The organism is Acidocella sp. (assembly GCF_027352905.1).
GTDB lineage: Bacteria > Pseudomonadota > Alphaproteobacteria > Acetobacterales > Acetobacteraceae > Acidocella.
In genome coordinates this window covers 1-56173 of the sequence record NZ_DAIEIF010000019.1, presented here as the reverse complement: position 1 = coordinate 56173, position 56173 = coordinate 1, and the positions used below count along the sequence as shown (strand labels likewise).

At 66.5% G+C, this 56173-nt stretch carries 57 protein-coding genes, 1 tRNA gene and 1 pseudogene (1 of these 59 cut by a window edge); 40 read left to right on the top strand and 19 right to left on the bottom strand.

The annotated features are described in order from the left end of the window. Positions 1 to 531: the 3' portion of a hopanoid biosynthesis-associated protein HpnK gene (gene hpnK, locus M7H45_RS03050; RefSeq protein ID WP_298214589.1), read on the top strand. 243 nt of this gene lie to the left of the window's left edge; only the last 531 of its 774 coding nucleotides appear in the window; its start codon lies off the left edge, out of view; its stop codon occupies positions 529 to 531. On the opposite strand, the gene M7H45_RS03045 is transcribed toward hpnK, so the two are convergent. The 6 genes from M7H45_RS03045 to M7H45_RS03020 all read right to left on the bottom strand — a co-directional run bounded on the left by M7H45_RS03045 (position 532) and on the right by M7H45_RS03020 (position 6714). Beyond that, on the bottom strand, positions 532 to 1326 hold the full coding sequence (locus tag M7H45_RS03045; RefSeq protein ID WP_298214587.1) for a S49 family peptidase: 795 nt from the start codon (positions 1324 to 1326) through the stop codon (positions 532 to 534). It lies immediately after the preceding gene. Next, a complete protein-coding gene (locus tag M7H45_RS03040; RefSeq protein WP_298214585.1) occupies positions 1323 to 2564 on the bottom strand; it encodes a cyclopropane-fatty-acyl-phospholipid synthase family protein in 1242 nt (413 codons plus the stop codon). The genes M7H45_RS03045 and M7H45_RS03040 overlap by 4 nt, the downstream gene beginning before the upstream one ends. A gap of 121 nt (positions 2565 to 2685) precedes the next feature. Next, positions 2686 to 3246 (bottom strand): 50S ribosomal protein L9, encoded by a 561-nt coding sequence (gene rplI, locus M7H45_RS03035; protein ID WP_298214583.1) that lies wholly within the window; start codon positions 3244 to 3246, stop codon positions 2686 to 2688. 12 nt (positions 3247 to 3258) lie between these two features. After that, positions 3259 to 3534 carry a 30S ribosomal protein S18 gene (rpsR, locus tag M7H45_RS03030; protein WP_298214581.1) on the bottom strand — a complete coding sequence of 92 codons (276 nt, stop codon included), beginning with the start codon at positions 3532 to 3534 and terminating at the stop codon, positions 3259 to 3261. After that, positions 3534 to 4007: a 30S ribosomal protein S6 gene (rpsF, locus tag M7H45_RS03025; protein WP_298214579.1), complete on the bottom strand. Its 474-nt coding sequence runs from the start codon at positions 4005 to 4007 to the stop codon at positions 3534 to 3536. Before rpsF ends, rpsR begins: the two co-directional genes overlap by 1 nt. Before the next feature lie 130 nt (positions 4008 to 4137). Then, complete coding sequence (locus M7H45_RS03020; protein ID WP_298214577.1) at positions 4138 to 6714, bottom strand: GNAT family N-acetyltransferase; 2577 nt, start codon at positions 6712 to 6714, stop codon at positions 4138 to 4140. Between the two features lie 101 nt (positions 6715 to 6815). On the opposite strand from M7H45_RS03020, the gene M7H45_RS03015 reads away from it, so the two are divergent. The 8 genes from M7H45_RS03015 to M7H45_RS02980 all read left to right on the top strand — a co-directional run bounded on the left by M7H45_RS03015 (position 6816) and on the right by M7H45_RS02980 (position 16605). After that, complete coding sequence (locus tag M7H45_RS03015; RefSeq protein ID WP_298214575.1) at positions 6816 to 8303, top strand: replicative DNA helicase; 1488 nt, start codon at positions 6816 to 6818, stop codon at positions 8301 to 8303. A 9-nt stretch (positions 8304 to 8312) separates the two neighbouring features. Further along, a complete protein-coding gene (gene alr / locus M7H45_RS03010; protein ID WP_298214572.1) occupies positions 8313 to 9386 on the top strand; it encodes an alanine racemase in 1074 nt (357 codons plus the stop codon). After that, positions 9383 to 10168 (top strand): ABC transporter permease, encoded by a 786-nt coding sequence (locus M7H45_RS03005; protein WP_298214570.1) that lies wholly within the window; start codon positions 9383 to 9385, stop codon positions 10166 to 10168. The genes alr and M7H45_RS03005 overlap by 4 nt, the downstream gene beginning before the upstream one ends. After that, complete coding sequence (locus M7H45_RS03000; RefSeq protein ID WP_298214568.1) at positions 10165 to 10935, top strand: ABC transporter ATP-binding protein; 771 nt, start codon at positions 10165 to 10167, stop codon at positions 10933 to 10935. The genes M7H45_RS03005 and M7H45_RS03000 overlap by 4 nt, the downstream gene beginning before the upstream one ends. Positions 10936 to 11004: 69 nt before the next feature. Beyond that, on the top strand, positions 11005 to 13407 hold the full coding sequence (locus M7H45_RS02995) for an FAD-dependent oxidoreductase (protein ID WP_298214566.1): 2403 nt from the start codon (positions 11005 to 11007) through the stop codon (positions 13405 to 13407). Positions 13408 to 13514: 107 nt separating this feature from the next. Beyond that, positions 13515 to 14375 (top strand): acetyl-CoA carboxylase, carboxyltransferase subunit beta, encoded by an 861-nt coding sequence (accD, locus tag M7H45_RS02990; protein ID WP_298214565.1) that lies wholly within the window; start codon positions 13515 to 13517, stop codon positions 14373 to 14375. Continuing rightward, positions 14372 to 15673 (top strand): folylpolyglutamate synthase/dihydrofolate synthase family protein, encoded by a 1302-nt coding sequence (locus M7H45_RS02985; protein WP_298214562.1) that lies wholly within the window; start codon positions 14372 to 14374, stop codon positions 15671 to 15673. The genes accD and M7H45_RS02985 overlap by 4 nt, the downstream gene beginning before the upstream one ends. Beyond that, positions 15670 to 16605 (top strand): tartrate-resistant acid phosphatase type 5 family protein, encoded by a 936-nt coding sequence (locus M7H45_RS02980; RefSeq protein WP_298214560.1) that lies wholly within the window; start codon positions 15670 to 15672, stop codon positions 16603 to 16605. The genes M7H45_RS02985 and M7H45_RS02980 overlap by 4 nt, the downstream gene beginning before the upstream one ends. Here M7H45_RS02980 and M7H45_RS02975 read toward each other — a convergent pair. Both M7H45_RS02975 and M7H45_RS02970 read right to left on the bottom strand, forming a co-directional pair. Continuing rightward, a complete protein-coding gene (locus M7H45_RS02975; RefSeq protein ID WP_298214557.1) occupies positions 16578 to 18359 on the bottom strand; it encodes a glycosyltransferase family 2 protein in 1782 nt (593 codons plus the stop codon). The genes M7H45_RS02980 and M7H45_RS02975 overlap by 28 nt on opposite strands. Before the next feature lie 51 nt (positions 18360 to 18410). Further along, positions 18411 to 19703 (bottom strand): O-acetylhomoserine aminocarboxypropyltransferase/cysteine synthase family protein, encoded by a 1293-nt coding sequence (locus M7H45_RS02970; RefSeq protein ID WP_298214555.1) that lies wholly within the window; start codon positions 19701 to 19703, stop codon positions 18411 to 18413. A gap of 472 nt (positions 19704 to 20175) precedes the next feature. Between M7H45_RS02970 and M7H45_RS02965 the strand changes: the two genes are divergently transcribed. From M7H45_RS02965 to M7H45_RS02945, 5 genes are all read left to right on the top strand, one after another. After that, positions 20176 to 21159 carry a transporter gene (locus M7H45_RS02965; protein WP_298214553.1) on the top strand — a complete coding sequence of 328 codons (984 nt, stop codon included), beginning with the start codon at positions 20176 to 20178 and terminating at the stop codon, positions 21157 to 21159. 100 nt (positions 21160 to 21259) lie between these two features. Continuing rightward, a complete protein-coding gene (locus tag M7H45_RS02960; protein ID WP_298214551.1) occupies positions 21260 to 21865 on the top strand; it encodes an Mpv17/PMP22 family protein in 606 nt (201 codons plus the stop codon). 67 nt (positions 21866 to 21932) lie between these two features. Then, complete coding sequence (locus tag M7H45_RS02955) at positions 21933 to 22904, top strand: cyclase family protein (RefSeq protein ID WP_298214549.1); 972 nt, start codon at positions 21933 to 21935, stop codon at positions 22902 to 22904. Positions 22905 to 22914: 10 nt separating this feature from the next. Continuing rightward, positions 22915 to 24411: a class I adenylate-forming enzyme family protein gene (locus tag M7H45_RS02950; RefSeq protein ID WP_298214547.1), complete on the top strand. Its 1497-nt coding sequence runs from the start codon at positions 22915 to 22917 to the stop codon at positions 24409 to 24411. After that, positions 24375 to 24578: an AMP-binding enzyme gene (locus M7H45_RS02945; RefSeq protein WP_298214544.1), complete on the top strand. Its 204-nt coding sequence runs from the start codon at positions 24375 to 24377 to the stop codon at positions 24576 to 24578. Before M7H45_RS02950 ends, M7H45_RS02945 begins: the two co-directional genes overlap by 37 nt. A gap of 9 nt (positions 24579 to 24587) precedes the next feature. Here the strand turns inward: M7H45_RS02945 and M7H45_RS02940 are convergent, their stop codons facing one another. From M7H45_RS02940 to M7H45_RS02925, 4 genes are all read right to left on the bottom strand, one after another. Beyond that, entirely contained in the window at positions 24588 to 25112 is a 525-nt protein-coding gene (locus M7H45_RS02940; protein ID WP_298214542.1) for a gluconokinase, read from the bottom strand. A 5-nt stretch (positions 25113 to 25117) separates the two neighbouring features. Further along, positions 25118 to 25429 (bottom strand): EthD family reductase, encoded by a 312-nt coding sequence (locus tag M7H45_RS02935; protein ID WP_298214540.1) that lies wholly within the window; start codon positions 25427 to 25429, stop codon positions 25118 to 25120. A 79-nt stretch (positions 25430 to 25508) separates the two neighbouring features. Then, the gene (locus tag M7H45_RS02930; protein WP_298214538.1) at positions 25509 to 26705 is read right to left on the bottom strand and encodes an NAD(P)/FAD-dependent oxidoreductase; all 1197 of its coding nucleotides are present in this window, start codon (positions 26703 to 26705) and stop codon (positions 25509 to 25511) included. 2 nt (positions 26706 to 26707) lie between these two features. Further along, complete coding sequence (locus M7H45_RS02925) at positions 26708 to 27472, bottom strand: GntR family transcriptional regulator (RefSeq protein WP_298214536.1); 765 nt, start codon at positions 27470 to 27472, stop codon at positions 26708 to 26710. 200 nt (positions 27473 to 27672) lie between these two features. Between M7H45_RS02925 and M7H45_RS02920 the strand changes: the two genes are divergently transcribed. The 20 genes and pseudogenes from M7H45_RS02920 to M7H45_RS02830 all read left to right on the top strand — a co-directional run bounded on the left by M7H45_RS02920 (position 27673) and on the right by M7H45_RS02830 (position 44045). After that, positions 27673 to 28509, top strand: coding sequence for an alpha/beta fold hydrolase (locus M7H45_RS02920; RefSeq protein WP_298214534.1), 837 nt, complete (start codon positions 27673 to 27675; stop codon positions 28507 to 28509). A 37-nt stretch (positions 28510 to 28546) separates the two neighbouring features. Further along, the gene (locus M7H45_RS02915; protein ID WP_298214532.1) at positions 28547 to 28906 is read left to right on the top strand and encodes a non-heme iron oxygenase ferredoxin subunit; all 360 of its coding nucleotides are present in this window, start codon (positions 28547 to 28549) and stop codon (positions 28904 to 28906) included. A 4-nt stretch (positions 28907 to 28910) separates the two neighbouring features. Continuing rightward, on the top strand, positions 28911 to 30257 hold the full coding sequence (locus tag M7H45_RS02910) for a Rieske 2Fe-2S domain-containing protein (RefSeq protein WP_298214530.1): 1347 nt from the start codon (positions 28911 to 28913) through the stop codon (positions 30255 to 30257). After that, positions 30257 to 30751 carry an aromatic-ring-hydroxylating dioxygenase subunit beta gene (locus M7H45_RS02905; RefSeq protein ID WP_298214528.1) on the top strand — a complete coding sequence of 165 codons (495 nt, stop codon included), beginning with the start codon at positions 30257 to 30259 and terminating at the stop codon, positions 30749 to 30751. Before M7H45_RS02910 ends, M7H45_RS02905 begins: the two co-directional genes overlap by 1 nt. Further along, positions 30666 to 31001, top strand: a pseudogene (locus M7H45_RS11320) (alcohol dehydrogenase catalytic domain-containing protein); the annotation flags it as partial. The gene M7H45_RS02905 and the pseudogene M7H45_RS11320, both read left to right, overlap by 86 nt. Positions 31002 to 31051: 50 nt before the next feature. Then, entirely contained in the window at positions 31052 to 31771 is a 720-nt protein-coding gene (locus M7H45_RS02900) for a zinc-binding dehydrogenase (protein WP_298214526.1), read from the top strand. Between the two features lie 45 nt (positions 31772 to 31816). Further along, a complete protein-coding gene (locus tag M7H45_RS02895; RefSeq protein ID WP_298214525.1) occupies positions 31817 to 32170 on the top strand; it encodes a 2Fe-2S iron-sulfur cluster-binding protein in 354 nt (117 codons plus the stop codon). 1 nt (position 32171) lies between these two features. Continuing rightward, entirely contained in the window at positions 32172 to 33092 is a 921-nt protein-coding gene (locus tag M7H45_RS02890; protein ID WP_298214523.1) for a catechol 2,3-dioxygenase, read from the top strand. Positions 33093 to 33120: 28 nt separating this feature from the next. Continuing rightward, positions 33121 to 33549: a heme-binding protein gene (locus tag M7H45_RS02885; RefSeq protein ID WP_298214521.1), complete on the top strand. Its 429-nt coding sequence runs from the start codon at positions 33121 to 33123 to the stop codon at positions 33547 to 33549. Positions 33550 to 33559: 10 nt separating this feature from the next. Continuing rightward, positions 33560 to 35068, top strand: a complete 1509-nt coding sequence (locus tag M7H45_RS02880) for a 2-hydroxymuconic semialdehyde dehydrogenase (protein WP_298214519.1) — start codon at positions 33560 to 33562, stop codon at positions 35066 to 35068. Between the two features lie 12 nt (positions 35069 to 35080). Next, complete coding sequence (locus M7H45_RS02875) at positions 35081 to 35869, top strand: 2-keto-4-pentenoate hydratase (protein ID WP_298214518.1); 789 nt, start codon at positions 35081 to 35083, stop codon at positions 35867 to 35869. 4 nt (positions 35870 to 35873) lie between these two features. Next, a complete protein-coding gene (locus M7H45_RS02870) occupies positions 35874 to 36815 on the top strand; it encodes an acetaldehyde dehydrogenase (acetylating) (protein WP_298214517.1) in 942 nt (313 codons plus the stop codon). After that, positions 36815 to 37849 (top strand): 4-hydroxy-2-oxovalerate aldolase, encoded by a 1035-nt coding sequence (gene dmpG, locus M7H45_RS02865; RefSeq protein WP_298214611.1) that lies wholly within the window; start codon positions 36815 to 36817, stop codon positions 37847 to 37849. Before M7H45_RS02870 ends, dmpG begins: the two co-directional genes overlap by 1 nt. Beyond that, complete coding sequence (locus M7H45_RS02860) at positions 37846 to 38619, top strand: 2-keto-4-pentenoate hydratase (protein WP_298214516.1); 774 nt, start codon at positions 37846 to 37848, stop codon at positions 38617 to 38619. Before dmpG ends, M7H45_RS02860 begins: the two co-directional genes overlap by 4 nt. Positions 38620 to 38621: 2 nt before the next feature. Continuing rightward, positions 38622 to 38819, top strand: coding sequence for a 2-hydroxymuconate tautomerase (locus M7H45_RS02855; RefSeq protein WP_298214515.1), 198 nt, complete (start codon positions 38622 to 38624; stop codon positions 38817 to 38819). 156 nt (positions 38820 to 38975) lie between these two features. Then, the gene (locus M7H45_RS02850) at positions 38976 to 40277 is read left to right on the top strand and encodes a Rieske 2Fe-2S domain-containing protein (RefSeq protein WP_298214514.1); all 1302 of its coding nucleotides are present in this window, start codon (positions 38976 to 38978) and stop codon (positions 40275 to 40277) included. Positions 40278 to 40341: 64 nt separating this feature from the next. Then, the gene (locus tag M7H45_RS02845) at positions 40342 to 40857 is read left to right on the top strand and encodes an aromatic-ring-hydroxylating dioxygenase subunit beta (protein WP_298214512.1); all 516 of its coding nucleotides are present in this window, start codon (positions 40342 to 40344) and stop codon (positions 40855 to 40857) included. A gap of 25 nt (positions 40858 to 40882) precedes the next feature. Then, positions 40883 to 42058 carry a thiolase family protein gene (locus M7H45_RS02840; RefSeq protein ID WP_298214510.1) on the top strand — a complete coding sequence of 392 codons (1176 nt, stop codon included), beginning with the start codon at positions 40883 to 40885 and terminating at the stop codon, positions 42056 to 42058. A gap of 11 nt (positions 42059 to 42069) precedes the next feature. After that, entirely contained in the window at positions 42070 to 42447 is a 378-nt protein-coding gene (locus M7H45_RS02835; protein WP_298214508.1) for a Zn-ribbon domain-containing OB-fold protein, read from the top strand. Between the two features lie 20 nt (positions 42448 to 42467). Then, a complete protein-coding gene (locus tag M7H45_RS02830; protein WP_298214506.1) occupies positions 42468 to 44045 on the top strand; it encodes a class I adenylate-forming enzyme family protein in 1578 nt (525 codons plus the stop codon). A 70-nt stretch (positions 44046 to 44115) separates the two neighbouring features. Here M7H45_RS02830 and fabG read toward each other — a convergent pair whose 3' ends face one another. From fabG to M7H45_RS02795, 7 genes are all read right to left on the bottom strand, one after another. Next, positions 44116 to 44874, bottom strand: coding sequence for a 3-oxoacyl-ACP reductase FabG (gene fabG, locus M7H45_RS02825; protein ID WP_298214504.1), 759 nt, complete (start codon positions 44872 to 44874; stop codon positions 44116 to 44118). Between the two features lie 17 nt (positions 44875 to 44891). Continuing rightward, positions 44892 to 45296, bottom strand: a complete 405-nt coding sequence (locus M7H45_RS02820) for a Zn-ribbon domain-containing OB-fold protein (protein WP_298214502.1) — start codon at positions 45294 to 45296, stop codon at positions 44892 to 44894. 4 nt (positions 45297 to 45300) lie between these two features. Next, on the bottom strand, positions 45301 to 46467 hold the full coding sequence (locus tag M7H45_RS02815; protein WP_298214500.1) for a thiolase domain-containing protein: 1167 nt from the start codon (positions 46465 to 46467) through the stop codon (positions 45301 to 45303). Positions 46468 to 46504: 37 nt separating this feature from the next. Then, positions 46505 to 48649 carry an acetate--CoA ligase family protein gene (locus tag M7H45_RS02810; RefSeq protein WP_298214498.1) on the bottom strand — a complete coding sequence of 715 codons (2145 nt, stop codon included), beginning with the start codon at positions 48647 to 48649 and terminating at the stop codon, positions 46505 to 46507. 114 nt (positions 48650 to 48763) lie between these two features. After that, a tRNA-Gln gene (locus tag M7H45_RS02805) sits at positions 48764 to 48838 on the bottom strand. 14 nt (positions 48839 to 48852) lie between these two features. After that, the gene (locus M7H45_RS02800) at positions 48853 to 49704 is read right to left on the bottom strand and encodes a 4-(cytidine 5'-diphospho)-2-C-methyl-D-erythritol kinase (RefSeq protein ID WP_298214496.1); all 852 of its coding nucleotides are present in this window, start codon (positions 49702 to 49704) and stop codon (positions 48853 to 48855) included. Continuing rightward, positions 49701 to 51431 carry a tetratricopeptide repeat protein gene (locus tag M7H45_RS02795; protein WP_298214494.1) on the bottom strand — a complete coding sequence of 577 codons (1731 nt, stop codon included), beginning with the start codon at positions 51429 to 51431 and terminating at the stop codon, positions 49701 to 49703. The genes M7H45_RS02800 and M7H45_RS02795 overlap by 4 nt, the downstream gene beginning before the upstream one ends. 91 nt (positions 51432 to 51522) lie before the next feature. Between M7H45_RS02795 and apaG the strand changes: the two genes are divergently transcribed. From apaG to M7H45_RS02765, 6 genes are all read left to right on the top strand, one after another. Then, positions 51523 to 51927, top strand: a complete 405-nt coding sequence (apaG, locus tag M7H45_RS02790; RefSeq protein ID WP_298214492.1) for a Co2+/Mg2+ efflux protein ApaG — start codon at positions 51523 to 51525, stop codon at positions 51925 to 51927. 42 nt (positions 51928 to 51969) lie between these two features. Beyond that, complete coding sequence (gene folE, locus M7H45_RS02785) at positions 51970 to 52605, top strand: GTP cyclohydrolase I FolE (RefSeq protein WP_298214490.1); 636 nt, start codon at positions 51970 to 51972, stop codon at positions 52603 to 52605. 10 nt (positions 52606 to 52615) lie between these two features. Next, positions 52616 to 53095, top strand: a complete 480-nt coding sequence (locus M7H45_RS02780) for a nucleoside deaminase (protein WP_298214488.1) — start codon at positions 52616 to 52618, stop codon at positions 53093 to 53095. Positions 53096 to 53175: 80 nt separating this feature from the next. Beyond that, a complete protein-coding gene (locus M7H45_RS02775) occupies positions 53176 to 54246 on the top strand; it encodes a COX15/CtaA family protein (RefSeq protein ID WP_298214485.1) in 1071 nt (356 codons plus the stop codon). After that, a complete protein-coding gene (locus tag M7H45_RS02770; RefSeq protein WP_298214483.1) occupies positions 54243 to 55307 on the top strand; it encodes a COX15/CtaA family protein in 1065 nt (354 codons plus the stop codon). The genes M7H45_RS02775 and M7H45_RS02770 overlap by 4 nt, the downstream gene beginning before the upstream one ends. A gap of 1 nt (position 55308) precedes the next feature. After that, positions 55309 to 56173 (top strand): metallopeptidase TldD-related protein (locus M7H45_RS02765; protein WP_298214481.1); only part of this gene is annotated, 865 nt, incomplete at its 3' end.

Genomic DNA, 56173 nt, shown 5'->3' with positions numbered 1-56173 from the left:
GATGGCCGGTTTTCCGGCAGCCAGGCCCGGCTGGGCGCGCGGTATTTTTTCTCCCCCGCCGCGCGGCGGGAATTGCGGGCCGAGATCGAGGCGCAATTCGCCGCCTTCGCCGCCACCGGCCTCGCATTGCACCATGCCGACGCGCATAAGCATTTTCTCCTGCACCCGACCATCGCCCGGATGATGATCGAGACCGGCCGCCGTTACGGGCTGAGGCGGCTGCGCGTGCCCGCCGAGCCGCCGGGGGTGATGGCGGCGCTGGGGGCGCGGGTGGGCTGGGGCGACCGCGCGCTTTATGCCTGGACGCGGCTGTTGCGCTGGCAGGCGCGGGGGCTGGAGGTGCCGGACCAGGTGTTCGGCCTCAAATGGTCCGGCCGGATGACCCGCGCGCGCATCGAGCGGATACTCGCCAATCTGCCCGAGGGCCGCACCGAGATCTACACCCACCCCGCCACCAGGCGGGACGCCACGCTCACCCGGCTGATGCCGGATTACGACCACGTGGGGGAATTCGAGGCGCTGCTGGACTGATCATGCGAGAAGGGTGGGCGTGGCGGCGCGCTCCTCCGCCGCGTCCAAAGCGGCCTCGGCGGCGTTGCGCATGAGCAGGCGCAGCAGGCCGCTCGGCGGGCGCGGGCGCAGCCAGAGGGGCCTTGCCTTCTCACCGCCCAGCTCCTTCACCAGCTGGTCGACATCGGCGAAGCCATCGATGAGGCCGAGCGCGCGGGCGCGCTCGCCCAGCATGTAGCCGCCATCGAAAATCTGGGCTTCATCCGCGCTCAGCCGGGCGCCGCGGCGGGCGCGGACCCAGCCCTTGAACATCTCATGCACCTCGTCGAGCAGGGCTTGGGTGAAGGCCTCGTCCTCCGGGCGGCGCGGGGCGAAGATGTCGTTGCGGCGCTTGTGCTCGCCCGCCGTCAGCACCCGGCGCTCGACGCCGTGGCGGCGGATGAAATCGGCGAAGCCGAACCCCTCCGAGACGACGCCGATGGAGCCGACGATGGACAGGCGCGAGGCGAAGACGCGGTCCGCCGCGCAGGCAAGCCAGTATCCGCCGGAGGCGCCGAGATCGCCGATCACCGCCGATACCTCGACTTTGTTTGTCTCGGCTTGGCGGCGGATCATCTGGCCGATGAGGTCGGACTGGGTGGCCGAGCCGCCCGGGCTGTCTATGGCGAGGATGAGATGGCCGCGCTTGCGCGCCAAGGCGAAGCCGCGCTCCAGCGCCGGGGCGCATCCATCCAGATTGAGCAGGCCGGGCCGCGCGGCGATGATGCCGCGCAGCTGGATGACGGGGATTTTGGGCCGGGTGAAGGGCAGCCTCATTCCGCCGCCGGGGTGAGGCGGGCGGCCTGGCGCTCCGCCTCGGCCATGTAATCCCGCGTGAGGGGCAGGGCGTGCTGGTCGCGCACCAGCTGGATCTGGAAATTCATGTGATCGGCGAGACGGAAGGCCAGCTCCGAGCCGGAGAGATAGAACTCGAACATCCGGCAGAAGCGCTCGTCATAGATGGTGGCGATGGTGTCGCGGTTGGCGGCGAAGCGGCGGCGCCAATGGGACAGCGTCTTGGCGTAATGCAGGCGCAGGATTTCGATGTCCGTGGTCTTGAGCCCGGCTTTTTCCACCGGCCCCAGCACCTCCGAGAGGGCGGGGGAATAGCCGCCGGGAAAGATGTATTTGGCGATCCAGGGGTTGGTGGCGCCCGGCCCGTCGAACCGGCCGATGGAATGGATCAGCGCCACCCCGTCCGGTTTGAGGCAGGTCTTCACGGTTTTGAAGAAGGTGAGGTAGTTGGGCGCGCCGACATGCTCGAACATGCCGACCGAGACGATGCGGTCGAAGGGCCGGCGCATGGCCCGGTAATCCATCAGCTCGAAGCTCACCCGCTCCGCCAGGCCTTCCTCCGCGGCGCGGGCGCGGGCGGCGGCGAGCTGCTCCGCCGAAAGGGTGATGCCGGTGACGCGCGCGCCGAATTCCCGCGCCAGGGTGAGGGCCATGCCGCCCCAGCCGCAGCCAATGTCCAGCACCTCCAGATCCGGGCGGTCCAGCTTGAGCTTGGCGGCGATGTGGCGCTTCTTGGCGAGCTGCGCCGCCTCCAGCGTCATGTCGTCCGAGGTGAAATAGGCGCAGCTATACTGGCGGTCGCGGTCGAGAAAGAGGGAATAGAGCCGCCCGTTGAGGTCGTAATGATGGGCGACGTTGCGCCGGGCGCGCAGGGCGTTATTGGCCTGGAGAATGGGGCGTAGCGCCAGGCGGGCCTTCTCCGCCACGGTGAGGATGGGCAGGCGGACATGGTTCTGATTGTCCATCAGCACGGAGAGCACGTCGTGAATGGTGCCATCCAGCGGTTCCAGCGTGCCGTCCATATAGGCCTCGCCCAGCGCCAAGGCGGGGTTGAGGGCGAGACGCTTGAGCGTCCGCTCGTCCTTGATGGCGATGCCGGCGCGGAAGCCGGGGGCGCCGCCATATTCGGAGCGCGAGCCATCCGGCCAGATGACGGTGAAGGCGCCGCGCCGCACCAGCCGGGTCAGGGAGTAGTCCAGAATCTTTCGGTACAGCCCCATGGCGCCAGCCTCCTCATTCCAAAGCTTATGGAAATTGGCAATTAATAATCCGGAAGACAATCCGGGCAAGAAAAAACCCCCGCGAAAATCGCGGGGGTGTTTCACGCTGGCCGCCGGGCGCTCACGCCGCCGGGCTTTCCTCCTCCTGGCCGAAGAGGGGCCCCAGCTCTGGCCGTTCGTCTTCCTCACGGCCGATGCTCTCGCCGCGAGCCTGCTTCTCCGCCTCTTCCGGCGAGCGGGCGGTGTTGACCCTCACCTCGATGATGACTTCCGGATGCAGCGCGACGCGGACGGTGGAGATGCCGAGCGTCTTGATCGGGTGGACGAGCAGCACCTGGCCGCGATCGATGTTGAGCCCGGCCGCCGAGGCCGCCTCCGCGATATCGTGGCTGGAGACGGAACCATAGAGCGCGCCGGATTCCGAGGCCTGGCGGATCAGCGTCACCGTCAGCCCGGCGACGCGTTCGGCCACGCGCTCGGCCTCCTCGCGGCGCTTGAGGTTCTGGGCCTCGAGCTGGGCGCGCTCACGCTCGAACCGCTCCTTATTCGCCTGGGTGGCGCGCACCGCCTTGCCCTGCGGCAGCAAAAAATTGCGGGCGTAGCCGGGTTTCACCGACACCAGATCGCCCATCTGCCCCAGCTTCTCGACCCGCTGGAGCAGGATCAGATCGACATTCGCCATGATCCGCCCTCCTCAGTTAAGCACATAGGGGAGCAGCGCCAGGAAGCGGGCGCGCTTGATCGCCCGCGCCAGCTCGCGCTGCTTCTTGCCGGAGACGGCGGTGATGCGCGACGGCACGATCTTGCCGCGCTCCGAGAGGAAGCGCGAGAGCAGCCGCACATCCTTATAATCGATCGCCGGGGCGCCGGGACCGGAGAAGGGGCAGGATTTCTTGCGGCGGAAGAAGGGGCGGCGGGCACCCACGGCGGGGCGGCGCAGGCCGGGCGCGGTTTCGCTGGTTTCGGACATCAGGCGTCCTCCTCGACACTGAATTCGTCACGGTCGGCGCGGTATTCGTCCCGCGCGCGGAATTCCTCACGCTCATCGAAGCCGCGCTTACGACCGCTCTCGAAGCGGCCGGCCGGCTTGGGGCCACGGAAATTGCGGTCCCGCTCATCGGATTTGCGGGAGAGGATGGCGGAGGGCTCCTCGGAGATCTCCTCGACGCGCACGGTGAGGAAGCGCAGCACGTCCTCGTGCAGGCTGAGCTGGCGCTCCATCTCCTGCATGGCGGCGGCGGGCGCGTCCAGGCCGAGCAGCATGTAATGGCCCTTGCGGTTCTTCTTGATGCGGTAGGCGAGCGGGCGCAGGCCCCAATATTCGCGCTTCTTCAGCGCGCCGCCATCGGTCTCGATGACCTGGATCGCGGCGTCGGCCACGGCGTCGGCCTGGGCCTGGGTGATCTCGCTGCGCGCGATCACCACGGTTTCATAAAGCGGCATATGCGTCTCCCTCTGGCTGGATCAGCTCCGGTCCTGGTCTGGACCACCCGGGATTGGGGCGAGCATAGCCGGGCGCGATGCCACGCACCCGGCAGGGAAGGCGGCCCTTTGGCACGCGGCGGCGGGAAATTCAAGGGGGTTGCTGGAATTCGAGCCGCGCCTCCATCACATCCGGCTCCTCCCGCATGCGCGAGACCGAGAAGCCGAGGCGGCGGATGAAGGCGAGCATCGGCGCGTTATCGGCGAGGATCTGGCCGATGATCTCGCGGACGCCCTGGGCGCGGCCCCAGGCGATGATGTTGCGCATCAGCACCGTGGCCAGACCGAATTTCTTGAAGGCCGGCTCGACCGCGACGGCGAATTCGGCGGTGGCGCCATCCGTGTCGTTGCGGACGAGCCGCGCCACGCCCACCGTCTCGCCCGTGGCCTCGTGCACGGCGATCAGCGCCATCTCGCGGGTGTAGTCGATATCGGTGAGGCGGACGATCTGCTCGGCGGGCAGCTGGCGCATGGGGGAGAAGAAGCGGAAGCGCATATCCTCCGGGGTGAAGCGGGACAGCATGGCGGCGTGGGCGTCGGCATCCTCCGGGCGGACCGGGCGGATGAGGAAATTCTGCCCGCGCGCGGTGTAATGACGGGTCAGCTCGCTGGGGTAGGGGGCGATGATGAGAGGCGGCCGCGCCTGACCCTCCGGGCGTAGCCAGAGCCGGGCGCTGGCCGCGACGACGCCATGGGCGAGGGCGAAGAGCGGGTCCACCTCCAGGGCGAGGATTTCCGGCGTGTCGATGATGAGTTGCGAGACCCGCACCAGAGTGGCGGCGATGGCCTCCTCATCCGCGCCCTCCAGCCCGCGATGGGCGGCGAGGCGCTGGGCGACGCTGGAGCGGCGGATGAGGGCGCGGGCGAGGGCGAGGTTGAGCGGCGGCACCCCGGCGGCGGCGGGCGGGCGGTTCTCCGGGTCGCCCCCGCCCTCGCCGAACTGGATGACCGGCCCCAGCACCGGGTCGTCCGCCACGCCGATGCGCAGCATGGTGCCGTGCGGCACCTGGGGCTGGACGACGAAGCCGGCCTTGGATGGGTCCGCCCCCGCCACCAGCGCCAGCCGGGCCAGGATGGCGCGGGCGGCGCCGGCGACGGAGGCGGCGTCCGGCAGGTTGAGCTCGACCGAGCCGGTGAGGTGGTGGGTGGGCACGTCCGGATGGGAGAGCTTGACCACCGCCGGAAAGCCGAGCTCGGCGGCGGCGGCGGCGGCATCCTCCGGGGTGGTGACGTGGCGGCTTTCCAGCACCGGGATATGGTAGGCGCTGATGACGGCCAGCGCCTCGTCCTGGACCAGCTGGACGCGGCCCTCGGCGCGGGCGGCCTGGATGCGGCCGATGACGCTGGCCTGGTTGGGCTGCTCGTTCAGCACGGCGGAGGCCGGCAGCTCGCGCGCCTGGGCGCGGTTGCGGCGGTTTTCCAGCAAATGCCGGAAGCCGGCGATGGCGGCCTCCGGACTGTCGAAACAGGCGAGCCGCGCCTGGCTGAGGGCATGGCGGTGCTCGAGCCCTGTCGCCTCGCCCAGCACGGCGATGAGCAGGGGGATTTTCACGGCGCGGGCGCAGGCGGTGAGGGCGGCGATGGCGGCGTGGTCATCCCCGCCCGAGGGGGCATGGATGACGAGGATGCCGCCCACCTCCGGCGCGGCGGAGAGCAGCGCCGCCACATCCGCGAGCGCGGTGGGGCTGCGCCGGCCCGCGAAGATCGGCCCGGCGGGCTCGGGCGGGGCGCCGGGCCCAAGGCTGAGCACCTGCGCGGTCTCGGGGGCCAGGGTGGTGAGGCGCAGCCCCGCGCGCAGCGCCTCGTCCGCCGCCAGCCTTCCCAGCGCGGCGGAGTTGCTGATGATCGCCAGGGTCTCGTTGCGGGCGGGGCGGACGCGGGTGAGGGTTTCCGCCGCGGCGAGAAACTCGGTGATGGAGCCGGTGAGCAGGACGCCGACACGGGCGAGCGCGGCCGCCATCGCCGCATGGCCATTGCCGGAGGGATCGCGCTGGCGCAGGCCGGGGGCGATGGCCACCACCGGGCGCAGCCGCGCCGCCATGCGCGCGGCGGAGAAGAAGGCGGGCGGGCTGCGCAGCCGGCCGATCTCGACCATGATCGCCGCGGTGTTGGGGTCGCGCCCCAGATGGTCGAGCACCAGCCCGTAGCCGATGGTGCCGCCATTGCCGCCAATGCCGATGAGATGGCTGAAGCCGACGCCGTTGGGCACCGCCCAGTCGCTGACGGCGCGGGCGATGGCGGCGGATTGCCCGACCAGCGCCACCCGCCCGCGCGGCGGGGTGAGGGTGAAGGGGCTGGCGTTGAGGCCGAGCCCCGGCAGCACCATGCCGAAACTATGCGGCCCCAGCGCGCGGATGCCCGCCGCCAGCGCCATCTCCCGCAGCCCGCCCGCCGGCATGGGGGAGAGCACCATCGCCGCCCGCGCCCCGCGCGCCGCGTGCGCGGCCAGCGCCGCCGGAATCTCCGGCTCGTCATCCGCGACCAGGGCGAGATCGGCGTTTTCCACCGGGGCGTCCTCGGCGGCGCCGATGGACCCCGTGAAGCCGCCGCCGCGCAGATTGGCGAGCACGCGCCGCCCCAGCTCCGTGCGGCTGCCGCTCAGGCAGACCGAGCCGGGATGAAAGACGCGCTCGGGGTCGAATTTCCGCTTTGCCGCCGTGGTGGTCATGCCGCCCGCTCCTGCTTATCCCCATTATACACCTGATTCAGGCGCCCCCGCCACGCCCGCCACCCTGGCGGGGGCGGCCCGGGGTGGGGTAAGAGGCGGGGATGGATACGCTCGACCTCGTTCCGCCCGGCTTGGGCCCCCGCCTGCCGCCCAGCAACATCCAGGCCGAGCAGGCATTGCTGGGCGCGCTGCTCGCCAATAACAAGGCCTATGAGCGGGTCTCCGATTTTCTGCTGCCCGAGCATTTCGCCGATCCCGGGCATGGGCGGATCTACCAGGCCATCGCCCGGCGCTGCGAGCAGAACCAGGTGGCGGACCCGGTGACATTGCGCGCCGAGCTGGAGCATGCCGGGGTGCTGGCCGAGCTGGGAGGCGCCGCCTATCTGGCCCAGCTGCTCGCCGCCATGGTCGGCATCATCAATGCCGGGGATTACGGGCGGCTGATCCACGACGCCTGGCTGCGCCGCCAGCTGATCGATCTGGGCGAGGTGATGGTCAACGACGCCCATGGCGGCGAGCCGGAGCTGGATGGGGGCGCCCAGATCGAGAAGGCGGAGCAGGCGCTGTTCAACCTCGCCACCAAAGGCGGGGCCGAGGGCAAGGGCATCTCTTTCCACGACGCGCTGATCCAGGCCATCGACCTCGCGGAAAAGGCATTCCGCAACCAGGGCGCGGTCTCCGGCCTCGATACCGGGCTGCGCGATCTCAACAAGCGCACCGGCGGGCTGCATAAATCCGACCTCGTCATCCTCGCCGGGCGGCCCGGCATGGGCAAGACGGCGCTCGCCACCAAGATCGCCTTCGGCGCGGCGCGGGCGATGCTGGCCAATGCCCGCGCCGAGACGCCCAACGCGATGGCGAGGGAATGCGTTGCCATCTTCTCGCTGGAGATGAGCGCCGACCAGCTCGCCACCCGCCTGCTGGCCGAGGAGGCGCGCGTCTCCGGCGACAAGATCCGCCGGGGCGAGATCTCGGCCAAAGATTTCGACCATTTCGTCCGCGTCAGCCGCGAGATCGCCGATATCCCGCTGGTGATCGACGACACGCCCGCCATCACCCTCTCCGCCCTGCGCACGCGCTGCCGCCGCTTGCAGCGCACCCAGGGGCTGGGGCTGGTGATCGTGGATTATCTCCAGCTGATGCGCCCGGCGCTGGGCACCCGCCCGGAGAGCCGCGTGCTGGAGATCAGCCAGATCACCCAGGGGCTGAAGGCGCTCGCCAAGGAGCTGGCCGTGCCGGTGCTCGCCCTCTCCCAGCTTTCCCGCTCGGTGGAATCGCGCGAGGACAAGCGCCCCCAGCTCGCCGATCTGCGCGAATCCGGCTCGATCGAGCAGGATGCGGACATGGTGATGTTTGTCTATCGCGACGAGTATTACCTCGCCCAGCGCGAGCCGAAGATCACCGGCTTCGAGCGCGACGACAAATTCCAGGAGGCGCATGAGAAATGGCAGGCGGATATGCAGGCCGTGTACCAGAAGGCGGAGCTGATCATCGCCAAGCAGCGCCACGGGCCGACGGGCAAGATCGACCTGTTCTTCGAGGGCGAGTTCACCCGCTTCGCGGATCTGGACACCATCCATGACCATTGACGCGCCGCGTTGACCGCGCTGCTGGAGATCGATCTCGCCGCCATCGCCGCGAACTGGCGGTATCTCGCCGGGATGAACCGGGGCGAGACCGCCGCGGTGGTGAAGGCCGACGCCTATGGGCTGGGGGCGGCGCGGGTGGCCCCGGCTTTGGCCCAGGCGGGCTGCGGCATTTTTTTCACCGCGCATCTGGCCGAGGCCGTGGCGCTGCGCGAGGCGCTGCCCCCGCCGGCGCGCATCCTCACGCTGAACGGGCTCGCCCCGCACGCGGCGGCGGAATTTCTCCGTCACCGCATCACCCCCGTGCTGGCGACGCTGGAGGATGTGGCGCGCTGGCGGCGGGCGGCGCGGAGCGGGGAGCGGCCCCTGCCCGCCTTTCTGCATTTCGACACTGGCATGAACCGGCTCGGCCTCGGCGCCCGGGAGGCGGCGGCGCTGCGCGATGATCCCGCGCTGCTGGAGGGGATCGGGGTCGCGGCGGTGATGAGTCATTTCATCGCCGCCGAGGCGCCGGAGGACCCGCGCAACGCCCGCCAGCTGGAGGATTTTCTCGCTTTGGCGGCCGGCTTCCCCGGCGCGCGGCGCAGCCTCGCCAATTCGCCGGGCATGTTTCTCGGGCCGGAATTCCATCTCGACCTCACCCGCCCCGGCGCGGCGCTTTACGGGCTCAACACCAGCCCGGCCCAGCCGGCGCCGATGGCGCCGGCGGTGCGGCTCAGCGCGCCGATTTTGCAGATCCATGACGTGCCGCCCGGCGGGGAGGTGGGATATGGCGGCAGCTGGCGGGCGGCGCGGCCAAGCCGCATCGCCACCATCGGCGCCGGCTATGCCGATGGGCTGCACCGCGCCCTCTCCAACCAGGGCCATGCGTGTTTTGACGATACCCCGGTTCCCCTGGTAGGCCGGGTGTCGATGGATCTCGCCATGTTCGATGTCACCGATGTGCCGGCCAATCCCGGCGATACGCTGGTCCTGCTCGGCGCCCGCCACGGCGCGGATGAGCTGGCGCGGGAGGCCGGGACCATCGGCTATGAAATCCTCACCTCGCTGGGGCGGCGGTATCAGCGCCGGTATCTCGGAGCATGAACGCCCTGCTGGATGGGGTGGCCTGGCTTGGCGCCTTCGTGCTCGGCATCGTCGAATATATCGGCGAGCTGGGGATGTTCGCGGCCTCCGGCATCGCCCACGTGGTCTTGCCGCCTTATTATCCGCGCCAGCTCGGCCGCGCCTTCATGGAGATCGGCTATTTCTCCCTGCCGGTGGTGGCGCTCACCGCGCTGTTCACCGGCATGGTGCTGGCCCTGCAATCCTATACCGGCTTCTCCCGCTTCGGGGCGGAAAGCGCCATCGCCTCCGTGGTGGTGCTCTCGGTCACGCGCGAATTGGGGCCGGTGCTGGCCGGGCTGATGGTTTCCGGCCGGGCCGGGGCGGCGATGGCGGCGGAACTCGGCACCATGCGGGTGACCGACCAGATCGATGCGCTCTCCACCCTCGCCACCGAGCCGATGAAATATCTGGTGGCGCCAAGGCTGCTGGCGGGCACCCTCGCCCTGCCGGCGCTGGTGCTGCTGGCCGACATAATCGGCGTGCTGGGCGGATTTCTCGTCGCCACCAACAAGCTGGGGTTTTCCTCCGGCGGCTATCTCACCAGCACCTTCAACACGCTCCAGACGCAGGACGTGGTCTCCGGCCTGATCAAGGCGGCGGTGTTCGGCTTCGTCATCGCCCTGATGGGATGTTTCAACGGCTACCGCTCGCGCGGGGGAGCGCAAGGGGTGGGCGCGGCCACCACCTCGGCGGTGGTGTCAGCCTCCATCCTCATCCTGGCGCTGGATTACGTGCTCACCCAGGTGCTGTTCGTCAAATGAGCGGGCCGAAGATCCGCATCCGGGGTCTGAAGAAGCATTTCGGGCCGAAAAAAGTGCTGGATGGGGTGGATCTCGATGTCGCGACCGGCACCGGCATGGTGGTGATCGGCGGCTCCGGCACCGGCAAATCCGTGCTGCTCAAATGTATTCTCGGCCTCATCCCCGCCGATGGCGGCAGCATCGAGATCGACGGCGTGGACGTGCTGAAGGCGCCCCGCCATCAGGCGCGGGCGCTGCGCGAGCAGATCGGCATGCTGTTCCAGAACGGGGCGTTGTTCGACTCTCTGCCGGTGTGGGAGAATGTGGCCTTCGGCCTGCTGGCCCAGAAAAAGGTGAGCCGCGCGCGGGCGCGCGACGTGGCGGTGGAGGTGCTGGCGCAGGTGGGGCTGGGGCCGGACGTGGCGGGGCTTTCCCCTGCCGAATTGTCGGGCGGCATGCAGAAGCGCGTGGGGCTGGCCCGCGCCATCGCCGCGCGCCCGGCGATCATTTTTCTCGATGAGCCGACCACCGGCCTCGACCCGATCATGGGCGCGGTGATCGACGAGCTGATCGTGGATTGCGTGAAAAAACTGGGCAGCACCTCGGTCGCCATCACCCATGACATGGCCTCCGCCCAGCGCATCGCCGACCGGGCGGCGATGCTGTATGAAGGCCGCATCACCTGGACCGGGCCGGCGGGCGAATTGATGACCTGCACCGACCCGGTGGTGGAGCAATTCACCCATGGCCGCGCCCATGGGCCGATCAAGATGGCGCTGCGCCGTTAAAACGAGGTCTTGGCCGGACGGCCGCCTCGGCTTCCGGCGCGGCTCATGGGCGAAGGTAGGAGAGAGGCCATGCCGGAACGGGACGTCGATTATCTCATCCTCGGCAGCGGGGGCGCGGCGGCGGCGGCGGCGGCGATGCTGCGGCTGGAGCGCGAGGATGGCACGGTGATGATGCTCTCCGCGGCGCATAGCCCGCCTTATTACCGGCCCGCCTTGTCTAAGCAATATCTTCTCGGCGGAGTCACGGACGCGCAGATACAGGTCTATCCGAGTGATTTTTTCGAGCGCAAGCGCATCGATCTGGTGTTGAACACCCGGGCCGTGATGGTCGATGCCGCGGCTTCCACCGTTCTCACCGAGACGGGCGAGACGCTCCGCTACCAGCGCCTGCTGATCGCCACCGGGACGGAGCCGGTGCGGCTGGATATCGAGAAGGCCGGCCTGCCCGGCATCCATTATCTTCGCCATAAGGAGCAATGCCAGGCGATCCGCCAGGACATCGCGGCGGGGGCGCGGCGCGCGGTGATTCTGGGCGGCAGCTTTCTCGGCATGGAAATCGGCATGTCCCTGGCCGCGCTGGGCGTGGCCGTGACCATCGTCGAGCGGGAGGACCGGCTGCTGCCGCATGTCGAGGCCGATTACGTCTCCGCCTTCTTCAAGCGCCACGCGGAAGAGAAGGGGGCGAGAATTCTGCTCGAGGATACGGTGGCCGCCATCCATGGCGAGGCGCGGATCAGCGCCGTCACCACCCGCGCGGGGGAGCATATAGAGTGCGACATGATGGTGGTCAGCATGGGCATGGCGCCATCCACGGAGTATCTGAAGGGCAGCGGCATCGCGCTGGAGGACGGGTTCGTGCTCGTGGACGACCGGCTGCGGACCAACGTGCCGAATATTTTCGCGGCCGGGGATGTGGTGAATTACGACGACCCGGTTTTCATGCGCCGCCGCCATATCGAGCATTGGGACCACGCCGTGAAACAGGGCAAGCTCGCGGCCCGCAACATGCTCGGCCACCGCCTGCGCTTCGACGAGGTTTCCTATTTCTTCTGCGATATCGGCGATGTCAGCTTCAGCATGCTGGGCGCGCCGGAGGAGGCGGATGAGCGGATCGCCCGCGGCTCGCTGGAATCGGGCTCGCTGGCGTTGTTCTACCTCAAGAACAATGTTCCCCGCGCCCTGCTCTCCGTCAACCGCCCGGTCAAGGAGACGCGCAGTGTCGAGGGATTTATCCGCCACCGGGTGAACCTCGCCGCCGTCAAGGACAGGCTGGCCGACCCGGAATTCAGCCTCGACCACATCCCCACCCAGACCGCGCTGGTGCTGCAGGGCGGCGGCGCCATGGGCGCGTTCGAATGCGGGATCGTGCGGGCGATGGAGGAGGAGGGGATCTACCCCGATATCGTCGCGGGCGTATCCATCGGCGCGCTCAACGGCGCGATCATCGCCGGCAATCCGCGCCACGCCACCCAGGCGCTGGCCTCCTTCTGGTCTGAGCTTGCGGTTGAAACCCCCCGGATGCTGGGGGAGAACATGGCGCGGGCGATCACCTCCGTGGAGATCCTCACCTTCGGGGTGCCCCGTTTCTTCCGCCCGCGCTGGCTGCCCCAATGTTTTCAACTGCCGCCGCCGCCCTCGGAATGGCTCAGCTTCTACGACCCCAGCCCGATGCGCGAGCTGATCGCCCGCTATGTGGATTTTCCCCGGCTGCGGGCCAGCCCCGTGCGGCTCCTGGTGGGGGCGGTGAAGGTGACGACCGGCAAGCTGGAGATTTTCGACAGCTATGTGGACGACATGACGCCGGACCATGTGCTGGCGAGCGGCAGCCTGCCCCCCGGCTTTCCCTGGACCAAGGTGGAGGGCGAGGCCTATTGGGATGGCGGGCTGGTCAGCAACTCGCCCCTCGACATGGTGACCGAGCGCTGCGGGCTGGAGGGCAAGCGGGTCTTCATCGTCGATCTCTATGCCGGGGAGCGGCCGCTGCCGAATAATCTCGCGGAGGTGATGGCGCGGCGGGACGAGATCGTCTTCGCCGAGCGCGTGCGCCGGGACCTGCGCTGGCGGGAGCTGACCGCCTCCTACCGCCAGCTGGTGGATAGCGTGCTGGAGGCGGTTGAGCCCACGCTGCGGGCCAAGCTGCGCCAGCGGCCGATCTATATCGAGTTGATGGGGGATGGCTCCGCCACCCACATCACCCGTTTCATTCGCCAGGGCCAGCAGGGAGAGCCGGCCTCGCGCGATTATGATTTCTCGGACATCGCGATCAATGCCAACAAGGAGCAGGGCTACCGGCTGGCCAAGGCGACGCTGGCGGGGGAGGGTCCGGGCGCGCAAGGCCGCACCGGAATGGAGGCAGAGGCGGATACTTCCCGCCATGCCTCGATGATGCCGGAGGGCGCGGATGTGGACCTCCAGCTGGCCAGCGCCTCATACCGCCACCAGGGCCGGGGCAAGCCCGCCGGCGCGGCTTGATCCCGCCGGCCCGGAAGATGGGTCCGTCCGGATGGGGCCGGGCCGCCGGCCGGTTTCGCTTTGGCGCGCGGCTTTCTTTCCTGGGCCAAAGCGGGTAATTCCCGGCCATGAGCTGGCTCACCGAATTCGTCCGCCCGAAGATCCGCACCCTGCTGGGCCGCAAGGAGGTGCCGGATAATCTCTGGCACCAATGCCCTTCCTGCCAGCAGATGATCTTCCATACCGAGCTGGCGGCGGCCAAGAAGGTTTGCCCGCATTGCGGCTTCCATATGCGGGCCACCGCCCAGGACCGCCTGGCCTGGACCTTCGATGAGGGCAAATATACCCGGATCGAACTGCCCAAGGCGGTGCCGGACCCGCTGAAATTCCGCGACCAGAAGCGTTATACCGACCGGCTGAAGGAGGCGCGGGACAAGACCCGCCAGGATGACGCCATTCTGGTGGCGCATGGCACGCTGGGCGGGGTGAATGCCGTGGTGGCGGCGATGTCCTTCGACTTCATGGGCGGCTCGATGGGCGCCGCCGTGGGCGAGGGGCTGGTGGCCGCCGCCCGGCTGGCGGTGCTGCAGGCCGCGCCACTGATCGTCTATACCGCCTCGGGCGGGGCGCGGATGCAGGAAGGCGCCATCAGCCTGATGCAGATGCCGCGCTCGGTCATCGCCAGCCAGATGGTGAAGGAGGCCGGGCTGCCCTATATCGTCGTGCTGACCGACCCGACCACTGGCGGGGTCAGCGCCTCCTTCGCCATGCTGGGGGATATCCAGATCGCCGAGCCGGGGGCGCTGATCGGCTTTGCCGGGGCGCGCGTGATCGAGCAGACGGTGCGCGAGAAACTCCCCGAGGGATTCCAGCGCGCCGAATATCTGCACGCGCATGGCATCATCGATATGGTGGTGAAGCGCGGCGACCTCACCCCGATGCTGGCGCGGCTGGTCGGGTTTTGCACCGCCCGACAAATGGCGGCTTGAGCAACGAGCTGCAGGCCGAGGCCGGGGCCTCCGCCGCCCGCCGCCGCGCGGGCGCGGCGCTGGAACGGCTGCACGCCAGCTATCCGCGCCTCATCGACCTCAGCCTGGAGCGGTTGCGCCGGCTGCTGACCGCGCTGGGCGAGCCGCAAACCCGCCTGCCGCCGGTCATCCACGTGGCGGGCACCAATGGCAAGGGCTCGGTCTGCGCCATCGCCCAGGCGGTGGCGGCGGCGGCGGGGATGCGGGCCCATGTCTTCACCTCGCCGCATCTGGTGCGTTTCAATGAACGCATCCGCCTGCAGGGCGCGCCGGTGGAGGACGCGCTGCTGGCCGAGGCGCTGGATGCGGTCGAGCGCGCCAATGCCGAGCAGCAGATCACCGTGTTCGAGGCGGTCACCGCCGCGGCGCTCTGGCTGTTCGCGCGGGTGCCCGCTGACCTTTGCCTGATCGAGGTGGGGCTGGGCGGGCGGCTGGACGCCACCAACGTGGTCTCGCCCGCCGCCTGCGCGATTACCGCCATCTCGCTCGACCACCAGGAGTTTCTCGGCGCGACGCTGGAGCTGATCGCCGGGGAAAAGGCGGGCATCATCAAGCCGGGCGTGCCGGTGGTCACCGGCTATCAGCCCGCCGGGGTGCTGGCCCGCCTCGCCGCCGAGGCGGCGAGCCGGGGCGCGCCGCATCTGCGGCGGGGGCGGGAATGGACGGTGGAGCTGGAGGGGGCGGGAATGGTGTTCGACGGTATCGCCCTGCCCCGACCGGCCCTGGCCGGGGCGCATCAGATCGAGAATGCGGGGATCGCCCTCGCCGCGCTGAGGGCCGCGGGGTTCCGCCTGGCGCCAGAGGTGATGGCGGCGGGGCTGCGCGCCGCCCATTGGCCCGCCCGGCTGCAAAGGCTGCATGGGCGGCTGGCGGCGCTGCTGCCGCGGGGCGAATTATGGCTGGACGGAGCGCACAACCCCGGCGGGGCGGAGATCATCGCCGCGCAATTGCGGGAATGGGACGGCCCGACCGACGTGATTCTCGGCATGAAGCAATCGAAGGACGTGGCGGAATTCATCCGCATCGTGCGGCCGGAGGCGGCGCGGCTCTTCGCGGTGGCGGAGCCGGGCCAGCATCTCGCCCTGCCGGTGGAGCGGATCATCGAGGCGGCGGGCGGCGGCGCCGTGGCCGGGCCGGATGTGCGGGGCGCGTTGCGCCAGAGCCGCGCCCGGCGGGTGCTGATTTGTGGCAGCCTGTATCTGGCGGGCGAGGTGCTGAAGCTGGATGACGGGCTGGTGGAGGCAGGAGCCGGGCGATGAAACTGAGCCGACGCGAGTTTACCACGGCCGGCGCCGCGCTGGGGACGGGCGCCGCCCTTGCCCGCCCGGCCGAGGCCGGGGAGGCAGGGCTGAATTTTTTGCTGGTGGGGGATTGGGGCCGGCTTGGGCACCACCACCAGCGCGCCGTGGCGCGGCAGATGGGGGTAACCGCCGCCGCCATCGGCAGCCGTTTCGTGGTCTCTGTAGGGGATAATTTCTACGAGAACGGCGTGGATTCGGTCTCCGACCCGCAATGGCGAAGATCCTTCGAGGAGGTGTACACCGCGCCCGCGTTGCAAACCCCCTGGCAGGTGATTCTGGGCAACCATGATTACCGCGGCAATGTGCAGGCGCAGCTGGATTATGCGCGCCAAAGCCCGCGCTGGCGGCTGCCCGCGCGCTATTACATGCAGAGCCTGGATTTGCCCGGCGGCGGCCGCGCCGCCTTCTATTACCTCGACACCTCGCCCTTCATCCGCAAATATTACGGCACGCGGGTGGCGGTGAACGGCCAGGACAGCCAGGCCCAGCTGGACTGGCTGGCGGCGGGACTCGCCGCCTCCACCGCCGACTGGAACATCGTCATCGGCCACCACCCGATTTATGGCGCCCACGCCGCCGACCCCGGCTATGAGGGGCCGGACCAGCCCGATCTCATCGCCCGGCTGGACCCGGTTTTGCGGGCGCATCGGGTGCCGGTTTATATTTGCGGCCACGACCATGTGCTGCAGGCGGTGCAGATGAACGGCATCTCCTACATTTGCACTGGCGCCGGCTCCGAGACCTATCAGCCCGGCCCGGCGATCCGCGGCGGCTTCGCCTCCGGCGCGCATGGCTTCATGGTGGCGCGGCTCTCCGCCGCGCGGCTCGACTGGGCGTTGATGGATGCGAGCGGCAACGCGCTCTATTCGCAATCCATCTTGCGCGGCTGAGCCGTTTCGGCATAAAGCCGCCGCCAGAAGGCCTCGCTGGTCATCTCCGGCAGGGCGCGTTGATACGCCTCTCTCAGCCTGGGCAGAGTCACCAGGAAGCGGGCCGAGATCTTCATGAAACCGCAGAGGGCGCGGAAAAACAGGCGGCGGTCGTAATGGGCGACATAGCCGAGGCCCATCGCCTCGTAATAATAAAGGACGTGACGGAACCGGAAGATGCGCCGGTAGGAGGCGCGGAAGGATTTATGCTCGAACACGGTTTGGTCGCGCAGAAGGAAGCCGGGCAGCAGCATGCCGTTGAGGGAGAGGAGGCGCAGCCAGCGCCGCGCTCCCGGCTCGGTATCGCCCCGATAGGCGAGGCTGAAATCCGCCAGGTCGATTTTTTCCAGTTTTTCCCTGGCGTTCAAGGGCGCGAGTTCGGCCCGTGGCGCGCTGTTGTCCAGATTTTCCCGCCAGAAGGCGGGGCCTTTGCCGACATCACGGATGGCGAGGATGATGGCCTCGGCGCTGGCGTAATTATAGGAGAACAGGCTGGAGAGCACCCAGCCCAGCATGATGCGGAACATTTGCAGGCGGCCCGGTGAGCCCGTTTGCAGGGCGATGGTGAGCATGGCCCGCAAACCCTGATACCGGGTGCCGGGATTTTCCTTGAGCTGAAAATCCTCACCCCAGCAGGCGACACCATTGATGGTTTCGACATGAAAACCATTATTCAGGCTGAACAGAATGTCGTCGCCGCGCACGAAGAAGGGAAACGGGAACGCCTTCGCCTGGTCTATTCTGAACCCGAAGAACCACCAGGCGCCGTAATCCGCGCGCTCGCGCCGCGTCTCCGCTTCCAGCAATTGCTGCGTCTCGCGCATGTCGCGGTTATGATTCAGAGGCCGGGTACGGCCATTGGCGTACGCCGCTCCTTTCTCGAACAACCGGTATGGTTCGAGCTCGCGCAGCAGCGCCCCCGAGATCGCCAAAGCCGGATCGCGCGCATAGGCGAGAAGGGAGTGGGCGCGGAAGATGCTGTCGATCTCACAACTGGCATCGTCATCCATGAACAGGCAATGGGTGAAGCCGTGATCCTTGAGATAGATCAGGCCGCGCGCGAAGCCGCCGGAGCCGCCATAATTCGGGTTGGGCAGCACTGTGGCGGCGCCCGCCTCCTGCCGGGTGAGATTGCGCGAATTATCGACCACGACCAGTTCGATCTTTCCGGCCAGATCGGGCCGGTTGGCGAGAGCCGCGCCGATGCGGGCGATGGCCGGCACGACATAGAATTGACGGTTGAAATGGGTGATGACGATGCCGAGCCTCACCGGCGCCAGAGGCGCCGTGCGGGTTAGATACCGCCCGCCGCTGATCTCGCCGCCGCCCAGGGATTCAAGCTCGATGTGAAGCAAGCCGTCCTCCAGCTCCGCCCAGGGCAGGGCAAGAGGCGGGGATGGCAGGCTGATCCCGTATTCCTGCACCCAGCGATGCGCTTGACCGTTGCGGTGAATGCCCACCCGGAGAATGAAATCGCCCCGCCCCTCGAGCAGGAGGAACAGATCCTCGATGATGGTGGCGCGTTTGAGCGTGCCGACCGAAAGGGCGTTGAAAAAACTGTCGAACGAGACCCGCCCGCGCGCGGGAAAGAGGGTAAGACTTCGATATTGCCGCCGCGCGGAGGCGGCGGTCTTGATCCTGACGTAAAGCTTATCGGAGCAAGGGAATTCGAGGCCGGGAAGCAGTAGCTCTTGCAGCGTGAAAAATTCCGGCACGATCTCTTTCCGTCAAACTCGAAGGCTTTTGAATGAGAAGCGGGCGCGCGCCTAGCCTGCCGCCGCGAGAGCCTGGGCGAGATCCGCGAGAATATCGTCGATATGCTCGATACCGATGGAGAGGCGCACATAGCCCGGGGTGACGCCCGCCGCCGCCTGGTCCGCCGGGCTCAACTGGCTGTGGGTGGTGCTGGCCGGGTGGATGGCGAGCGAGCGGGCATCGCCGATATTGGCGACATGATAGAAAAGCTGCAAGGCGGAGATGAAGCGCCGCCCCGCCTCCGCCCCGGCTTTGAGCTCGAAGCCGAGCAGCCCGCCCTGGCCGCGCGGCAGGTATTTCGCCGTCAGCTCCGCGTTCGCCCCGCCGAAACCAGGATAGATGACGCGCGCAACCTCGGCGCGGTTCGCCAGGAATTGGGCCACCGCCGCCGCGTTCTCGCAATGGCGGGCCATGCGCAGGGGCAGCGTCTCCAGCCCCTGAAGAAGCTGGAAGGCGTTGAAGGGTGAGAGCGCGCCGCCCAGATCGCGCAGCAGCACCACCCGCGCCCGGATGATATAGGCGATGGGGCCGAGGGGCTTGACCGCCTCGCTCCAGACCGCGCCGTGATAGCTGGCGTCCGGCGTGTTGAGCAGGGGCTGGCGCTGCGGATGGGCGGCCCAATCGAAATTGCCGCCATCGATGATGGCGCCGCCGATGGACGTGCCGTGGCCACCGATGAATTTGGTGGTGGAATACATCACCACCGCCGCCCCATGCTCGAAGGGCCGGGCGAGCAGCGGCGCGGCGGTATTATCCATGATCAGCGGAATGCCTTGCTTGCGGCCGATCTCCGCGACCTCGGCGATGGGAAAGACCCGCAGCTTGGGGTTGGGCAGGGTTTCGGCGTAATAGGCGCGGGTGCGCGCATCCGTGGCGTTGGCGAAGGCGTGCGGGTCCGCCGGGTCCACGAAGCGGACCTCCAGCCCTTGCTCCTTCAGCGTGTTGGCGAAGAGGTTCCAGGTACCGCCGTAGAGATCGGTGGAGGCGACGATGTTATCCCCGGCGCGGGCGAGGGTTTGGACAGCATAGGCGGAGGCGGTTTGCCCCGAGGCGACCGCCAGCGCCGCCACCCCGCCCTCCAGCGCCGCCAGCCGCTTCTCCAGCACATCCGTGGTGGGATTCATCATCCGGGTATAGATGTTGCCGAATTCCTTGAGCGCGAAAAGATTGGCGGCCTGTTCCGGACTCTCGAACTGGTAGGAGGTGGTCTGGTAGACCGGCACCGCCACCGCATGGGTCGCGGGGTCGGCCCGCCAGCCGGCATGCAGGGCGAGCGTCTCGGGGTGCGGAGAGGGAAGAGGCATGAAGCGGTCCTGGCCTGAATGATTATCTCTGACAGCATCGCATCGAACCGTTTTTACGGCAAGGTGCGCCGGGAGGGACAGGACCTGGCCAAGGCTGGTGTTTGTTGCAACCGGCAATTGCTGAAGGTTGCATGTTTTGCTTGACAGAAGACTTTCTCTCTGAAAAACTTTAATGACAATTAATGGTTGCAGAAACTACAAGATCGAATATTCATCCTTTGAAACCATTTGATCAGGGCACAAAAGAAGGGAGGCTGTTTGCGGTTAGCAATGAGGGCTTGATCTCGATACGGCTCAGGGTTTTGTTAATCTCTTTTTCCTAAGAGTGAGCTTCGCAAGATATTTATTATATGGGCCGCAGTGTTTTTCGGCGCTTAGCTGGACTAAATCGCTGTGAGGCGATTTGTTTGGCTTCGCTCGGGGAGGGTTAAAACGTTTTTTAATTAAATTGTCCAAAAAACCGGGAGGAAACATGAGAAAAACAACGACGGTCCGCGGATTGGCCGCGATTGCCGCCGTCACCGTTATGCAGACTCAAATGGCCAAAGCCAATGAGATGTGGACAGGTGAATTGCCCAACATCAAATCGGCAACTCCGGAGGGGGTTCTGCCGCCGCCTGGCGTCTATGGGCAACTGGATAATTATTTTGCCCAATTCGAGACGTTCGATTCGGTGGGAAATAAAATTCCCAGCGCCTCCATCAATGCGCTCATCGAAGTGCCGACATTATTGTGGGTGCCTGGGATTACGGTTCTGGGCGCCAATTATGGCGTCGCCGTAGCGATTCCATTTGTTTACAATAGCTATCAGCCACTCCAGCGCGCTACGCCGGGCCCAGGAAATTTGGGGCTGTTCAATACCGTCATAGCGCCAGCCATTCTGTCCTGGACTTTGTCTCAGCATCTCTTTGTCAGCACCACGGCGGCGTTCTTGTTGCCAGACCAGACCAACGACAAGCTGGATCTCTATAGGGGATCTCTTAAAAACGGCGGCGCCCCGACCGGAAACTCCTATTCATCGTTTATGCCTTCCCTAGGCTTGACTTGGATGGATAATGGCTGGACGCTGAACGTTGGTCTGCGTGTTTCGCTCACCCTTGGGCCGACCACTTCGGAGGCTTCGTTCTATTACCAAAATCCTTACGGTGCGGTTTCCTGGCTCAACGGGTATCATTACCATACCGGTGATTTTTTTGTGGGTGATTATACCCTGACAAAAACTTTCGGCGCATGGAGTTTTGGGGGAGCCATCTTCAATTCATTTCAGCTACAAAAAGACACACTGAATGGGCAGCCGGTTCCAGGTTCGATCTATCGTAGTTTTTCCATCGGGCCAGTGATCGGGTACCAGTTCAAGAGTGGAATGGGGATAACCGCGTTGTGGGGGCACAGCGTCACCACAAATAACGGCGTGGGCGGGGATGCCTTTGATTTAAGGCTCACCACGCGTTTTTAATTTTAAGAACCATAACATAAGAGCGAGGCGTTTCATGGTGTTGATGGTTTCAAATCCGGCGCGGCCCGGCTCTCATATGCTGGGTGATGCGATGGCCGCGTTGTTTTTCATCGCCTTTTCGGTCTTTCTCTGGATCGAATCGGATGCTGTCGCGGCGGCGACGATATCGCACCCCTATGCGACGGGATTTGTTAAATTCGGCATATTGGCGACATTCGGCGAATGTCTGAAAGACCGGATTGTGGTTGGGCACTGGCTTCCGCCCAAACTTGCATTCCGGTTCCTGATCTGGGGCGTGGTCGGAATTTGGCTGACCGCCGCGTTTCCCCTTTTCGATACCGGCTTGGCGAGCCTCGTCGCCCATCATATGTGGCCCGCCTTTCCGTACCCGTTCTGGGTCAGCATGTGGATTAATTTCTTTGGCGGAATCGCATTTTTTGTTATGTTCGTGCATTATTGGGCAAATTCCATTCTGGATGACGGATTCATAGCGCCCTGGGATTTGTTCAGGCGGCCGGAAGCCCCGCAATGGTGCAAGACCATTTTGCTCTCCATGCTGTTTTTCTGGGTTCCGGCGCAGACGATCACTTTTTTGCTGCCGCCGGTCTGGCGGGTTCTCTTCGCGGCTTATTTGGGAATTTGTCTCGGGTTGATTCTGTCCTTCGCGGCCAAGGCGGGGGAAGCCACGGGCGAAGGTTTGGCTTGACGGTTTCCGCCCTGTGGAGGCAGGCTGGCAAAGAAGGCCGAAGAGCCGGACAGGAGGAGACACCAGCATGTCCAGTCAAACGCTGCGCGCCGAAATTCCCGTGGGCGAATTGCTCAAGAACGACCCCCGCAACTGGGGCCGCTGGGGCGAGGAAGACGAGGTCGGCTCGCTCAATTTTCTGACGCGAGAGGAGGTTCTGCGCGGGGTGCGCGCGGTCTCCTCCGGCAAGACCTTCACCTTGCAGGTATTGATGGGTCACCCCCAGGGCGATCCGGTCTGGCCGGGGCGGGCCCAGCCGGTGCGGATCAACGTTATGGATAAGGGCCATTATCTTTGCGGCAAGGGGGTGCCCTTCCCCGGCCATGCGGAATATGCCGACGACATGCTGATCATGTATCTGCAGGGCTCGACCCAGTATGACGCGCTCGGCCATGTATGGTGTGACGACCAGCTTTATAACGGCTATGACGCCAAGACCACCGCCGGCAAAATGGACAAGGCGAGCGTGCTGCCGATTGCCGAGCGTGGCGTCGTCGGGCGAGGCATTCTCATCGATATGGCCCGCTTCCGCGGCAAGGATGTGCTGGAGCCGGGCGAGACCTTTACCCATGAGGACGTGATGAAGGCCGCCGCAGCCCAGGGCGCGAGGATCGAGAAGCACGACATATTGGTGATCCGTACCGGCTGGATCGGCAGTTTTTACGCCCGCGACAAGGTGGAGTTTTACAAGAATTTTATCGAGCCCGGCCTGACCTATAGCCCGGAACTCGTCAAGTGGTTTCATGAAATGGAGATTCCCAATCTCGTCACGGATACGATCGCCAATGAAGTGACGGTGGACCCGGTCTCCGGCGTTGCGTTGCCGCTGCATAACGCGCTGATGAGGAATCTCGGCGTGACTTTCACGGAGATCGCCTCGCTCGACAAGCTCGCCGAGGATTGCGCCGGGGACAGACAATACAGCTTTCTCTATGTCGCGGCTCCCTTGAAGGTGGTGGGCGGCACCGGCGCTCCCGTCAACCCGGTCGCGATCAAATAAAGCGGGCAAGATGATGGGCGACAAATTCTATGAAGCGAAGCCCTGGTTGCATCTCTATGACCCCGGGCAGCCAGCGGAGATCGTTCCCGATTTTACCGATGCGCTGGCGATGTTCCGTGCCGCCGCCGCGCGGGCGCCGGAAGCTCCCGCCATTCTCTATTTCGACGCCCGGCTCAGCTATGCCGAGCTGGACCGGCTGAGTGACGCGCTGGCGGCGGAGCTGGAGGAAGCCGGCTTCGCCCCGGGCGACCGGCTGGCGGTGTATTTGCAGAATGTTCCGCAATTTCCCATCGCGGTGATCGCGGCCTGGAAAGCGGGCGGCATCGCCGTGCCCGTCAATCCGATGAACCGGGACCGGGAGATTGGCATTCTCTTCGATGATTGCACGCCGAAGGCGCTGATCTGCCATGGCTCGCTCTACGAACAATTCGTCACCCGGCTGGGGCCGGAGCGCCATTGTCCGCAGGTGATCATAACCACCACGGCGGCGGAATTCCAGACCCGCAACGATCCCCGGCTGTTCAACGGCATTCACCGCCGTGTATTTGCCGGGACGCCGGATTTTCGCGACATCGTCGAGCGCCGCGCCGGTGAAAAGCCGCGCGCCCAGCCCCGGTACCAGCCAGGGGACATCGCCTTTCTCGTCTACACCTCCGGCACCACCGGCGTGCCGAAGGGCGCCACCAACACCCATGGCAATGTCGCCTTCAATTCCCAGACCTACCGGGAGTGGATGAAGCTGCGGGAGGGCGGGCCGATTCTCGGCGTGGCGCCCCTGTTCCACATCACCGGCCTCATCGGCCATTTCGGCGCCGCTTTGATCACCGCCGCGCCGTTAATTCTGGCGTTCAGATTCGAGGCCGGCGTGGTCATGGACGCCATCGCCGAACATAAGGCGGAATTCACCATCGGCTCGATCACCGTCTTCATCGCCATGCTCAACCACAAGGAAGCGTGCCGGGAAAAACTGGCGACGATGACCAAGGTTTATTCAGGGGGGGCGCCGATTCCGCCTTCGGTCGTCGAACAGTTCCGCGCGACCTTCGGGCATTATATCCATAACGGCTATGGGCTGACCGAGACGAATTCGCCCATTCTCGCCGTGCCGCTGACCCGCGAGGCGCCGGTGGACCCTGTCTCGGGCGCGCTGGCCATCGGCGTGCCGGTGTTCAACACCGTGGCGCGGGTTTGCGACGATGAGGGGCACGACCTGCCGGTGGGAGAGATCGGCGAGATCGTCGCGCGCGGGCCGATGGTTGTGCCTGGCTATTGGAACAAGCCCAAGGAGAGCGCCGCCGCCATTCGCGGCGGCTGGCTGCATACCGGGGATGTCGGCTTCATGGATCCGCAAGGCTGGTTCTATCTGGTCGACCGCAAGAAGGACATGATCAACGCCGCCGGCTACAAGGTATGGCCGCGCGAGGTCGAGGACGTGCTCTATACCCACCGGCGATCCGCGAGGCCGGAGTGGTGGGCGAGGCGGATGAGTATCGCGGCGAGACGGTGAAGGCGGTGGTCAGCCTCAAGCCAGGGCAGACGGTGACGGAGGAGGAGATCATTCTCTTCTGCCGGGAAAGGATGGCCGCCTATAAATATCCGCGTATCGTCGAGATTGTCGAGGAATTGCCAAAAACGGTGACGGGAAAGATTTTACGGCGGGAGTTGCGCAAATAATTTCCGGACTCAGCCCAGGCGCAGCGTTGCTAGAATTCTGGCCGCCAGCGCCTGGGGCGGCGCATCTATATCCACGGCGATGGCGGGCTCCTCCGGTCCCGGCTCTTCCAGCGCGGCGAACTGGCTGTCGAGCAGGCTGACCGGCATGTAATGGCCCTGGCGGGCGGCCAGGCGCTGGCGGATCAGCGCGCGGTCACCCCGCAAATAGACGAAGACGACATCATCAGCCCCCGCCCGGATAAGGTCCCGGTAGCGCTGGCGCAGGGCGGAACAGGCGATGACCCCCTGTTTTCCCGCCTGCCGCCAGCCCCCGAGAACGCGGGCGATCTCTTTCAGCCAGGGTTCGCGATCGGCGTCGGTCAATGGGATGCCATGGCTCATCTTTTCGACATTCGCTGGCGGGTGGAGCGAGTCGGCGTCGATGAACTCCCAGCCGAGGTGGCTGGCCAGCAGCGAGGCGATGGTGGTTTTGCCGCACCCCGACACCCCCATGACGACGATGAAGCACACGTTCGTGGCGGGGGTGGCAGGCACGCCGTTTAAAGTTTGATCTGGTTGAGTTGCGAGACCGCCGGGATATTGGTGAAATTCGGCACGTCTCCGAACAGCTCGCCGCCATGGGCGGCGGCGGCCTTTTGAAACGCCTCGGCGCTCTCGAATTCAATAATCGTCATGACGGCGTAGAGGGGCGGCTTGCCATCCGGACCGGGCTGGCCCGCGAGAACGGTGGTCTTGCCTAGGCCCATCGGCCCCCAGCGCTTTTCCACCAGCGGCATATGCTTGTTCAAATAGTAATCGAAATCGAAATGGTAATCCGGCTGGTACGGATAGATGACGGTGATGGCGATCATGGATTTGTTCCCTCCTGGACGCGCCGATCATGACGCAAGGCGGGGCGTTGGGCAAATGGTTGTTGCAGCCGCATATGGCTCAAGCGGGTTGCAAAACCGCGCGCAGGTCGAAGGCGGGGCTGGAAAGCTGGGCGGGGTCCACGCGCGGGCGGCGGGCGATGGCGCGCTTGGCCGGGCCCAGCAAGCGGGGATTATTGACGAGGCTGACACCGGCGAGGATGCCGTCCTCGACATGATAGATGGCGAAGGAGTCCGGGGATTTGCCGGTTTGAATCACGTTCTCCTTGGCCATGGGCGCGCCGATGACATGGATTTTGTGCTCGTACTGATCCGTCCAGAAATAAAAGGCCGTGCTGTCCGGCCGGAAGGAGGGGTCCATGAGGAGGCGGGCGGCATTGGCCGCGTGGTCGCGCGCGGCCGTCCAGGTCTCGTGGCGGCTCGGCCCGCCGCCCGCCGCGCTTTTGAGGCGGGCGACATCGCCGATGGCGAAAACGCCCGCCGCGCTGGTGCGGCCAAGCTCGTCCACCAGAATACCGTGGTCACATTCGATCCCCGCGGCGCGGGCGAGGCCGTCATTCGGGTTGGCGCCGGTCGCCCATAATACCGTGTCCGGGCGGAGGCGGGCGCCATCGGCGAGGCTGATCTCCTCCCCGCTTGCCGCGCCCATGCCGCCGAAATGGAAGGTCACGCCCTTGCCGCTATGGGCTTCGAACAGAAACCGGGCGAGGGCAGGGCTGGCATTGCGGCTGAGCAGCCGGTCGGCGGCCTCGATGACCGTGACCTCGAGGCCGAGGGTTCGCGCCGTCGCCGCGACCTCAAGGCCAATGATGCCGCCGCCGATGATGCCGAGATGTCCGCCCGCCAGCAGCCGCGCCCGCAGCGCGTCCGCGTCGTCCTGCGTGCGCAGGCTGAGCACCGGCGCGGCGAGGCCGAGCGGCGGGGGCGGCTTGGCGGCGGCCCCGGTGGCGAAGACCAGCGTGGCATAATCCAGCCGCCGCCCGGATTTGAGGGTCACGCGCCGCGCCGCCGCGTCCACCTCCACCGCCGGGTCGTCCAGTATCTGCTCGCAATGGTCGAGATGCGGCAAGGCGAGGGCGAGGGGGGCGGCATCGCCGGAGAGAAGATAGGCCTTAGAAAGCGGCGGGCGGTCATAGGGCGGGCGGCCCTCATCGCCGATCAGGATGATCTCGCCCTGATGGCCGAGCCCCCGCAGCTCCGAGACGAAGCTGGCTCCGGCCAGGCCGGCGCCGATGACGATGACGGGTGAGGCGGGCATGGTCAGGCGTTCCGTGAGGTGGGGAGGGCCGCGCCGCCGCCGGATTCGGGCAGCAGATGGGCGGATTTGATCACATTGAAAGCGCGCTCGATATGGACGCGCATCGCCTCGACCGCGGCCTCGGCGTCGCGGCGGATCGCCGCCTCGAAAATCGCGGTATGCTCGTCGCGCACCTTGAGCGGCGGCGGACCCTTGGTTGCCGAGAGCCGCCGGTACCGCTCGGAATTATGGAAGAGGATCATCCGCATCCGCTCCAGCCATTGGGAGCGGGCGCCCGAGACCAGCGCGGCGTGGAACTCCATATTCTGCCGCTCCCAGGTGTCGAAATGGAGGGCGGGCGCGGCGCGCAGCCGGTCCTCGGTAATGCCGAGCCGGTGATAGGCCGCCACCACCCGCACCTCCCATTCGTCATCGCCATGGCGGACGCTGTCCGCCAGGGCGAGGCATTCGATCTGCATGCGGGCATAGGTCAGGTCTTCAAGGTCGGCCAAGGACATCGGGGCGACGCGGAATCCTTTCTGCCCTTCCGCCACCACCAGCCGGTCGCCGATGAGCCGGGTAAGGGCCTCGCGCACCGTCGTGGTGCTGATGCCATGGCGCGCGCGCAAGCCCTCCAGGTGAAGCTTGGAGCCTTGCGGCAGCGCGCCGTTGAGAATTTCCTGGCGGAGCGAAAGATAGGTTTCCTCGATGCTCGTCCGGGCGCGTTCCGGCGCGGGGGTGATCCCGTTTATGACGGCGGGCGGCCCGGTGAACAAGGATTGATCCATTTTTGCGCCTTCTCTCCTGCGGGTGCGATTGGACATAGACCATCCCGCTCCGCGCCGCAATAAAATCGATATTATCCAAATTCCTCTTGATAGAAGTTTTTTTGTTGGGTAGCGTGGTAAAGACGATATTAAGCCGGAGGATCGACCCGGCAGGGAGAAGAAGCCTCATGCAAGAAAATCCCGAAATCGGGCAATCTGTCATGGCCGGTGGTATCCGGACCAATCTGCATGACCGGGGCGAGGGGTTCCCGGTGCTGCTCATCCATGGCTCCGGCCCGGGGGTGAGCGCCTGGGCCAACTGGCGTCTCGTCATTCCGGAGCTGGAGAAGACCCGCCGGGTCATCGCGCCCGATATGGTGGGGTTCGGCTTCACCGACCGCCCCGAGGGCATACGCTATGATCTGGATACATGGATCAGCCAGCTGCTCGCTTTGATGGATGCGCTGGATGTCGAGCAAGCCGATGTGATCGGCAACTCGTTTGGCGGCGCTCTTTCGCTCGCCGCCGCCATCCGCCATCCCCAGCGGTTCCGCCGCCTGGTGCTGATGGGCGCGGCGGGGGTGGAGTTCCCCCTCACCGAGGGGTTGGACACCGTGTGGGGCTACGAGCCTTCCGTCGCCAATATGCGCAAATGCATGGATTATTTCGCCTTCAACCAGGCATTGGTGAGCGATGGGCTCGCCGAGCTGCGTTATCGCGCCAGCATCCGCCCCGGCGCGCAGGAAGCGTTCTCCGCCATGTTTCCCGCGCCGCGCCAGCGCTGGATTGCCGCGCTGGCGAGCCCGGAAGAGAAGATCGCCCGGCTTCCCCATGAGACGCTGGTGGTTCACGGACGCGAAGATAAGGTGATTCCTCTCGAGGTTTCCTACCGGTTGCACCAGCTGATTCCCCACTCCCAGCTCCATGTGTTCGGCGAATGCGGGCACTGGACGCAGATCGAGCATGCCGGCCGCTTCGCGCGGCTCGTGGAGGACTTTTTCGCCGAGGCCGACCGGGCCGCGCAGCCGGCCCGGCCCGCTTTGGCCCCCGCCGGCTGAGCGTTTGACGGATTTTGTGGAAGGAAACGCCGAGAAGATGAGCCAAGACTCGCCCCGCCTGACCCGCCTGATCGCTTGCAGCGCCGTGCCGGAGGGCTGCGCCGTGCAGGTGGAGATCGAAGGGCGGGCGCCGCTCGCGGTGTACCGGCTGGAAGACGGATATTACGTGACGGATGATACATGCAGCCATGGCGAAGCCTCGCTCGCCGATGGCGAGGTGTTGGCCAATGGCGAGGTGGAATGCCCCTTTCATGGCGGTAGTTTCGATATCAGGACCGGCGAGGCCCGCAAATATCCCTGCACCGTCAGCATCGCCGTCTATCCGGTGAGCATCGTCGACGGCGAGGTGTGGGCGGAGTTGGAGCCGGCGCGCCATTTAGAAAACAACAAGGAATAAAGTTATGGATGCGATCGAGAGTTTCAGGCAAGGACGGTATTCCGGCGGCGGCCTCGACGCGTTGCTGGAGGATGATGGCGGCTTGCGCCGGGTCGACCGGAGCATTTTCACCGATCCCGCGTTGTTCGAGGCGGAATTCAAGGCGATCTGGGAAAAGATCTGGGTGTTCATCGGCCATGAAAGCCAGCTGCCGGCGCCTAAATCCTTTTTCACGACCTGGGTGGGGCGGGTGCCTGTCATCGTCTCGCGCAACAAGGCGGGCGAGATTAATGTGTTCGCCAATATCTGCCCGCATCGCGGCGCCACGCTCTGCCGCGAGGTCAAGGGCAGCAAGGCCAATTTCGTCTGCCCGTTTCATGGCTGGGCTTTCAATGATAATGGCCAGCTGATTTCGCCGATGAATGAAAAAGGCGGCGGCTATCCGGACGAGTTCGACAAGGCGAAGCTCGGCCTGAGGCGGCTCAAGCTCGGCAATTATCGCGGCTTTCTTTTCGCCTCGCTCAATGACGAAGTCGAGCCGATTGAAGATTATCTGGCCGAGAGCAAGACCTTCATCGATGTTATCGTCGATCAATCCCCGGAAGGGATCGAGATTCTCAAAGGCAGCTCGACCTACACCTATGATGGCAACTGGAAATTGCAGGCCGAGAACGGGGTGGATGGCTATCATGTCGCCGCCGTGCATGCCAATTACGTCGAGACCATGCGCCACCGCGCCATCTCCAAGGCGGCGGGCGAGAAGACCAAGGCGATGAATGTCGGGGATTTCCCCAAATCCCGCGGCGGATATTACGATCTCGGCAATGGCCATACCATCATCTGGTCGGAGTTTTCCAACCCGCAGGACCGTCCTCTCTACCCGGTGCGCGAGGAGCTCGCCCGGCGCATGGGTGAGGCGGCGGCCAGCTGGGCGGTGGAGATGTCGCGCAACCTGTTGCTTTACCCCAATGTCTTTCTCATGGACCAGATGAGCACCCAGATCCGGATTTTCCGGCCTATCGCCGTGGATAAGACCGAGGTCACCATCTATTGCTTCGCCCCCAAGGGCGAATCGCCCAAGGCGCGGGCGCATCGCATCCGCCAATACGAGGATTTCTTCAACGCCAGCGGCATGGCGACGCCTGACGATCTGACCGAGTTTTGCGAGGCCCAGCGCGGCTATACCGCCCATGCGGCGATGCGCTGGAACGACATGTCGCGCGGCGCCGCGCATGAGGTCGCGGGGGCGGATGACTTCGCGCGTGGGCTTGGCCTTTCCCCGCGGTCGAGCGGCACCAAGATCGAGGATGAGGGAATATTCGTCGCCCAGCATAAAAGATGGCTCGAACTCATGCGGGCGGGAGAGCGTTGATGCGGGTCTCGCCCGAGGAGCGTTTCGCCATCGAGGATCTTCTCGCGGAGGAGGCGGAGAGCCTGGATAACCGCGACTGGGACCGCTGGCTGGCCCTATTCACCGATGACGTGGAGTTCTGGGTGCCATCCTGGGATTCGGAGCTGGAATTGACCGCCGATCCGCAATCCGAGATGTCGTTGATGTATTACAAGGGGCGCGGCGGTTTGGAGGACCGGGTGTTCCGCATCCGGACCGGCCATTCGAGCGCCTCGACGCCGCTGCCGCGCACCAGCCATATCACCGCCAATCCCCGTATCGAGAAAACGGAAGCCGGTTTCCGGGTGACCGCGCGCTGGATGGCCTCCGCCTTTCGTAAGGGCGCGTCGGTGACCTATTTCGGCTCCTATCTCTATCGTTTGGTAGGCGATGCCCAAGGCCTGCGCATCGCCGCGAAAAAGATCGTGCTCTGTAACGATCTCATCTCCACCTCGCTCGACATCTACAATATCTGAAAGGGTGGGGATGACCGGGATGCTCGCCATTCAAAAGCTCTCGCCGGGATACGGCCAGGTGGCGGCGGCGCTCGTCGACCGCCCGGCCCCGCCCGAGGGCGACGAGGTGAGGCTCCGGGTGGAGGCGGCGGGAATTTGCGGCACCGATTTGCTGATCTATAAATGGGGGGCGTTTGCGCAGCGCATGCGCCCGCCCACCATTCTCGGCCATGAGGTGAGCGGCATCGTGCTGGAAACCGGCCCGGCGGTGCGGCGGCTGCGGCCCGGCATGCGGGTGAGCGTGGAGAGCCACCTGCCCATGTGTGCCCGCATACGCTCTATCCCGGCATTGATTTCAATGGCGGGTTCGCTTCCGAGGTGTTGCTGCCGGAGCGTGTGCTCTGGCCGGTGCCGGAGGACGTGCCGGCCGAGGCGGCGGCGATGATGGAGCCGTTCGGCATCGCCGTGCATGCGAGCCTGGAGGGTTCGGGCGTGTCCGGCCTCAACGTCCTCATCTCCGGCTGCGGGCCGATCGGCCTGATGAACGTGGCGGTGGCGCGGGCGCTGGGGGCGGCGCGGGTGATCGCGGTGGATGTCAACGGCTACCGGCTGCGATCAGCGGAGGGGATGGGCGCCACCCATATGATCGAGCCCGGGCGGGATAATCTCGTCGAGACGGTGAGGCGGCTGTGCGGCGGGCGCGGCGTGGATGTGGCGATCGACTACTCCGCCAATGCCGGGGCGCTTGACGCGATCGGCGAGGCGATGACGCCGGGGGGCGAAATCCGGCTGCTCGGCGTGGCGGAGGGCGCTGTCGGCGTCAATCTCGAACGCTGGGTGTTGAAAGGACTGATCGTGCGCGGCCTGCACGGGCGGCGCCTGTTTGAGAGTTGGGAGCGTTCCACCGAGCTTTTGCGCTCCGGCCGGGTGGATTTGGCGCCGCTGGTCAGCCATCGCCTGCCTCTGCAAGCCGCCGAGGAAGGCTTCGCCCTGGCGCTGAAGGGCGAGGCGCTCAAAATCTTGTTCGAGCCGAATGGCTGAGCGGGGCGCGATGGGAAGCAAACGCATGTCAGGGACGAAACGCTGATGCCGGCGGCATTTAAAATCGCCGTCGAGGGCGCGGGCGAGGCCACCTGCTATGAGGGCGAGCGCGCCCTGGTGGCGATGGAGCGGGCGCAGAGCTTCGGCCGGCTGAAGAACCTCCCCTATAAATTGCCGGTGGGTTGCCGGCGGGGCGGCTGCGGCATTTGCCGGGCGCGGGTTCTCTCCGGCGCGTACCGGAAGGATCTGATGAGCCAGGCGCATATTTCCGAGGAGGAGAGCGAGGCGGGACTTGTCCTGTCCTGCTCCATCTATCCCCTTTCCGATATCGAATTGCGGATCGAGCCGCCGCAAGTCGCCAGTAAAACGAAAACGGCCACGACAAGCGAGGAGAAATAAAATGGCTATGACCGGAGTGTTGCGTCCAGGCTTCGCCCAGATACGGGTTTTGGATATGGAAAAGGCGCTGGAGCATTATACCAAGCGGGTCGGCCTGCATGAGGTGACGCGGGGCGGCGATGGCCGCGTCTATCTCAAGGCGGCGGATGAATTCGACCATCACAGTCTCGTGCTGCGCGAGGCGGATCGCGCCGGGATCGACGTGGCGGGTTTCAAGGTGGCCTCCGAGGCCGATCTTGACGCGCTGGAGAAACGTGTCTCCGCCTTTGGCTATCCCGTGGAGCATGTGCCCGCTGGCGAGCAGCCGGGCTTGGGCCGGCGTATCGGCTTCACCGTCTGCACCGGCCATCGCATCGAGCTTTATGCCCATGCCGATCTCTCCGACCCGAAGCCGCCGACCCATAACCCGGATGTGTGGGATGTGGAGCCGCATGGCATGAGGGTGCGCCGTTTTGATCACGTCCTGCTGCTCGGACCGGATATCGACAAGGCGCTGGATTTTTTCGAGAAAGTGCTGGATTTCCGTTGCACTGAGCGGGTCGATACGCCGGATGGTTTGACGGCGGTCTTTTTGAGCTGCGGCATGAAGGCGCATGACATCGCCTTCGTCAAATTTGGCGAGCCTGCGAAGCTGCATCACGTTTCCTTCGAATTGGAGAGCTGGGCGGATATCGGCCATGCCGCCGATATCATCACGCGCTACGATATATCCCACGATATCGGGCCGACCCGGCATGGCCTCACTCAAGGACGGACCATCTATTTCTTTGATCCCTCCGGCAACCGGAACGAAGTTTTCACCGGGGACTACACTTATTATCCCGACAATCCCACCCGCACCTGGGACGAGACCCAGATTGGAAAAGGCTTGTTCTATTACGAACGTCAGGCCCCCGAATCCTTCCTGAACGTGATGACCTGATGCGGCGCGTCACCGGCCGGAGGCGGGCGTGAGCCTCGCCCGTGATCTACGCGCCGTCACCGCCGAGGCCGCGCTCGCCGCGGTGAAGGCGGCGGTGGCGGCGGCGGCGGCGCGGGGCGTGGCCGTGGTCGCCGCGGTGGTGGATCCGGGCGGGCATCTCGTCGCCAGCCTGCGCGGGGACGGCGCCTTCGCCGCCTCCATCGGCATCGCCCACGACAAGGCCTGGACCGCCGCCATCTTCAAGGCCAGCACGGAGGGGCTGGCGGCGGGGCTGAGCGGCAACCCCGTGCTGCTGGCGGGCATCGCGGCGCGGCCGAACGTGGTGCTGTTCGGCGGCGGATTGCCCATGTCTCACGAGGGCGCGGTGATCGGCGGTATCGGCGTGTCGGGCGGCAGCGAGGATGACGACCGCGCCGCCGCCGCCGCCGGGCTCGCCGCCCTTGGACTTTCAGCGTGATCGGAACGCCATGAATTTTCTCTCGCAGCCGCGCCGCGGCCAAGCCGGCTTCAACCCCCGCCGGGATGCGGCGCATTTCATCAATGGGGCCTTCACCCAGGGGGCGAGCGGCAAGGGCTGGGACAATCTTTGCCCGCTGGATGGCTCACGCATCGGCCATGTGCCCGAGGCCGGGGCGGCGGAGGTGGACGCGGCGGTGAATTCCGCCCGCGCCGCGCTCGCTGGACCCTGGGGACGGATGACGGTGAGCGAGCGCACCGGCCTGCTCGCCGCCCTGGCCGCCGGGATCAACAAGCGCTTCGACGATTTTCTCGAGGCGGAGTGCCTGGATACCGGCAAGCCGATGTCGCTCGCCGCGCATATCGACATTCCGCGCGGGGCCGCCAATTTCACCATGTTCACCGATGTGGCGAAGACGATCTCCACCGAGACCTTCACCACCGACACGCCGGATGGCAAGGGCGCGCTCAATTATGCCCTGCGGCGCCCGCGCGGGGTGATCGGCGTGATTTCGCCCTGGAACCTGCCTCTGCTGCTGATGACCTGGAAGGTGGGCCCCGCGCTGGCGCTGGGCAACACCGTCGTCGTCAAACCCTCCGAGGCCACGCCCCTCACCACGACGCTGCTGGGCGAGGTGATGAACGAGGCGGGCATTCCCCCCGGCGTCTATAACGTCGTCCACGGCTTCGGTCCCGGCTCTGCGGGCGAGCTTCTCACCCGGCATCCGGGCGTCAACGGCATCACCTTCACCGGCTCCACCCGTTCGGGCGAGGCGATCATGCAGGCGGCGGCCAAGGGCATCCGCCCGGTCTCGCTGGAATTGGGCGGCAAGAACCCCGCCCTCATCTTCGCCGATTGCGACATGGACAAGGCGGTGGAGGGCACGCTGCGCTCGGTCTTCGCCAATTGCGGCCAGGTTTGCCTGGGCACCGAGCGGGTCTATGTGCAGCGCCCGGTTTTCGAGGCGTTTCTCGCCCGGCTCAAGGCGGGGGCGGAGGCGTTGCGCCCCGGCCGCCCGGAAGACCCGGCGACCGGGCTGGGGCCGATGATCTCGGAGACACAGCGCCGCAAGGTGCTCTCCTATTACGAGAGGGCGGCGGCCTCCGGGGCCCGCATCGTCACCGGTGGCGGCGTGCCGCAGATGCCGGGCGAACTGGCGGGGGGATATTGGATCGAACCGACCATCTGGACCGGCCTGGCCGATGACCACCCCGCCGTGACCGAGGAGATTTTCGGCCCGTGCTGCCATGTCCGCCCCTTCGACACCGAGGAGGAGGCGGTAAGCCTGGCGAATAACACGCCCTACGGGCTCGCCGCCGCGCTATGGACGGAAAACCTCTCCCGCGCCCATCGCGTCGCGGCGCGGCTGGAGGTGGGGATCTGTTGGGTCAATTCCTGGTTCCTGCGTGATTTGCGCACCGCGTTCGGCGGCGCCAAGGCCTCCGGCATCGGGCGCGAGGGGGGTGTGCATTCCCTCGAATTCTATACGGAAATCAGCAATGTTTGCATCAAGCTTTAAGGCCGCGCGCTGATGGACGGGACCAATATCCAGACCGCCGCCGATCTTCTCTTCGCCGCCGGGCGGGACGGCGCGCCCATTGCCCCGGTGCGCGGCCTTTTGCCGGAGGGCGATGTGGCCGCCGCCTATTCGGTGCAGGCGCTGAACACGGAGCGCGCGCTGGCGGCCGGGCGGCGGCTGGTCGGGCGCAAGATCGGCCTCACCTCGCTCGCGGTGCAGCGCCAGCTGGGCGTGGACCAGCCCGATTACGGCATGCTCTTCGCCGATATGGCGCGGGGCGATGGCGAGGATATCGCCGCGCGCGAGGTGTTGCAGCCCAAGGTGGAGGCGGAGATCGCCTTCATCCTCGGCCGCGACCTGGCCGATGCGGAGCTGACCGTGGCTGATCTCTTTCTCGCCGTCGAATACGCCGTGCCGGCGGTGGAGATCGTCTGCTCGCGCATTGCCAATTGGGACATCCGCATCACCGACACCATCGCCGATAACGCCTCCTCCGGGCTGTACGTGCTGGGTTCCCGCCCGGCGCGGCTCACCGGTTTCGACCCGCTTTTATGCGGCATGGTGATGGAGCGGGCGGGGGAGCCGGTCTCGGTGGGGGCGGGGGCGGCCTGCCTGGGCTCGCCGCTCAACGCGGCCCTCTGGCTGGCGAAGACCATGGCGCGGCTCGGCCGCCCGCTGCGGGCGGGCGACACCATTCTTTCCGGCGCGCTCGGCCCGATGGTGGCGGCGCGGCCCGGCGACGTGTTCGATGTGCGTATCGAGGGGCTGGGCGCGGTGCGCGCGGCCTTTGCAAAGGAATAGTGGAATGGGCAAAATCAAAGCCGCGATCATCGGCTCCGGCAATATCGGCACCGACCTGATGATCAAGATCATGCGCGGCTCGCGCAATCTGGAAATGGGGGCGATGGTCGGCATCGATCCGGATTCGGACGGGCTGGCCCGCGCCAAGCGGCTCGGCGTGCCGGTGACGCATGAGGGCATAGCGGGGCTACGCGCCCTGCCCGGCTATGGCGAGATCAAGGTGGTGTTCGATGCCACCTCGGCCGGGGCGCATTTCAAGAATAATGAAATTCTCCAGCAGGATGGCAAGAAGGTGATCGACCTCACCCCCGCGGCGATCGGACCCTTCACCATCCCCGCCATCAATGGCGACGCCAATCTCGACGCGCCGAACGTCAATATGGTCACCTGCGGCGGCCAAGCGACCATCCCCATGGTCCACGCGGTCAAGCGCGCCGTGGACCGGGTGATCTACGCCGAGATCGTCGCCTCCATCGCCTCCAAATCCGCCGGGCCCGGCACCCGCGCCAATATCGACGAATTCACCGAGACCACCTCCCACGCGATCGAGACGCTGGGCGGCGCCGAGCGCGGCAAGGCGGTCATCATCCTCAACCCGGCGGAGCCGCCGCTGATCATGCGCGACACCATCTTCGTGCTGTCCCAGGGCGGCACGCGCGAGGCGATCGAGGCTTCCATCGCCGAGATGGAGAAGACCGTGCAGGCCTATGTGCCCGGCTACCGGCTGAAGCAGAAGGTGCAGTTCGAGACGATCGGCGGCAACGCGCCGGTGCGCATCCCCGGCATCGGCCCTTCCAGCGGGTTGAAGACCACCATTCTGCTCGAGGTTGAGGGGGCGGCGCATTACCTGCCCGCCTATGCCGGCAATCTCGATATCATGACCTCCGCCGCGCTGGTGACCGCCGACCGCTGGGCCGCGCGCGAATTGATGAAGGAGGCCGCGTGATGGCCCGCCCCAACCCTGATAAGCTCTACGTTCAGGACGTGACCTTGCGCGATGGCATGCACGCCATCCGCCACCAATACGGGCTGGAGACGGTGCGGGCCATTGCCCGCGCGCTGGATGCCGCCCGGGTGGACGCCATCGAGATCAGCCATGGCGACGGGATCACCGGAGCCACCTTCAATTACGGTTTCGGCGCGCATGACGACGCGGAATGGATCGCCGCGGTGGCCGAGGTGTGCGCGCATGCGGTGGTCACCATCCTGATGCTGCCGGGCATCGCCACCGTGCAAGATCTGCGCCTCGCCCGCGAGGCGGGGGCGCGCTCGGTGCGCATCGCCACCCATTGCACCGAGGCGGATGTGGCGCGCCAGCATATCGAGGCGGCGCGCAATCTCGGCATGGATACGGTGGGCTTCCTGATGATGGCGCATATGGCGCCGCCCGAGGCGCTGGCCGCGCAGGCGCGGCTGATGGAGAGCTATGGCGCCGAATGCGTGTACGTGACCGACAGCGCCGGAGCGCTGCTGCCCGAGCAATATACCGAGCGGGTGCAGGCGCTGCGCGCGGCTTTGCGGCCGGAAACCGAGGTGGGGGTGCATACCCACCACAACCTCACCCTCGGCGTGGCCAATGCCGTGGCCGGCATCAAGGCCGGGGCCGTGCGGGTGGACGCCTCGCTGGCCGGGATGGGGGCCGGGGCGGGCAACGCGCCGCTGGAGGCGCTGGTGGCGGTGCTCGACCGCTATGGCATCGAGACCGGCTGCGACCTCTCCCGGCTGATGGATGCGGCGGATGATCTGGTGCGGCCCTTGCAGGACCGGCCGGTGCGGGTGGACCGGGAGAGCCTCTCCCTTGGCTATGCGGGGGTGTATTCCTCCTTTCTACGCCACGCGGAGAATGCCTCCAAAGCCTATGGGGTGGATACGCGCGAGATTCTCACCGAGCTCGGCCGCAGGCGCATGGTCGGCGGCCAGGAGGACATGATCATCGACGTGGCGCTCGACATTCTCAAGCAGCGGGGCGAGGCGGCATGAGCGCCGGTCTCGCCGCCCTGGCGGCGCGGCTGGACGAGGCGGCGCGCACTGCCACCGCCACGGCGCAGCTGATCGAGACGCATCCCGACCTCACCACCGAGGACGCCTATGCCATCCAGCGCCTCTCCATCCAGCGCCGCTGGCAGCGGGGCGAGACGCGGGCGGGCTTCAAGATGGGCCTGACCTCGCGCGCCAAAATGCAGCAGGTCGGCGTCTCGGAGGTGACCTGGGGCCGGCTGACCAACGCCATGCGCCAGCAGGAAGGGGGGAGCTTGCGCCGCTCCGCCTTCGTGCATCCGCGCGCCGAGCCCGAGATCGCCTATATCATCGGCAAACCCCTCGCCGGCGAGGTTTCGGCGGTGGAGGCGATGCGGGCGGTGGAGGCGGTGGCCCCGGCGATGGAGATCATCGACAGCCGCTACGCCAATTTCAAATTCTCCCTGCCGGACGTCATCGCCGATAATTCCTCCTCCTCGGCGTTTTTCATCGGCTCATGGGTGAGGCCGGAGACGGATGTCGCCAATCTCGGCATTGTGCTCGAGGTGGATGGGCGCGCCGTGGAGATCGGCAGCAGCGCCGCCATTCTCGGTCACCCCGTGCGGGCGCTCGTCGCGGCGGCGCGTCTTCTCGGCCGCGCGGGGGAGAGCCTGATGCCGGGCGACATTCTCCTGGCCGGGGCGGCCACCGCCGCCCATGCCCTGCGCCCGGGCGAGCACATCCGGGCGGCGATTCAAAATCTGGGAGCGGTGTCCTTCACCGTGGAGGCCTAGCCATGCCCATCGTCGAGATCACGCTCATCGAGGGCCGCAGCTTCACGGCCAAGGAAAGGCTGGTGAAGGAGGTGACGGAAGCCATCGTTTCCTCCATCGGCGCGCCCAAAGAGGCCGTGCGCGTCATCCTGCGCGAGGTGCCGCCCTGGCACTTCGCCGTGGCGGGAGAGTTCAAGAGCAAACCTCCCGGAGACCCATGAATGCGCGCACCGAAACGAAAATTCATGAGTCGGCAAGATGGATTTTTCAAATAGATATGGTCAGATATTCAAACTTTCCTTGCCTGGAACGGCGGGATCGTGGAATGATCGCCGCGATTTGTTCACAGATACTGATAGCGCGTGAGGAGAAACAAGATGTCCATGACAGCGCAAAGGCCGGAAGCTCGGAGCAAGGCGGACGGCATTGATTATGAGGAATTGATTCAGAAGGACCGCATCAGCGGCTCGCTCTACACCAGCGAGGCGGTTTATCGCGACGAGCTGGAAAAGATCTTTTATGGCGGCTGGGTCTATATCGGCCATGAATCGGAGGTGGCGAAGCCCGGCCAATATGTCCGGCGCACCATTGGCGAGGTGCCGGTTCTTCTTGTGCGCACGCGCGAGGGCAAGATCACCGTGCTCAAGAACCGCTGCACCCATCGCGGCAACATGCTGTGCGTGCAGCAGAAGGGCAGCCTGAAGAATTTCACCTGCGCCTATCATGGCTGGGTGTTCGGCCTGGACGGCAAGCTGCTCGACGTTCCCTATCCCGGCGGTTTCCGCCACGATCCGGCGGAGTATGGGCTGAAGGTGTTGCCGCTGATCGATAGTTATCGCGGCTTCGTCTTTGCCAGCTTCAGCCCGGATGCGGGCAGCCTCGACGACCATCTCGGCAATGGCAAATTGTTGATCGACCGCGCCTTGCAGATGTCTCCCACCCAGGAGATCAAGCTCACCGCCGGCTGGGTGCGGCACAAGATCCGCGGCAATTGGAAGATGCTGCCGGAAAACGACACCGATGGCTATCATGTCAATTTCGTCCATTCCTCCTTTGGGCGCGTCATCCGATCGCAATATGACGAGGCCGCGCTGGCGCCGGAGGAATCGCTGAAATCGCTGACGATCGATTGGGGCAACGGCCATACCGAGCTGGATTTCTCGCCCTCTTACGTGGGGGAGATGGCGTGGCTCGGCCTCTCCGATTCGTCGCGCTATCCCGAATACGTGAGGGCGATGGAGGAGGCTTACGGGCACGAGAAGGCGCATGAGATTCTCGCCAAGGGGCCGCCGCACGCGGTGATCTTCCCGAATTTGTTTCTTGGTGAAATGAATATCGTGATGTTCGAGCCGCTCGGCGTGAATGAATGCGTGCAATGGCACACGCCGCTTCTGCTCGGCGGCGTCCCGGACGAGGTGAATATCCGTATCCTCCGTCAATCGGAAGGAGCGCTGGGGCCCAGCGCGTTTCTCCTCGCCGATGACGGCGTGATTTCCGAGCGTCAGCAGATCGCCCTGCGCTCGGGCGATGCCTGGCTCGACCTGAGCCGGGGCGAGGAGCGCGAGGAGGTTCGCGCGGATGGCGTGCGGCTCGGCCATGTCACGGATGAGACGACCAATCGCGGCTTCTGGCATCAATACCGCAAGGTGATGACGCGCAACGCCGCCGCCACGCGGTGACATATTCGCGGAGGCGGCCCATTCCGTCTCCGCGCCATTCCAACAAAATATCAGGATACAGGGCATGCAGCTGGTGACCGTGGAGGAACAACGGCGGATCGAGGCGTTTTTGTACAAGGAGGCGCGCTTCGCCGACCAGTCCCGCTATGAGGATTGGGAAAACCTCGTGGACGAGGATATGTATTACTGGATTCCCACCGACGACCCCGAGGCGGATCCGGAGCGGACGGTTTCCATCACGGCCGATAACCGCAAGCGCCTCGCGACGCGTATCGCGCAGCTGAAGACCGGCAAGCGTCACGCGCAATTGCCCGTCTCGCCGATGCGCCGGCTGGTGAGCAATATCGAGATCGAGAAAATGGCCGCGCCCAAGCAGCAGGGGACGGAGGAATATCTCGTTCACGCGAATTTCGTGGTCTATGAATTGCAGGTGCAGTCCACGCGGATGCTGGATGTGTGGCCGGGCGGGGTGGAATACCGGCTGCGGCAATACCCCGATGGCGAGATCAAGATGTATTACAAAAAGATCATGCTGGTGGAGGCTGGCGAACCGATTTTGACCGCCGCGTTCATTCTGTAAATTCAACAAAACACGAGGAAACGAGATGGCTTCATCCCAGGCGAAGGCGGCTTTGACCGGGTTTGGTCTCGGACAGCTTTCGCGCAATTTCACCGGCAGTGCCCGGCAGCTCGCGGTGGAGGCCATTCTCGCCGCGGTCAAGGATGCCGGGCTGCGGCGCGATGAGATTGACGGGCTGCTCATCAACCGCAGCCCCCTGGCGCCGCCCGAGGCGCTGCCGCTGCATTTGCAGGAGGATCTGCAACTCGCCAATCTGCGGATGATGAGCGGCATCGAGGCGGAGGGCTCCTCCGCCGCGCAGACCGTGCAATATGCCGCCATGGCGGTGATGACCGGCATGGCGCGCCATGTGGTTTGCGTGTTCGCCGACGATCCCATCCGCCCGGCGACGACGGCGGGCCAGGCCTTCGCCGAGCCGGTGCCGATCAGCGGCATCGAGGGGTGGGAGAAGCAGTGTGGCCTGTTCGGCGCCACGGGCGCCTATGCGATGGCGGCGCAGGAATATCTCGCCCATTACGGGCTGGACGATACCGCCTTTGCCCCGGTGGCGCTGGGCCAGCGCGCCTGGGCCGAGCGCAACCCACGCGCCTTTTTGCGCGCGCCGCTGACCCGCGAGGCTTATCTCGCCGCGCCCTGGATCGTCGAGCCGTTCCGCCTGCCGGATTGCGCCTACCCCGTGAACGGCGCGGTGGCGGTGGTGGTGAGCGCCGCCGCGCGCGCCCAGGACGGGCCGGCGCCGCCCGTCTATCTGCATGGCTGGGGGCAAGGGCATGGCGGCTTTCAAGGCTTTCATGGCCGGGGCGAGGCGCTGACCGGCGCCGGGCGGGCCGGGCGCATGGCCTATGCCATGGCGGGTGTCACCCCGGCCGATATTTCCGCCTGCCAGATCTATGACGCCTTCTCCTTCGTGGTGTTGCTGGCGCTGGAGGAATACGGAATTTGCAAGCCCGGCGAGGCGGCGGCCTTCGTTGCCGCGGGCGAGACGGCCCCCGGCGGCCGGCTGCCCTGCAATACCGGCGGCGGCCAGCTCTCCGGCTTTTATCTGCAGGGGATGACGCCCATCGCCGAGGCCATGCTGCAATTGCGCGGCGAGAGCGGGGATAACCAATTGCAAAACCCGGGCCTCATGCTGGTGACCGGCAATGGCGGCCGGCTCGAATACCACGCCGCGCTGCTGATGTCGCGCGAGGCGCGGCTGTAAGGGAGAGGAAGATGTCCGTGTTCGCGCCTTCGACCGACACGTGGAGCCAGCCATTTTACGAGGGGCTGGCCCAGGGTGAGTTGCGTTATTGCGTCTGCGCCGCGTGCAGCCGCGCCTTGCCTTATGGCGCGCGCGTGTGCCGCTATTGTGACAGCGCCGGGATCGCCTGGCGCCCGGCGGCGGGCGCGGGCAGGCTCTGCGCCTGGGTCACCTATCGCCGGGGTTTCGCGCCGGAGTTTCCGCCGCCCTACCGGGTGGCGATGGTGGAGTTACAGGAAGGGGTGCGGCTGCTGCTGCCTTGGCAAGGCGGGGCGGAAGACCCATTGCGCCAGGGCGCGCCGGTGCGGGTGACGGTGGAATCCGGCCGCGCCAGCGCGCATCTCGCCTAACCATGAGCAGAGGGTGGAATATGCTTCCCCGTGATCTGATCAAACGCTGCGCGCGAAATTTTCCTGATAAAATCGCCTATTATTGCGGCGCCCGCGCGCCGAGCTGGGCCGAGATGGACCGGCGCTCCGACGCGCTGGGCAGCGCCTTGCAGGCGCTGGGGCTGGGCAAGGGCGACACCGTCGCGATTTTTGCCCCGGAGGGGCTGGAAATTTACGAACATTTCTTCGCCTGCATGAAAACCGGGATGATCCGGGTCGGCGTCAATCCGCGCTATGCCGAGGCGGAGATCCGGCACGTCCTGGAGGATAGCGCGGTCAAGCTGCTCTTCGTGGACGCGGAGCTCGCCGGGCCGGTGCGCGGCCTGCTCGATGAGGCCGCCGCGCGGGGTCTCGTCCTGGTGGGGCTGGGGACCGGGCACGGGCTGCCGCTCGATTACGAGGCGCTGATCGCTGCGGAGATGGGCCGCGCCCCCGCCTGGCCGGAGATCGTGGCGGATGACACCCTGTTCATCAGCTACACCTCCGGCACCAGCGGCTTGCCCAAAGGCGTCATGCTGAGCCATGACGGGCTCTATCATATTGTTATCCATACCGTGCTCGGCCTGGCGTTCAGCCCGGATGATGTCTGGTATATGCCCGCCTCGGCGGCCTGGGTGGTGATCGCGATGAACGTGCTGGGCCTCGCCAATGGCATGACCCATGTCATCCCGGAACGGCAATTCGAGGTGCAGCGCTTCATGCGCGATATCGAGCGGTTCGGCGTCACCGTTTTTCTCAACGTGCCCACGGCCCTGCGCTGGGTGATGCGCGCCTACCGGGAGGGCGGATATGATTTCTCCTCCGTCCGGCGGGTGATCTTCGGCTCCTCTCCCGCCTCGGCCGATCTCATCCACGAAATTCACGCGACCTGGCCGGATTTCGAAATGATGCAAACCTATGGTCTCACCGAGGGTGGCTGGGTCACCTTCATGACCGCGCGCGACTACCGGCAGGCGCTTGCCGCCCGGCCGGAGCTTCTGGCCTCGGTCGGCCGTTGCGGGGTGCATTTCGAGGCGAGCATCCGCGACGAGACCGGCACGGAATTGCCGCGCGGTAGCCAGGGCGATTTATGGTTGCGCGGTCCGACGGTGATGAAAGGCTATCTCAACCTGCCGAAGAAAACGGCGGAGGTGTTGACCCCGGATGGCTGGCTGCGCTGCGGCGATATCGCCAGCATGGACAAGGATGGCTACCTTTTTCTCCACGACCGCAAGGATTTTCTCATCATCACCGGCGCCATCAACGTCTTTCCCTCAACCGTCGAGGCGGTACTGGACACCCATCCCGGCGTGGAGGAGGTCGCGGTCATCGGCATTCCTCATCCGGAATGGGGCGAGGCGGTGGTGGCGGTGGTGCGGGCGCGGCCGGGCGTGGAAGTCAGCCACGAGATGCTGCTCCAGCATTGCGCCGGCAAGCTGGGCAAGCCGGAATGGCCCAAACACACCATTTTCATGGAGGAGCCGCTGCCCCGCACCGCCTCCGCCAAGATCCGCAAGACATTCCTGCGCGATCTGATTTTGCAGAACCCGGCCAACATTCCCTGGATGACGCCGGCGTAACGGCTGATGCCGCTACGCCGGACGCCCGGATCGCGCGGTTATCGCGCTCATACCCCTCGCGCGGCGTGTCTCAGTGGATGGAGAGCCCGCCATCGGCGCCCACGACCTGGCCGGTGACATAGCTCGCCCCCGGCGAGGCCAGGAAGACGAAGACCGGCGCGATCTCATCCGGCTCGGCCCAGCGGCCGAGCGGCAGGCGTTGCAGATATTGCTCCTTGAAGCGCGGATCGGTGCGGATGGTCTCCGTCATCGGTGTTGCCGCGCCGGGCGCCACCGCGTTGACCAGGATGTTATACCGTGCCAGCTCCCGCGCCGCCGATTTGGTGAAGCCGAGCAGGCCGGATTTGGCGGCGCCGTAATTGATCTGGCCGATGGTGCCGAGAATCCCGGCGGCGGAGACGGTGTTGATGATGCGGCCGCTGCGCCGCTCCATCATGCCGCCCACCACGGCCTGCAGGCAGTTGAAGCTGCCGGTGAGATGCACCGCCAGCACCTGGTCCCACTGGGCCTGGGTCATCTTATGCAGCATGGCGGTGCGGGTGATGCCGGCATTATTGACGAGAATCTCCACCGGGCCGAGCTTGGCGGTGATCTCCGCCACCGCCGCGTCCACCGAGGCGCGGTCCGAGACGTCGCAGGCGACGCCCAGCGCCTCTTGTCCCTGGGCGCGCAATTGCTCCGCCATTTTTTGCGCGGCCTCGCCGTTCCAGTCCACCACCGCCACCCGCGCGGCCTGGGCGGCATAGGCGCGGGCAATGCCCGCCCCAATGCCCTGCCCAGCGCCGGTGACCATGGCGACCTTGTTTTCAAGCGCTTTTCCGTTGAACATGCGGGTTTCCTTTCCTTTTATGCGGCTGGCGTGAACATCGGCACCATGGTGCCGTTTTCGCTCGGCTTGGGAACCATGCGCACCCGGTCGCCGATGCGGATCTTGTCGAAATCACAATCGACGATATTGGTCAGCATGGTGACGCCCTCATCCAGCGTGACATAGGCGATCACATACGGCACCGGGCCGACGCGCCGGTTGACGCTGAAGGTGTAGATGGTTCCCGTGCCGGCGGACTCGCGCCAATCGGTATCCGCGCTCATGCAGAACGGGCAGAGTGGGCGGGGGTACCAGTGCGATTCGCCGCAGGCGCGGCAATGCTTGACGAGCAGCTTGCCGGTCTGCATGGCGGCCCAGAATTCCTTGTTATCGGGCCAGATCTCGGGGTTGGCGATGCTGCGCTCGGCGGTCTGGTTCGTCACGATGTCAAATCCTTTCCATGATCAGGGTGGCGCTGCCATGCAGGGCGCCGAGGCGTCCGCCCGTTCCCTGGGCCAGGGCCAGCGTGCAGTTCTTCACCTGCACGGCCGGGTGGGCCTCGCCGCGCAGCTGGCGCACGGCCTCGATCACCTTGGTGATGCCGCCGCGATTGGCCGGATGGTTGTTGCACAGCCCGCCGCCATCGGTATTGAAGGGCAGCTTGCCGACGCCGGAGATGAGATTGCCGTCGGCGACGAATTTGCCGCCCTCGCCCTTCTTGCAGAAACCCAGATCCTCGATCTGCATCAGCACCGTGATGGTGAAGCTGTCATAGATCGAAACATACTGGATGTCCGCCGGCTTGATCCCCGCCTCGGCGAAGGCGCGCTGCCCCGCCCAGACCGCGCCGGAATAGGAAAGATCGAGCTTGCCGCCATTCAACCCTTTTGGCGCCTCACCCGCGCCCAGCACGTTGACGATGGGGCGCTTGAGCGAGCGCGCGATCTCGGGCCGGGCCACGATCAGCGCGCCGCCGCCATCGCTGACCACGCAACAATCGAGCTTGTGCAGCGGGTCGGCGATCATCGGCGAATTCACCACCTCCTCCACCGTCACCACCTCGCGCAGCATCGCGTTCGGGTTGTGCTGGGCCTGGTGGGAGGCCGCGACCTTGATCCAGGCGAGCTGTTCGGGCGTCGTGCCGAACTCATACATGTGGCGCTGCGCGACCACCGCGTAAAGATTGATCGTCACCGGGCCGAACGGGGTCTCGAAGGGCGATTCCGGCACGTTGGGGCCGAAATTGCGCGGCTGCGTGCCGCTCGATGCCTCGGAACGCGGCCGCCCGGCCAGGGTGATGAGCGCCACGTTGCACTTGCCTGCCATGATGGCCTGCGCCGCGTGGGAGACATGGGCGATGTAAGAGGAGCCCCCCATCTCGGTCGAATCGACGTGGCGCGGGCGCAGCCCCATGTAATCCACCATACTGAGCACGCCGAGGCCGGGCGCGTCCCCGGCGCAGAAATAACCGTCCACATCCTTCAAAGAGAGGCCCGCATCCTCCAGCGCGCCGCGCGCGCATTCGGCATGCAGCTGGGCGACGGTCTTGTCCGGCGCCTTGCGGGTCGGGTGCTCATAGGCGCCGACGATACAGGCTTGGTTTTTGATGCTCATGAACTCACTTTCTTTGCGGGTGAAACGAAACCAGGCGTCATGCCTGGCCGGCGGCGCGCGGCACGATCAGCGCGTCCAGGGCGAGCACGCCCTGCCCGCGCGGCAGGACGAGCAGCGGGTTGATGTCGATGCTCTCGATCGCGTCCGCATGGCGGGCGGCATAGACGGAAAGCGCCGCCATGGCCTGCGCCAGCGCCTCGATATCCGCCGGGGGCTGGCCGCGCACACCTTCCAGCAGCGCCCGGCCGCGTGTCTCGGCGATCATCGCCCGCGCCGTGGCGACGCCAAAGGGGGCGGCGCGGAAGGCGACGTCCTTGAACACCTCCACGAAGATGCCACCCAGCCCGAACATCACCACCGCGCCGAAGACCGGGTCGCGCACCACGCCCAGTATGGTCTCCACCCCCGGCCCCGCCATCTGCGCGACGACCACGCCCTCCAGCCGCGCCCGTGGCGCCGCCTGCCGCGCCCGCGTTATCAGGGCGTTAAAGCCTTCCCGCAGCCGCGCCTCGTCGCGCAGGCCGACGATCACGCCGCCGATCTCGCTTTTATGGGCGATATCGGGCGAGGCGATTTTCAGCACCACCGGATAGCCGATCTCCCCGGCCAGGCGCGCCGCAGCCTCCTCATCCGCGGCGAGATGCTCGCGCACCACCGGGATGCCTGCGCTGGCCAGCACCGCCTTGGCCTCGATCTCGTTCACCTCCTGCCGCGGCGGCGGCAGCGCGGCCGCGGGCAAGGGCGGCGGCGCATCCTCCTGCTCCGCCAGACCGAACGATTGGCCGAAATGGACGAGCGCCCCGGCGGCGCGGATCGCGCGCGTCGGCTCGTCGAACAGCATCGCCCCCGCCTCGTTGAAAAGCCGGTGCACCTCGGGGGTGGCGAGCATCACGGTGATGATCGTCCGGTCCGGATGGCGCTGCAAGATCGCCTTCAGCTGGTCGAGCAGGATGACGGACAGATCCTTCACCTGGCCGACGCTGGAGAGAAAGGCGACGATGAGGTCATAGCCGCCCTCCGCCAGCATGATTTCGAAATTCCGCCCGAAGAGGGTGAGGTCGTTGACGAGCTGGGCCGTCATGTCCACCGGGTTGCGCGGGCCGCAAAACGGCACCAGGGTTTTCAGCCGCTGCTGCGCCTCCTCCGGCATGGGCGGCATGTCCAGCCCGGCCTCCTCCGCCACATCGGCCATCAGCGCGCCCACCCCGCCCGAGACGGTGAGCACCCCCAGCCTCTTGCCCCGCGGCAGCGGCGCGGATGAGGAGGCGGCATAGGCGATATCGAAGAATTCATCGATGCTGCGGGCGCGGAACACGCCGAATTGCTGGAACACGCCCTCATATACCGCGTCCGACCCGGCCAGCGAGGCGGTGTGCGAGGCCGTGGCCTGCGCCCCCGCTTCCGAGCGCCCGACCTTCAGCACCACCACGCGCTTGCCCCGGGCGCGGGCCAGCGCCAGGGCGCGGAACAGCCGGTCCTTATCCGTTGCGGCTTCCAGATACCCGGCGATCACCCGCGTCTCCTCGTCCTCGGCGAAGAACGCGACGCAATCGGCGAAATCGACATCGCTCTGATTGCCGGTGGTGATCCAGTAATTCAGACCGAGCTGGCGCTGGCGGATCAGCGACAGGCAATAACCGCCGAACGCGCCGCTCTGGCTGACGAGGCTGATGCTGCCCGGCACCAGACCGAACCCCGCCGCGCTGGGGGTGAAGGTGCCGAGCAGCCGGCGCCGCACATTGATGAGCCCCATGCAATTGGGGCCCACCACGCGCATGCCGCTGCGCGCCGCCAAAGCGCTGATCTCCGCCTGCCACACCGCGCCCGCGCCGCCCACCTCGGCGAAGCCGGCGCTCAGCACCACCGCCCCGCGCACGCCATGCGCGGCGCAATCCTCGAGCGCGGCGACCACGGCGGGGGCGGGCACGGCGACGATCGCGAGATCCGCCGGACCCGGCAAGGCGGCGATGGAGGGGTAGGCGGGCAGGCCCTGAATCTCGGGCGATTTTGGGTTGATCGGGTAAAGCGGGCCGTCGAACCCGCTTTTCTTGAGAAAATCGAGCGGGCGGCCGCCGATTTTCGTGGGGTCCGAGGACGCGCCATAAATGGCGATGGCCCGGGGATCGAATAACGGGGCGAGAGACGGGCGAAAAGAATGTTCTGTGACTGATGTGTTTTTCATTTTGGATCGTTTCTCCAAGGCGTTTGTGAAAACGCCCTAGAAGCGCAACCTCCCTCCTGTTTGCCGGGTAGTTTGGGCCGCGTCATCCGCAGGGTCAATACGTTGCGGAAAATCTGGCTGGGACGGGAGGATTCGAACCTCCGCATGGCGGAATCAAAATCCGCTGCCTTACCGCTTGGCGACGTCCCACCGGGCCGGGTGTCTCATATGCCGTCCGGGGGCGGATGGTAAAGCCCCCCGCCCCAGCGCCACCAGGCGGCCGGGTTGAGCCTGGCGGCGGCGGCGCGCGCCTCCCCTGGCGTGGTGAACAGGGCGAAGCAGGTCGCGCCCGAGCCGCTCATCCGCGCCAGGAGCGCGCCGGGCAGGGCGGCGAGCGCGGCCAGCACCGTACCGATGACGGGTTGCAGGCCGATGGCGGCGGCCTGGAGATCATTGCGGCAACGGGCGAGGTCTTGGGCCATGGCGGTGGCGTCCGGCCAGAGCGGGGGCAGCGGCGCGGGTGATGAATCGCCGCCGGTACGGGCCTTGAACACGGCGGGGGTCGACACGGCCACGCCGGGATTGGCGAGCAATATGCCGAATTCGGGCAGGCGGGGTGCTGGCGCCAGCAATTCGCCGATCCCCTGCATCCGCGCCGGCGCGCGGCGCAGGCATACCGGCACATCCGCCCCCAGCCCCAGGGCGAGGCGGGGCAGATCCGCCGCGTTCACCCCCCAGAGGCGGCTCAGGACCCGGAGCGCCGCCGCCGCATCCGCCGAGCCGCCGCCAATGCCGGAGGCCACCGGCAGGTTCTTTTCCAGGCGCAGCGCCGCGCCCCGCCCGGGCGCCAGGGCGCGCGCCGCCCGCAGCAGCAGATTATCCGTCTCGCCCCGCAGCGCCGCGCCGAAGGGGCCGCCGAGATCGAGCGATAATTCCGCCGCCGCCTCCGCCTCCACCCGGTCGCCCACCGCCGGAAACACGGCGAGGCTGTCTAGCAGATGGTAGCCATCCGCCCGTTTGCCGGTGACGTGGAGATAGAGATTGACCTTGGCGGGGGCGAAGCTGGCCAGCCTCACGAGGCCGGCCCGCCGAAATGCGTGGCGAGTTTTTCCCGCAGCGCGGCGGCGAGCTTCGCGTCCGGATGAAGGTTGAGCGCCCGGCCCCATTGATACGCCGCCTGCAAAGGCTGACCCGCCTGCCAGAACGCGTCGCCCAGATGGGCGTTGACCTCCGGATCGTCGGGGGAAAGCTGAACCGCCTGGATGAGCAGGGCCAGCGCCTTGTTGGTATTGCCCAGCTTCAGCTCGACGAACCCCAGGGAATCCAGCACCGCCCCATCATTGGGGTCCAATGCCACCGCCTTGGTCAGCATCGCCTGGGCCTGAGGCAGGTTTTCATCCCGCAGCGCCCAGCTATAAGCGAGGTAATTCAGCACGTAAGGCTGGCTGGGCGAGAGCTTTAGCGCCGTTTCGATATCCGGCTCCGCCGCCGCCCAGTTACCGGTCTCATCCTCGCAGATGCCTCGGTCGAAAAACAGCGGCCAGGCGGTGGGTGGCGGCGGCTCGCCCACCGCCGCGATGGCCTTTTGGTAATAAGGCAGGGCCTGCCGGCATGCGCCGGAGGTGCGGCGGATATCTCCTGCCAGGGCCAGCAGCCCGGCATCGTCCGGATAGGTCGCGAGCAGCCTGTCCAGCAGCGCCTCGGCCTGGTCCGGCTCGCCCAGGCTGTTGAGCAGATTGGCCTCCTGCACCGCCGCCGGCGCGTAGAGCGGGTCCCCGGGGGGGATGGGCGTCAGCGTGGCGAGGGCGTTGCGCATCTCCACCTTGCTGGGTGTGTACGAGGGATCGGCGGCGTTGATCTGGGTGCTGGCGAGGATGAGCCGCGCGGCGGAGAGGTCCGGGCGCAATTCCAGGGCGAAGCGCAGGAACACGGTGCGCAGAAACACCGCCTGCGGCTGGGAGAGCGAGGCCGCCAGGGTGAGATAGGCCTCCGCCAGCCCCTGCTCGGGCGTGGAGATGACCGGCCTCGCCATGTGCGCCTCAAGCTGGGGGCGGGCGATGGCAAGGTCCGGATGCGCCTCCATCAGCGCCTCCAGCACCAGCCGCGCCTGGTCCGGCTGGCCCTGGCGGGCGTACCAGCTGGCGAGAATCTCGGCCAGCCGCAGATTGGCGGAGGCGTCGGAGATTGCCCCGTAGAGCTGGGCGGCGCTCTTGGTGTCGCCCGCCGCATCGGCGATCAGCGCCGCGTTGAGCACATAGACGATGCCGAACGCATCATTATTGAAGGAGGGGCCGAGCGTGTTCAGCGCCGCCTGCTCATTGCCCTGGCCGAGCTGGGTCCAGGCGATGAGCAAGGGCTTGATCAGCATGGAAAGCTGATCCTCCGGCAGGGTGGCGAAGAACCGCGCCGCGGTGGCGTAATCGCCCCGCAGCGCCGCCTCGTCCCCGCGCACGAGAATGGCGAGGGCGTTGCCAGGCAGGAGCGGCGCCAGCCGCGCCGCTTCCGGGCTGCCGGCCAGCACGCTGGCCAGGAACCCCTCTTGCAGCAATTCACGTTTCTTGGGCACGTATTTAAGGGCGGTGGTGTAGAATTTGGCGGCGCTGGCCGGGTCGCCGATGGCATCCGCGTAGCGCGCCGCGAGGAACGCGCCATAGGCCGGGTCCGGCGCCGTGATGGTGGCGGCCCGTTCGGGGGCGTTGGAGGAGGCAGAGGCGGAGGGGCCATCCCCAGGGGTCGCGGCGCAAGCGGAAAGCAGGATGCAGGCGGCAAGCGCGGCGCGGCCGGGCGGGAGGAAGATAGGCATGCCCTCCTGTAGCAGCCGCGCCGTGACGCGGCAAAAAACCTCTTGGCCCTGATTTCTTGTCGAGCCGGCGCGGCTGGGATAGGCTTTCCCCATGGAACCCGGCTTCGAGGCGACGACGAACGACATCACCGTGCGGGTACGCGTCGCCTATCTGGCCGAGCAATCCCAGCCGGAGCATGACCGTTACTTCTGGGCCTACCACATCACCATCATCAACCAGGGCGTGGAGACGGTGCAGCTGCTCAAACGCACCTGGCACATCACCGATGCCGCCGGGCAGGTGCGGCGCGTGCATGGCGAGGGGGTGGTGGGCGAGCAGCCGGTGCTGGGGCCGGGCGAGCATTTCGAATACACCTCCGGCGTGCCGCTTCCCACCCCCACCGGGTTCATGGCCGGGGCCTATCACATGCGTCTGGTGCCCTCAGGCATGGGGTTCGACGTGGCGGTGCCCGCCTTCAGCCTCGACAGCCCGCACCAGAACAGCCGGTTGCATTGAAATCCGGCGAAGGAGCCGCCCCTCGTCCCTATGGAGCATAATTTGACCAGCGATTCGCCCGCCATTTCCCAAACCCCGTCCCGGCAAGGCCCGGCGCGGCCCAGCCGCGCGGAGGCGGAGGCGGCGGTGCGCACCCTCTTGCTTTGGGCGGGGGAGGATCCGGCGCGCGAGGGACTGCGGGACACGCCCCGCCGGGTGGTGAAGGCCTATGAGGAGTTCTTCCGCGGCTACGCGGAGGACCCTGTCGCCCTGCTCTCCCGCACCTTCGAGGAGATCGAGGATTACGATGAGATCGTCCTGCTCCGGGACATCCGGCTGGAGAGCCATTGCGAGCATCACATGGTCCCCATCATCGGCCGGGCGCATGTCGCCTATCTGCCGGGCAAGCGGGTCGTGGGCATCTCCAAGCTCGCCCGGGTGGTGGACGCCTATGCCAAGCGCTTCCAGATCCAGGAGAAGATGACGGCGCAGATCGCCAACGCCATCCAACACGTGCTTCAGCCGCGCGGCGTGGCGGTGGTGATCGAGGCCAATCATCAATGCATCTCCACCCGCGGCGTGCACAAGCCGGGGGTGGGCATGGTCACCAGCCATATGCTGGGCGAGTTCCGGGAGAATCCGTCCACCCGGCGGGAGTTTTTCGCGATGATTCAGAGCCGGAGCTGCACGGCGGAATAGGAGAATGGGAATGAGCGGGCACGAGGCGTTCATGCGCCGCGCCATCGCGCTGGCGCGGCAGGGTGTGGCGGGCGGCCATGGCGGCCCGTTCGGAGCCGTCATCGTCCGCGATGGCCGCGTGGTGGGGGAGGGGCATAACCGCGTCCTCTCCAGCCTCGATCCCACCGCCCACGCGGAAGTCACCGCCATCCGCGACGCCGCCCGCAATGAGGGCGATTTCGACCTCTCCGGCACGGAAATCTACGTGAACGGCATGCCCTGCCCGATGTGTATGTCGGCGATTTTCTGGGCGCGGATCGGCAAGGTCTATTACGCCTGCGCGCCTGAGGATGCCGAGCGGATCGGCTTCGACGACCAGCAATTCTACCGCGAACTGGCGAAGCCGCCGGAGGCGCGCGCCACCCCCGCCATCCAGCTCGCCGAATTCGTCGAGGAGGCGCGGGCCTCCTACCAGGCATGGTTGGACCGGGCGGAGCGGGTGCCCTATTGAGGCCAGCCATTCCGCCGCGGCCCTGGCGGAGTCCGCCGCGCGGGGGTAATTTTGGCGGCAGAGCCTGAAGGAGCCCATCCGTGCCCAGCCCGTCCGCCGCCCGTCCCTTCGCCCCGATCCGCCCCGCCGAGGGCGCGGCCAGCCCGGCCAACCGCCGCCTGGTTTCCAACTGGCTGCTGCTGCTCGCCTTCATGATCTGGGTCATGGTGGGAATTGGCGGCTATACCCGCGATTCCGGCTCCGGCCTCTCGATCATGAAATGGGAGCCGATCATCGGCGTGCTGCCGCCGCTCTCCCAGGAGGCCTGGAACAAGGTCTTCGCGCTTTACCAGACCATTCCGCAATACCAGCTTCTCCATCCGGGCATGGACCTCGCCGGATTCAAGCAGCTCTTCTGGCCGGAATATATCCACCGGCTCTGGGGGCGGCTGATGGGCGCGGTCCTGCTGGTGCCGCTCATCGTCTTCGCCCTCTCCGGGCGGATCGAGAAACGGTTGATCCCATGGCTGGCGCTGCTTTTCTGCCTGGGCGGCCTGCAAGGCTTCATCGGCTGGTTCATGGTCGCCTCCGGCTTCCGGCCGGAGTCCGTGGCGGTGCAGGGCTGGCGGCTTTCCCTGCATTTCTTCGCCGCCATGTTCCTGTTCGGCGCGGTCCTGTGGACGGCGCTGGTGGTGCGCGCTCCCGAGGCGCCGCGCTATCCCGGCCTGCGCGGGCTGCGCCGCCATACCCTGGCCGCCTTCGCCTTGCTGTTGCTGGCGATGTGGGGCGGCACCATGGTCTCCGGCATTCATGGCATCGCGGATTTCAGCCTGGCGCGGAATATCGGCACCGGCGCGCCGCCGCCCGGCTGGCCGGGAACCGGTGTGCTGAACAGCCCCGCCGCCATCATTTTCGGCCATCAGCTTCTCGCCGTTCTGGCCACGCTGGCCCTGCTCACCCTCGCCGTGCGCGCCCTGCGCGGGGAGGCCCCCGCCCCGGTGCGCGACACCGCCCTCGCCATTGGCGGGCTGGTGCTGCTGCAATTCGCCCTGGGCGTCACCGCCCTCGTCTCCGGGCGCTATGATCTCGGCGTCGCCCACCAGATGAACGCGGTGCTCCTCCTCACCGCCTGCATCCTGCTGCTGCACCGCCTGCGCGGCGCCACCGCATGAGCGCCGCGCGGCCGAATAAGCAAGTCGGCAACTGGCTCATCCTGCTCGCCTGCATGATCTTCGGCATGGTCATCGGCGGCGGCCACGCGCGCACCATCAACGCGGGCTTCTCCATCCAGGTCTGGCGGCCCATCACCGGCTTCATCCCGCCCCTCACCGCCGCTGACTGGTCCTACCTCTTCGGCCTCTACCAGAAAACCGCGCTCTTCCAGTCCCACCCCATCAGCCTCGCCGCCTACAAGGCGCTGTTCTGGCCGATGTTCCTTGACCGCTGCTGGGGCCGGCTGATCGCGCTCACCTTCATCATCCCCTTCATCTATTTCTGGTCCACCGGGCAGCTCTCGCGCCGCCTCAAGCTCTGGCTCGGCGCCATCTTCCTGGCTGGCGCGGGCCAGGCCACCTATGGCTGGTATATGGTGCAGACCGGCATGCAGCCCGGTGTGCTCTCCCCGCCGCCCGCCTGGGCCGGGCCGCATCTGGTTACCGCCATGATGGTTCTCTTCGCCCTGCTCTGGACCGGGCTGAGCATCCGCACCCCAACCCCCGCGCATCTGCCCGGCGCCCAAACCCTGCGCCGCCTCACCAGCGCCAGCCTCGTGCTCATCCTCCTCACCATGTTTTATGGCGCGCTGGTCGCCACCACCAACGCCATCAGCGTGTTCAACACCTTCCCCACCATGGACGGAAAATGGGTCCCGCAAGGCTTCCTCGCCATCCAGCCGCTCTGGTGGAACTTCATCGTCAACCAGGCCACCGTGCAGTTCTGCCACCGCCTGCTCGCCACCATCACCGCGCTCACCGTGCTCGCCACCGCCATCATCGGCCTGCGCGCCCCGCTGCCGCCCGCCCTGCGTGACAATTTTCTCATCGTCGCCGCCCTGGTGGCGTTGCAATACCTGCTCGGAATGGCCACCCTTATCCTGGCCGCGCCCGAGCTGGGCTACGTCCACGAACTCAACGCCGTGCTGCTTTTCGGCGCCACCACCCTCGCCCGCCACGGCCTGCGCGGCGCCACCGCGGCGCCGCGTCTCAGCCCATCCCTTGCTGTTGGAGCAGAATGAATTGTCCGAAGCCCTGACCACCGCCGCCACCCTCTTCCACAGCACCGACGGGCTGGACCCGCACACCGCCGCCCGCCACATCGCCACCGCGACCGACGGCGCGGACGACGGCGAGCTGTTCCTGGAATACCGCGAGTCAGAGTCCATCAGCCTGGAGGACGGGCGCATCCGTTCCGCCAGTTTTGATACCCGGCGCGGCTTCGGCCTGCGCGCGGTGCTGGGCGAGGCCAGCTACTACGCCCATGCCGGCGAAATCACCGATGCCGCCCTGGCCCGCGCCGCCGCCACCATCAAGGCCGCCAAATCCCAGGAACACTCCCTCACCGCCGCCGGCCCCGCCGCCGCGCCCGCCGCGCTCTACGCGGGGCTGAACCCGCTGGCCGAAATGCCGTTTTCGACCCGCGCCGCCCTGCTGCAGGAGATTGATGCCTTCGCCCGCGCGGCCGACCCGCGCGTTATCCAGGTCATGGCCAGCATCGCGGGCGAATGGCAGGCGGTGGAAATCATCCGCGCCGACGCCACCCGCCTGGCCGACCTTCGCCCCCTGGTCCGCCTCAACATCTCCGTCGTGCTGGAACACAACGGCCGGCGCGAGTCCGGCTCCCACGGCGCGGGCGGGCGCACCTCTTACGCGCCGTTCATCGCCCCCGCCTACTGGCAGGGCGCCGTGCATGAGGCCATCCGCCAAGCCGCCGTGAACCTTGAGAGCATCCCCGCCCCCGCCGGTGAAATGCCCGTGGTCCTGGGCGCCGGCTGGCCCGGCATTTTGCTCCATGAGGCCATCGGCCACGGGCTGGAGGGTGATTTCAACCGCAAGCAAACCTCCGCCTTCGCCGGCCTCATGGGCAGCCGCATCGCCGCCAAGG

Coding starts and splice junctions, on each gene's coding strand:
- M7H45_RS02810 (WP_298214498.1), bottom strand. CDS start 48,649: ATGAAAAACACATCAGTCACAGAACATTCTTTTCGCCCGTCTCTCGCC.
- M7H45_RS02910 (WP_298214530.1), top strand. CDS start 28,911: ATGGATGCGATCGAGAGTTTCAGGCAAGGACGGTATTCCGGCGGCGGC.
- M7H45_RS02890 (WP_298214523.1), top strand. CDS start 32,172: ATGGCTATGACCGGAGTGTTGCGTCCAGGCTTCGCCCAGATACGGGTT.
- apaG (WP_298214492.1), top strand. CDS start 51,523: ATGGAACCCGGCTTCGAGGCGACGACGAACGACATCACCGTGCGGGTA.
- M7H45_RS02980 (WP_298214560.1), top strand. CDS start 15,670: ATGAAACTGAGCCGACGCGAGTTTACCACGGCCGGCGCCGCGCTGGGG.
- M7H45_RS02875 (WP_298214518.1), top strand. CDS start 35,081: ATGGACGGGACCAATATCCAGACCGCCGCCGATCTTCTCTTCGCCGCC.
- M7H45_RS02950 (WP_298214547.1), top strand. CDS start 22,915: ATGATGGGCGACAAATTCTATGAAGCGAAGCCCTGGTTGCATCTCTAT.
- M7H45_RS03000 (WP_298214568.1), top strand. CDS start 10,165: ATGAGCGGGCCGAAGATCCGCATCCGGGGTCTGAAGAAGCATTTCGGG.
- fabG (WP_298214504.1), bottom strand. CDS start 44,874: ATGTTCAACGGAAAAGCGCTTGAAAACAAGGTCGCCATGGTCACCGGC.
- accD (WP_298214565.1), top strand. CDS start 13,515: ATGAGCTGGCTCACCGAATTCGTCCGCCCGAAGATCCGCACCCTGCTG.
- M7H45_RS02835 (WP_298214508.1), top strand. CDS start 42,070: ATGTCCGTGTTCGCGCCTTCGACCGACACGTGGAGCCAGCCATTTTAC.
- M7H45_RS02995 (WP_298214566.1), top strand. CDS start 11,005: ATGCCGGAACGGGACGTCGATTATCTCATCCTCGGCAGCGGGGGCGCG.
- M7H45_RS02915 (WP_298214532.1), top strand. CDS start 28,547: ATGAGCCAAGACTCGCCCCGCCTGACCCGCCTGATCGCTTGCAGCGCC.
- M7H45_RS03015 (WP_298214575.1), top strand. CDS start 6,816: ATGGATACGCTCGACCTCGTTCCGCCCGGCTTGGGCCCCCGCCTGCCG.
- M7H45_RS02880 (WP_298214519.1), top strand. CDS start 33,560: ATGAATTTTCTCTCGCAGCCGCGCCGCGGCCAAGCCGGCTTCAACCCC.
- M7H45_RS02830 (WP_298214506.1), top strand. CDS start 42,468: ATGCTTCCCCGTGATCTGATCAAACGCTGCGCGCGAAATTTTCCTGAT.
- M7H45_RS02925 (WP_298214536.1), bottom strand. CDS start 27,472: ATGGATCAATCCTTGTTCACCGGGCCGCCCGCCGTCATAAACGGGATC.
- M7H45_RS02870 (WP_298214517.1), top strand. CDS start 35,874: ATGGGCAAAATCAAAGCCGCGATCATCGGCTCCGGCAATATCGGCACC.
- M7H45_RS02855 (WP_298214515.1), top strand. CDS start 38,622: ATGCCCATCGTCGAGATCACGCTCATCGAGGGCCGCAGCTTCACGGCC.
- M7H45_RS03005 (WP_298214570.1), top strand. CDS start 9,383: ATGAACGCCCTGCTGGATGGGGTGGCCTGGCTTGGCGCCTTCGTGCTC.
- M7H45_RS02850 (WP_298214514.1), top strand. CDS start 38,976: ATGTCCATGACAGCGCAAAGGCCGGAAGCTCGGAGCAAGGCGGACGGC.
- rpsR (WP_298214581.1), bottom strand. CDS start 3,534: ATGTCCGAAACCAGCGAAACCGCGCCCGGCCTGCGCCGCCCCGCCGTG.
- rpsF (WP_298214579.1), bottom strand. CDS start 4,007: ATGCCGCTTTATGAAACCGTGGTGATCGCGCGCAGCGAGATCACCCAG.
- M7H45_RS02860 (WP_298214516.1), top strand. CDS start 37,846: ATGAGCGCCGGTCTCGCCGCCCTGGCGGCGCGGCTGGACGAGGCGGCG.
- M7H45_RS02795 (WP_298214494.1), bottom strand. CDS start 51,431: ATGCCTATCTTCCTCCCGCCCGGCCGCGCCGCGCTTGCCGCCTGCATC.
- M7H45_RS03040 (WP_298214585.1), bottom strand. CDS start 2,564: ATGGGGCTGTACCGAAAGATTCTGGACTACTCCCTGACCCGGCTGGTG.
- M7H45_RS02935 (WP_298214540.1), bottom strand. CDS start 25,429: ATGATCGCCATCACCGTCATCTATCCGTACCAGCCGGATTACCATTTC.
- M7H45_RS02920 (WP_298214534.1), top strand. CDS start 27,673: ATGGCCGGTGGTATCCGGACCAATCTGCATGACCGGGGCGAGGGGTTC.
- dmpG (WP_298214611.1), top strand. CDS start 36,815: ATGGCCCGCCCCAACCCTGATAAGCTCTACGTTCAGGACGTGACCTTG.
- M7H45_RS02970 (WP_298214555.1), bottom strand. CDS start 19,703: ATGCCTCTTCCCTCTCCGCACCCCGAGACGCTCGCCCTGCATGCCGGC.
- M7H45_RS02965 (WP_298214553.1), top strand. CDS start 20,176: ATGAGAAAAACAACGACGGTCCGCGGATTGGCCGCGATTGCCGCCGTC.
- M7H45_RS03045 (WP_298214587.1), bottom strand. CDS start 1,326: ATGAGGCTGCCCTTCACCCGGCCCAAAATCCCCGTCATCCAGCTGCGC.
- M7H45_RS03020 (WP_298214577.1), bottom strand. CDS start 6,714: ATGACCACCACGGCGGCAAAGCGGAAATTCGACCCCGAGCGCGTCTTT.
- M7H45_RS02905 (WP_298214528.1), top strand. CDS start 30,257: ATGCGGGTCTCGCCCGAGGAGCGTTTCGCCATCGAGGATCTTCTCGCG.
- M7H45_RS02955 (WP_298214549.1), top strand. CDS start 21,933: ATGTCCAGTCAAACGCTGCGCGCCGAAATTCCCGTGGGCGAATTGCTC.
- M7H45_RS02840 (WP_298214510.1), top strand. CDS start 40,883: ATGGCTTCATCCCAGGCGAAGGCGGCTTTGACCGGGTTTGGTCTCGGA.
- M7H45_RS02815 (WP_298214500.1), bottom strand. CDS start 46,467: ATGAGCATCAAAAACCAAGCCTGTATCGTCGGCGCCTATGAGCACCCG.
- rplI (WP_298214583.1), bottom strand. CDS start 3,246: ATGGCGAATGTCGATCTGATCCTGCTCCAGCGGGTCGAGAAGCTGGGG.
- M7H45_RS02895 (WP_298214525.1), top strand. CDS start 31,817: ATGCCGGCGGCATTTAAAATCGCCGTCGAGGGCGCGGGCGAGGCCACC.
- M7H45_RS02770 (WP_298214483.1), top strand. CDS start 54,243: ATGAGCGCCGCGCGGCCGAATAAGCAAGTCGGCAACTGGCTCATCCTG.
- M7H45_RS02845 (WP_298214512.1), top strand. CDS start 40,342: ATGCAGCTGGTGACCGTGGAGGAACAACGGCGGATCGAGGCGTTTTTG.
- M7H45_RS02930 (WP_298214538.1), bottom strand. CDS start 26,705: ATGCCCGCCTCACCCGTCATCGTCATCGGCGCCGGCCTGGCCGGAGCC.
- M7H45_RS02780 (WP_298214488.1), top strand. CDS start 52,616: ATGAGCGGGCACGAGGCGTTCATGCGCCGCGCCATCGCGCTGGCGCGG.